Origin of the sequence: Pseudomonas sp. V88_4 (genome assembly GCF_029967985.1) — a bacterium.
In the GTDB taxonomy this organism is placed as follows: domain Bacteria; phylum Pseudomonadota; class Gammaproteobacteria; order Pseudomonadales; family Pseudomonadaceae; genus Aquipseudomonas; species Aquipseudomonas glycinae.
In genome coordinates this window covers 1-57671 of sequence record NZ_JASCAF010000035.1, presented here as the reverse complement: position 1 = coordinate 57671, position 57671 = coordinate 1, and the positions used below count along the sequence as shown (strand labels likewise).

The window sequence follows — 57671 nt, the reverse complement described above, 5'->3', positions numbered from 1 at the left end:
TGTTCGAGGACCACAGTCTGGTCCACGCGCAACTGGTGATGCGCCGCAACCCGGCCCGTGGCCCGGGCCTGCCGCCGCTGGTGCTTGATGGCCAGCAGCTGGAACTGCTCTCGGTGACCCTGGCCGATCAGGAACTGAGCGCCGACGATTACCAATTGACCGAGAACCACCTGACCCTGCAACCGGCCAGCGAAACCTTCACGGTCGACACCAGCGTCAGGATCCATCCGGAAACCAACACCGCACTGGAAGGCCTGTACAAGTCCGGCACGATGTTCTGCACCCAGTGCGAGGCTGAAGGTTTCCGCAAGATCACCTATTACCTCGACCGCCCGGACGTGATGAGCAAGTTCACCACCACCGTAGTGGCCGAGCAGCACAGCTATCCGGTGTTGTTGTCCAACGGCAACCCGATCGCCAGCGGCCCTGGCGAAGATGGCCGACACTGGGCGACCTGGGAAGACCCGTTCATGAAACCGGCGTACCTGTTCGCGCTGGTGGCCGGTGACTTGTGGTGCGTTGAAGATTCATTCACCACCATGACCAACCGCAACGTGGCGCTGCGCATTTACGTCGAGCCGGAAAACATCGACAAGTGCCAGCACGCCATGAACAGCCTCAAGAAATCGATGCGCTGGGACGAAGAGGTCTACGGTCGCGTATACGATCTGGACATCTTCATGATCGTCGCCGTGAACGACTTCAACATGGGCGCGATGGAGAACAAGGGCCTCAACATCTTCAACTCCAGCGCCGTGCTGGCCCGTGCCGAAACCGCCACCGACGCCGCACACCAGCGGGTCGAGGCGATCGTCGCCCACGAATACTTCCACAACTGGTCCGGCAACCGCGTGACCTGCCGCGACTGGTTCCAGCTGTCGCTGAAAGAAGGCTTCACGGTGTTCCGCGACGCCGGTTTCTCGTCCGACATGAACTCGGCCACGGTCAAGCGCATTCAGGACGTGGCGTACCTGCGTACCCACCAGTTCGCCGAAGACGCAGGTCCCATGGCCCACGCCGTGCGCCCGGACAGCTTTATCGAGATTTCCAACTTCTACACCCTGACCGTGTACGAAAAGGGCTCGGAAGTGGTCGGCATGATCCACACCCTGCTGGGCGCAGAAGGCTTTCGCAAGGGCAGCGATCTGTACTTTGAACGCCACGACGGCCAGGCCGTGACCTGCGATGACTTCATCAAGGCCATGGAAGATGCCAACGGCGTCGACCTGACCCAGTTCAAGCGCTGGTACAGCCAGGCCGGCACACCGCGTCTGGCGGTGAGCGAGTCTTACGACGCCGCCGCGAAAACCTACAGCCTGACCTTCTGCCAGAGCTGCCCGGAAACCCCGGACAAGGTTGAAAAGCTGCCGTTCGTGATTCCGGTGGAACTGGGCCTGCTCGACCGCCAGGGCAACGAGATTGCCCTGCGTCTGGCCGGCGAAGCCTCGGCCCAAGGCACTAGCCGTGTGATCTCGGTGACTGAAGCCGAACAGACCTTCACCTTCGTCGACATCGCCGAACAGCCGCTGCCGTCCTTGCTGCGTGGCTTCTCGGCGCCGGTGAAACTGAGCTTCCCGTATAACCGCGATCAGTTGATGTTCCTGATGCAGCACGACACCGACGGTTTCAACCGCTGGGATGCCGGCCAGCAACTGTCGGTGCAGGTGCTGCAAGAGTTGATCGGCCAGCAGCAGAAGGGCGAAAGCCTGGTGCTCGACCCACGTCTGGTTTCCGCGCTGCGCACCGTGCTGTCGGACGAGACGCTGGATCAGGCGATGGTCGCGGAAATGCTCTCGCTGCCAAGCGAAGCGTACCTGACCGAAATCAGTGAAATCGCCGACGTGGACGCGATCCACACCGCCCGCGAATTTGCCCGTCAGCAACTGGCGGACAACCTGTTCGAACCACTGTGGCTGCGTTATCAAGCCAACCGCGACCTGTCGAAAAAGACTCCGTACGTAGCCGAGGCCGAGCACTTCGCCCGTCGCGCGCTGCAGAATATCGCGCTGTCGTATCTGATGCTCAGCGGCAAGCCGCAAGTGCTGGCGGCGACGCTGGAACAGTTCGACAGCTGCGACAACATGACCGAACGCCTGACCGCGCTGGCGGTGCTGGTCAACTCGCCGTTCGACGAGCAGAAAGCCAAGGCGCTGGCCAGTTTCGCCGAGCACTTCAAGGACAATCCGCTGGTCATGGATCAGTGGTTCAGCGTGCAGGCCGGCAGCACCTTGCCGGGCGGTCTGGAGCGCGTGAAGGCATTGATGCAGCACCCGGCGTTCAACATCAAGAACCCGAACAAGGTGCGCGCGCTGGTCGGTGCTTTTGCCGGGCAGAACCTGATCAACTTCCACGCGGCGGATGGCTCGGGCTATCGCTTCCTGGCAGATCTGGTGATCGAACTGAACGGCTTCAACCCGCAGATCGCCTCTCGCCAATTGGCGCCGCTGACGCGCTGGCGCAAATATGACAGCGCTCGTCAGGCGCTGATGAAGGGTGAGTTGGAGCGGATTCTGGCTTCGGGGCAGCTCTCCAGCGATGTGTATGAAGTGGTCAGCAAAAGCCTTGCCTGAAGTCTTTTCAGGGCAATAAAAAACGCCGCTCGATGAGCGGCGTTTTTGTGGGTGGGTGAAAACTATTGGCGCAGATCAAACCGATCCAGATCCATCACCTTCGCCCAGGCTGCAACGAAGTCCGTGACGAACTGTTCCTTCGCATCGGAACTGGCGTATACCTCGGACAACGCCCGCAGCACCGAGTTGGAACCAAACACCAGATCGACCCGGGTCGCCGTCCACTTCACGCTGCCGGTTTTGCGGTCGCGGCCTTCGAACTCGGTTTTGGACGTTGGTTTCCATTCCACACCCATGTCCAGCAGATTGCGAAAGAAGTCGTTGGTCAAGGTGCCGGGGCTGTCGGTGAACACGCCGTGCTTGGTCTTGCCGACGTTGGTGTCCAGCACGCGCAGGCCGCCGATCAACACGGTCATTTCCGGCGCCGAAAGCGTCAGCAGTTGCGCCTTGTCGATCAGTAACGCTTCGGCCGGCACGCGATAAGTGCTGGCCGCGTAGTTGCGGAAGCCATCGGTGTGCGGCTCAAGGAAGCCGAACGACTCGACATCGGTCTGCTCCTGAGTCGCATCGGTGCGCCCTGGGTTGAACGGCACGGTCACCGTGTGCCCGGCGTTTTGCGCCGCTTGTTCGACCCCGGCATTACCGGCCAGCACGATCAGGTCCGCCAGCGAGACTTGCTTGCCTGCCGCCCCGGCGTTGAACTCGTTCTGAATGCCTTCGAGGACTTTCAATACCTTGTCCAGTTGCTCCGGCTGGTTGGCCTGCCAGAATTTCTGCGGTGCCAGACGCAGGCGCCCGCCATTGGCGCCGCCGCGTTTGTCCGAACCCCGGAAGGTCGATGCGGCTGCCCACGCGGTGGAAACCAGTTCCGAAACGGACAGCCCCGACGCCAGTACCTTGCCTTTCAGCGCCCGGATATCGCTGTCGTCCACCAGTGGATGCGTGGCCTCGGGAATCGGGTCTTGCCAAAGCAATTCTTCTTGAGGCAATTCCGGGCCGAGATAGCGCGACAGCGGGCCCATGTCGCGGTGGATCAGCTTGTACCAGGCGCGGGCGAAGGCGTCCGCCAGTTGATCGGGATTGGCCAGGAAACGCCGCGAAATCTTCTCGTAGGCCGGGTCGAAACGCAGGGCCAGGTCGGAGGTGAGCATGGTCGGGTCGATGCGTTTGTTCGGGTCGTGGGCGTGCGGAATGGTGCCCGCGCCGGCGCCGTTTTTCGGTTTCCACTGATGGGCACCGGCCGGGCTCTTGGTCAGTTCCCACTCGAAGCCGAACAGGTTTTCCAGGTAATTGTTGCTCCACTTCGTCGGGGTGGTGGTCCAGGTCACTTCCAGACCGCTGGTGATGGTGTCGGCGCCTTTGCCGGTGCCGAAGCTGTTTTTCCAGCCCAGGCCTTGTTCTTCAAGGCCGGCGGCTTCCGGTTCCGGGCCGACGTTATCGGCGGGGCCTGCGCCGTGGGTCTTGCCGAAGGCGTGGCCGCCGGCGATCAGAGCGACGGTCTCCTCGTCGTTCATGGCCATGCGGCCGAAGGTTTCGCGGATGTCCTTGGCCGAGGCCACCGGGTCGGGATTGCCTTCGGGGCCTTCCGGATTCACGTAGATCAGGCCCATCTGCACGGCGGCGAGCGGGTTCTCGAGGTTGCGTTCGCCCTGGTTGGTGCGGCTTTCCTCATTGCCGTGTTCGGCGGGCTCGGCCACCAGTGTGCCTTCGCCCGGCGGCTGCATGGATTCCGGGTCCTTGCCGTAACGGTTGTCGCCACCCAGCCATTTGTTTTCCGAGCCCCAGTACACGTCTTCGTCCGGTTCCCACACATCCGCGCGGCCACCGGAGAACCCGAAGGTCTTGAAGCCCATGGATTCCAGCGCGACGTTGCCGGTGAGCACGATCAGGTCGGCCCAGGAAATGTTGCGGCCATACTTTTGCTTGATCGGCCACAGCAGGCGGCGGGCCTTGTCGAGGCTGACATTGTCCGGCCAGCTGTTGAGCGGGGCGAAGCGTTGCTGACCAGAGCCGGCGCCGCCACGGCCGTCAGCGGTGCGATAGGTGCCTGCGCTGTGCCAGGCCATGCGGATGAAAAGCGGGCCGTAGTGGCCGAAGTCCGCCGGCCACCACTCCTGAGAGTCGGTCATCAGCGCCGTCAGATCGCGTTTGAGGGCCTGGAAATCCAGGCTTTTGAAAGCCTTGGCGTAGTCGAAGTCCTTGCCCAGCGGATCGGATGCGGGCGAGTGCTGACTCAGGATTTTCAGGTTCAGTTGATTCGGCCACCAATCGCGGTTCGTCGTGCCACCGCCGGCGGCGTGATTGAACGGGCATTTCGATTCATTTGCCATGTTCGGATCCTTATCAGGTCTTCTGCGGCCGGCTCGTGCCGACTTCGGACTAGTAAGGCTAGACCCGACTCGGCGAGTCAGCTAATAGGCGAAGTATTGGTATCTGATAGACCTGCTCTCTCACAAACAACGATGAGTAATGATGATGGTGGCGCTTACTTCGAAAAGTGATAAAAAACTGTCGTAAATGACAGTTGGGGCGTGCAGTCGTCAAGTGTAGGTTTGAATTGTGAAAGATATAAAAGCCCCTCCATCCTTAAGGAAGGAAGTTTGTATGAGCCAAAATGTAAATAGACCCAGCAAAGGTACTTTCGAGGCCTCTCTCAATGGCGTGAAGTTTCTTACCAGCACCTTGGTTAAATTTCACGAGTCAAACAAAGGGGACATCATTCAAGGTTATGACAATAAAAATAATTTCATAGTTTTTTTTGTTGAACTATTAGTGGCAGGGCCACATAAAGTGATGTTTGACAAGAACGCACCGGTCGCGTGGACCGTCCAAATCGGCAATCAAATTTTTCCTATCAAATCCGGGCATGTGATCGTAACTTTTGACCAAGATCACGAAAGCGTAAAGGGTACAGTCAATCTCGTTTTGCAGGATGATGAAGGGACGGTGACCGGGGATTTTAATATCACGAACCTGGTTTAACCCAATAAGAAGCCGACTCAGGCAGACAATGCGGCGGCCGGTGCGCTTTACCATCCAGGAGCAGCCTTCGGGCTGCTCCTGGATTGTCCACGGCGATCAACTGGATTGCGCCGTCTCGTCAGCCGGCGTTTCATCGAGCATATCTTCCTGCCCCGGCAGTTCGGTGATCACGCTGAAGTCACTGACTTCCACCGCGCCCAGCCCATACCCCAACAAGTGGAACGAAAACGCCTTGCGCGGTTGCGGGTTGTCGAAGCTGAAATCCATCTCCAGCGGCTGATCCGCTGTGGCGACCATCTCGGTCGGCAGGCCCAGTTGCACGTCCTGCTCGAATTCCTTGGCCTTGAGCTGAATGTACGCCGCCTGCTGCGGATCGACCGAGCGCACGGTCAGGCGCACGCGGGTGTGGGAGCCCTTGGGCATTTCCAGGTATTGCGCGCCGATCAGGTTGTCGGCCCAGTCGTCCTTGATCTGCGCTTGCAGCGGGATGACGTTGGCGCTGCCGAACTGATAGCGCTGGTTGAGCGGGGTGCGCAGCAGCGACAGGTCCAGGGCCGAGGCGCGGGCGGCGATGTCCCGGGCATTCTGGCCGCTGGCGTTGCCCTTGAACGTGGCGCTTTCGGCGATGAATCCTTCACTGGCGTAATTGCGGCAACGGCGTGGCATGTCGCATTCGGTCAGGAGGCCGCGACCGTCGTGATAGCGCAGCTTGCCGTTGGTGAACGACATGATTTCGCGGCCCGAATCGTAATCGCGAAACAGTGAGCGGCCGCTGAGGGCGGAAGGCACCGGAAAGTCGAAATAATCCAGAATCGACGCGCTCAGGTCGACGTGACCGTAGACCCCGGCGTTCAGGCGCGGCAGTTGCGCCTGCTCTGGCGCGAGGGTCAGGTTGAAGCCCCAGGACGACGCGAGACGCACGCCATCGATGCCGTGGGATTCGTCCGAGGTGATGACCACCAGCGTGTCTTTCAGCACGCCCTGGTGTTCGAGGCCGCTGAGAAACTGTTCCAGCGCATCGTCCAGATAACCGACGGCGGCTTGCTTGGGTGTGTCGTAGCGTTGCAGGTATTCCTCCGGCGCGGAGTAGGGCTGGTGAGTGCCGACGGTCAGCAGAGTCAGCATCCACGGCTGTTTCTGCTTTTTCAGGTCGCCGACGTATTTCAGCGCGCCTTCGAAGAACGCCTTGTCATCCTTGCCCCACGGGAATTCCAGGTAGTTGGCATTGGTGAACCACTCCAGGCCATGGGTCGCATCGAAACCGATGTGCGGCATGATCTTGTCTTTGGCCATGAACCGCAGCCCTGCGCCTTGCAGGTAATGCGTGGCGAAACCGTGCTGACGCAATTGCGCCGGCAGACAGGCCTGATTGCGCTCGTGCTGGGTCAGCATTTCCACGCCTTTGGGCGTGCCGTTGTCGAGCTTGTCGTAATCGCCACAGAGCATGGCGTACAGACCGCGAATGGTCTGGTGGGTGTGCAGCACGTAATCCGGGGTGTTCATGCCGCGCTCGGCCCAGCGGCTGAGGTTAGGCATCAGGTCTTCCTGATAATGGCTGCCGATGGCCTGGCGATTGGCGCCGATGTAGGCGCCGGGAATGCCTTCGAGCGCGACGATCAGGACATTGCGCGCCTGGCCCTTGGCCGCCAGCAGCGGGTGACCGTTCAAATCGACATCGGTGAGGCCGGCCATTGGTGGGGGAGCAATCTGAGTGTCGCCGTCCAGCCATTCTTCGGCCTGCATCTGCACGTCGGCGACCTGCGCGGCGAGCAGTTGGTGCGGCAGGTTGTACAGACGCCAGGGGTCGGCATCGCTCGGGTTCAGGTGCTGCGCGCCCCAGTACGCGGAGAACAGCAGCACCGGCGTCGCCCAGGCTGCGCGGGGCAGAGCGGGGGCGGTTCTTCCGCGTCTAGTCCAATGACTCAGCAACCAAAAGGCCAGAGCCACCAGCAGCGCGACCGCCACACCGGGATGGGCGAAGCCGCCGCCGGTGGAGTTTTCCACGAACTGCGGGTCGATCAGGTAATGCAGGTCTGCCACGGTCGGCAGGCGGCCGACTGCGCTGACCAGTTCAGCGGTCGCCACCGCCAGCAATCCCCAGAACAGCAGCACCGGCAGCGCCAGCCACCAGGGACGGCGATGCAACAAAACCAACAGCAGACTGCCGATGGCCAGATCCGACAGATAACCGAACAGGCTCGACCAGCCGAGCGCCGCGCGAAGGCACACCGGCACGATCAGTACCATGAAAACCAGAGAAAGAAGGCGGGCATCCAGGCGCCGCAGCCGTTGAAAAAGAGCGCTCACAAAAAAGACCTTCCAGCCATTAAACCGTCATAAAAGTGTGGGCGATGATACCAAGGGTGGGCTGTCTGATCGCCTTTTTAAACGGCTGGGTGATCCGGTTTTGAAACACTTTGCAAGCCGTTCTGACGGGCCAGGGCCTTGATCGGCGCTGGTCTCAACGGTTTTCAGGCATGCGCGAGGCGGCGGTTTTATTGTTTCAGGCTGTTTAAGCGGCATTCACCTGCGTGTGACATTGTTCCCCCGAAGCGGTGAGCGTAAAGGCGTCGGCCAGCAGCGGGTTGCAGCGGTGTTCGATGGCTAGGGCGCGGAGTTGCAAGCGTTTCTGCAAGGCAGACGTTGAGGTGATATCAATATGCGATAACGGTATTTAAATTCCGTTTTTTATAGCGATAGAGTCCGGCATCACAGATTTCCCTGTAAATCACTGCGAGGTTGTCATGACCCTACCGTTCAAACGTTCTGCACTGACGCTGCTGGCGGCCTCGCTGGCTGGCGCACTGCTCGGCAACACTGCGCAAGCCGAAGGCAAGATCAGCATCGCCCAGCAATTCGGCATCGGTTATCTGATTCTGGATGTGGTGCGCGATCAGCACTTGATCGAGAAACACGGCAAGGCTCAGGGTCTGGACATCAAGGTCGACTGGAACAGCATTTCCGGCGCCACCGCGATGAACGAAGCATTGCTCACCGGATCGCTGGACGTGGTCTCGGCGGGCGTGCCGCCGATGCTCACCGTATGGGATCGCACCAAGGGCAAGCAGAACGTCAAGGCCATCGCTTCGCTGGGCTCGATGCCCAACTTCCTGCTGACCAATAACCCGGACGTGAAAACCCTCAAGGACTTCAGCGACAAGGATCGCATCGCCGTGCCGGCGGCGGGCGTGGGCTTCCAGTCACGCACGCTGCAGATCGAAACGGCCAAGGAATTCGGCAATGACCACTACAAGAAATTCGACGACATCTCCGTCAGCCTGCCGCACCCGGATGCCACGGCTGCATTGATCGCCGGCGGCTCGGAAATCAACGCGCATTTCTCCAGCCCGCCGTTCCAGTACCAGGCGTTGCAGAATCCCAACGTGCATAAGGTGCTGAGTTCCTACGACGTGCTCGGCGGCCAGGCCACGTTTAACGTGCTCTACACCACGGAAAAATTCCACGACGAAAACCCGAAAACCTACAAGGCCTTCTATGACGCCTTGGCCGAGGCCGAGAAGATCATCAAGGCCGACAAACCTGCGGCGGCTCAGGCCTACATTCGGGTTGAACAGTCAAAGCTGCCGCTGGCGCTGGTGGAAAAAATCGTCACCGACCCGGAAATCGATTTCACCGTGGTGCCGCAACGCACCTTTATCTATGCAGAGAAATTGCAGGAACTGGGCGTGCTGAAGAACAAGGCGGACAGCTGGAAGGATTATTTCTTTGAAGAGGCGCATGACGGGGCGGGGAGTTGAGCAGTCGTCATTGCTGAACCATCTGCACGTCCTCTGGCCGAATGAGCGCGCATCAGGTGTGCCCGTATTCGAAAGCGACGCGCAATAACATCGAGGCCGAGGTGACGCTGGTTTGAAACAGCGCCGGCCTGCCGCATTGCGCGGGCAGGCCGGCTCGATCAGGGGATCAATGCATCTTGCTGTGATCGTGCCCTTCCATGGTCAGCGCCTTGACCGGCGCTTTCACTTCCACGGTTTCCTTTTCGCCCTTGGCGTTTTCGATAGTCAGGGTCAGCGGCACGCTGTCGCCTTCCTTCAACTGAGCGCTCAGGCCCATCAGCATCACATGGTAGCCATTCGGATCGAAGTTGACGGCTTTGCCCGCTGGCAGGTTGACCGATTTCACCGGCCCCATGCTCATCACGTCGTTCTTCATGGTCATCTCATGAATCTGCACGTCCTTGGCCGCCGGCGAAGCAACGCTGAGCAGCTTGCTGTCGCTGTCGGCGGTGACGGTCATGAACGCGCCGCTGGCTGACTGGTTTGGCACGGTCGCACGCACCCAGGCGTCGTCGACTTTGGTCTGCGCCGATACCTGGAAAGCCAGGCCCAGCAGGGACAGGCCCAGTGCGGCGCGTTTGATGTGGTTCAGAAAAGGGTTCATCAGCAGACCTCCATGACGGTAAGCAAATCTTCCGTGCACTCTTGTGCAGAAAGCGATTGAGACAGGCCCACACGCAACGTGCCCCGGGTGTCGTAGACATAACTGGTGGCGGTGTGGGAAAGGGTATAGGTGTCGCCGGCCGGGACCTTTTCGTAGAACACGTCGAATTCCTTGGCCGTGGCCTTGGTTTCTTCGAGGGTGCCGTACAGCGCGACGAAGCTTGGATCGAAAGTCTTGACGTAGGCGTCGAGGATCTCCGGCGTGTCGCGTTCCGGGTCGAGGGTGATGAACACCACTTGCAGGATGTCGCCGTCCTTGCCCATCAGCTTCTTGATTTTCGCGGCGCGGGCCAGCGTCGTCGGGCAGATCGCCGGGCACTGGGTGAAACCGAAGAAGATCATCGGCATCAGCCCGCGAAAGCTCGACAGCGTCACGGTGTTGCCTTCGGTGTCCTTGAGCTTGAAGGTGCGTCCGAGGATCTTGTCGCTCAGATCCTTGCCGTACTTGTACGACAGTTCGCCGCGGGTGTCGCAGCCGGCGAGCAGGCCGAGACCGAGCACGCCCATTCCCGCAAGCACCTTGCGGCGAGTCAACAAAGCCGTCATTTCATACCGCCCTTTGGAGCCCGCCAGTCGGCAGGACAGGCGGGCGGGTTAACCGTAAAAGCGGCGCATGATACCAAAATGATCCGGCAGGTCGGTTTTTGATCACCCGTCAATGTCGGAACGGGCGACAAAAGGTGTAAGAAAACGTGACTCAAGGTGTTGGCGGGGGCGGCTCGACCGGGCTCCAGCCGCCGCCCAGCGCAGTGTACAGATTCACTTGTGCCACCAGTTGCGCCAAGCGGTCGGTAATCAGCCCTTGCTGAGAACTGAACAACGAACGCTGGGCATCGAGGAACGTCAGGCTGCTGTCGACGCCGCTGCGATAGCGGTGCTGCGCCATGTCGTAATAATCCTGGGTCGCCTGCACCAGATCGCGTTGGGCCTGGAGCTGTTGTTCGTAGGTCTGGCGCGCTGCGAGTCCGTCGGACACTTCCTGGAATGCCGTCTGAATGGTCTTTTCGTACTCGGCGACGGTGATGTCCTTCTGCAGCTTCGCGTAATCCAGGCTCGCCCGCAGGCTGCCGGCGTTGAAAATCGGCAGGTTGATCTGCGGCTGGAACGTCCAGGCCCCGGAGCCGCCCTTGAACAGCCCGGACAGATCGCGGCTGGACGTCCCGGCATTGGCGGTCAGGCTGACACTCGGAAAAAACGCCGCCCGTGCCGCGCCGATGTTGGCATTGGCGGCGCGCAGCTTGTATTCGGCCTGGAGAATGTCCGGCCGGCGTTGCAGCAGATCCGACGGCAACCCGGCCGGCACGGTTGCCACCAGATCACTGTCCAGCGGACGCGCCGGCAGGTGCTCGGGCACCGGCGCGCCCACCAGCAACGTCAGGCTGTTCAAGTCCTGGGCGACCTGGCGCTGATAACGGGCCAGGCTCGCGCGGGTGCTGTCGACACTGGTCTGCGCCTGAATCTGATCCAGCGCCGAGGACTTGCCGGCCTCGCGGTTGCGAGTGGTCAGGTGCAGGCTGTGCTCGTCGGCGGCCAGCGTTTCCCGGGCCAGCGCCAGCAACTCCTGATCGGCGCGCCAGGTCAGGTAGGCATTAGCGACATTGGCCACCAGACTCAATTGCGCACTGCGCCGCGCCTCTTCGGTGGACAGCCAGGTCAGCAGCGCCTGCTCGCTGAGGCTGCGCACCCGGCCGAAGAAGTCCAGTTCATAGGCGCTGATGCCCAGATTCACCGAGTAGGTCGAGGCGATTGCCGCTTGGGTGCGAGTCACGCTGGACGGCAGCCGCTGACGCAGTTCGTTGGCATTGGCCGACACCGCCGGCAGCAGGTCGGCGCGCTGGATGCGGTATTGCGCCTGAAACGCCTCGACATTCAGGGCCGCTACCCGCAGATCGCGATTATTGACCAGCGCGCTTTCGATCAGTTGCTGCAACGCCGGGTCATTGAACAGCGCGCGCCAGTCCTCGAGGCGCACAGTGGCCGGGGATTGCGCGGCATACGCCGGACCTTGCGGATACTGCGCAGCGCTCGGCGATGCCGGTCGCTGGTAATCGGGAATCAACGAACAGCCGCCCAGCAGCAGCGCGGCGCACAGCAGGGAAATCGACAACCTGGACATCAAACAGCCTCGTTCATGAAAGAGCGGACGCCGGGCGCCCGAAATGAGAAACGCCGGATCAGGCCCCGGCCATCCATTTCGCCAGACCGTGTCGCCCGCTGACCCCAAGCTTGGCGGCCGCGCGTTTGAGGTAGGTCTCGATCGAGCTGTTCTTGACCCGCAACTTTTCCGCCATCTGCGGCACGGTGCCGCCGGTCAGCAGGCCCAGGCAGACCTCTTTCTCGCGCACCGACAAGGTGATGTCGCCCAGCGCCAGACGCTCGTCGAACACCTGTTGCAACGGCGTCTGGGGTTGATCGGCTTGTGGCGCGCGGGGTTGGCGGGCGATGGCTTGGCGACTGATGTGCGCGTGACGCTCGATCAATGGCAACAAGGTGTCGGACAGACGCTTGAGGAACGATAGCTCCGGCAGGGAAAACACCCGATGCGTGCGGGGGCGGTAGAACGAGATGACGCATCGGCGGTTGGACGCGCGCGATACCAGGTTGCATTGGTGGACGCTGTGGTGCGGGTGTCGATGCTGGAGCGAGGCTTTCAGTTGAATCAACAGCGAGTCGTTCATTTCGATCATCTGTTGCAACAGCGGGTGGTCATCCGGGTGCTGCAACGGATCCGGGGGCGGAAAGGTGTCCGGCAAACCCGCACTGCCCAACGCCTTGATCTCGACTACGCTGGATTCCCGTTCGTCCAGGATCCACTCACTGAGATCGACGCGATTGACCGGAACGAGGTTGTCGACCAGCTGGAACATGTTCGAGGCAAAACGCTCGTTGCCGGTGCTGGCGATCAACTCCCCCAGTTGCCAGTAAAAGTGCGGATTTTCCATGTTGCGAAGACTGCCGGTCAGATTCATATCCTTGTCATCCTTGATTTAGAGCCATTGCCGAATCGTCTGCCGTGCATGCACCCGTGAAACGCCCACCCAGTCTTTTCTCCTTGAAATCGTCTGGAGCGGGATTTAAGCCTATACATTTGTCCTACGTCTGTAGAGGAAAACAGGGACACAAAGTGCCACCCTTTCCGAAAAAATGGCGTCACGTTTCTGTCAGACGAATGTGTCAGTTCACGTCGTCCGTGACTGTACGGTCTAGTACGAACCCCGGAATCCGGGGCTCGTCCCGCCGCGCTCCGAGTTTGCGAGGCGCTACCCGATAGCAAATTGTGGCGATTGTCCTACAGGATTTTCAGCCATTTCTTTCCGAACTTTTAGGGGAATCGCTGACTTCTGCGGCCTTCTTGCTTCGCAGAACTGTACAAAGTGAGGAGAGTTGTCCGGGTTTCACGTGTCACGCGGATTTGAGGGCCGATGCTTGAATACGCGCCAAATCACGTGAGATGGATCTTATGAACCAATTTGCTGCCGATGCGGCGGACGGTCTGTCCGCGACTTCCGAGGCGTTTCCGCTGACCACTGCCCAGCGCGACATCTGGCTCGACCAACTGCGTCAGGGGAGTTCGCCGATGTACAACATCGGCGGCTATGTCGAACTGACCGGCCCGCTGGATCCGGCGCTGATGCAGGCGGCGCTTGAAGGTCTCGTGGCCCGGCATGACGCCATGCGCACGATTCTGTTGCCGGGGGCCGGTGAGCATGGGCTGCCGTTGCAGTGTTTTGCCCCGGCCATGCCGGTGCCGATGCCGGTCCACGATTTGCGCCGCCATCCTGATCCACACGTCGATGCGCGTCAGCTGAGTCAGCAATGCATTGAGCAGCCGTTCATGCTGGACGGCGGGCCGTTGTACCGGTTTTGCCTGATCTGGCTCGATGACGACTGTCACTGGCTCTCACTCCAGGCCCATCACCTGATCGTCGATGGCTGGGGGTTCGGCGAGATGCTCAAATCCCTCGACGAGATTTATAACGCGCTGGCGCTCGGACAGCAGCCGCCCGATTCGGCGCCGTCCTATGTCGATTTCATCCATGACGATGCGCGGTATTTTCAGTCCCCCCGTTACGCCAGCGACCGTACGTATTGGCTGGACAAATACCAGCACCGGCCCGAGCCGTTATTGTTGCCGCGTTATCAGGAGCGCTTTGCCGACGCTGCCGCACCGACGCGGATTTTCTCGCAGGTATTTCCGGCACGCCTGCACGAACGCATGAAACAGGTGGCCCGGGAGTACGGCGCCTCGGCGTTTCATGTGCTGCTGGCAGCGATCCATGTGTATTTCAGCCGCAACGCCCAGCGTGATGAATGGGTGGTGGGGGTGCCGCTGCTCAACCGCTCCGGCGCCCGGTTCAAATCGACCCTGGGGCTGTTCACCCAGGTCAGCGCGGTGCGCATGGGGTTTGGTCGCGAGTTGTCATTCAAGACGCTGGTCAAGGCGATTCACGACGAATTGAAAAAAGACTTCCGCCACCAGCGTTTTCCCTTGAGCGAGATGAACCGCGCCCTCGGCTTGCTGCGCGAGGATCGCTCGCAGCTGTTCGAAGTGACCGTGTCCTATGAGCGCGACGCCCATGAATATCGCTATGGCGAAGCACAGGGGCGAGTGGTCAAAGTGTCAAACCACGAAGAGGGTACGCCGCTGTCCGTGCACTTGCGCAGCAGCCGGGGCGACGACGAGGACAGTCTGTATATGGTGTACAGCGAGGCCTATTTTGGCGGCGATGAAATCGCGGCGCTGAGCGGGCGCTTACTGTGGGTGCTGGAGCAGGGGCTTGAAGAACCCGCGCTGGCAGTGGGCGATTTCAACCTGAGCCTGCCGGCTGAAACGGCGTTGCTGCAGCAATGGAATGACACACGCGCGGAATATCCTCAAGACCTGACCATTCACCAGCGCATCGAAGCGCAAGCGGCGACGCGGCCGGATGCGGTGGCGGCAGAGTTCCAGTGCTTGCGGCTGACCTATGCCGAGTTGAATCGAAAAGCCAACGCCCTGGCCCATCATTTGATCGGGCTCGGTGTACGACCCGACGACCGCGTGGCGCTGGTCGCACGGCGAGGGCTGGACACACTGGTCGCGCTGCTGGCGATCCTCAAGTCCGGCGCCGGTTATGTGCCGGTCGATCCGGCCCACCCTGCGGAACGGGTGAGCTATTTATTGCGCGACGGCGCTCCGGTCGTGGTCCTGACCCAGCGCGATTTGCGCGAACGCTTGCCGGTACTGGACGTACCGGTAATCGAAATCGATCCACGCGGCTGGCCGATCAACGATCTCAACCCTGACGTTACGGGCCTGACCACGGCAAATCTGGCTTACGTGATCTACACCTCCGGTTCCACCGGCCAGCCCAAAGGCGTGATGGTCGAACATCACACGTTATCGAATCTGGTGGACTGGCATTGCACGGCTTTCGATCTGTGCGCCGGTCGCCACACGTCTAGCCTCGCCGGCTTCGGCTTCGACGCCATGGCCTGGGAGGTCTGGCCGGCGTTGTGTACCGGGGCGACTTTGCACCTGGCGCCGTCCCGTGACGGCGGCGAAGACATCGAGGCGCTGCTCGACTGGTGGCGTGCGCAACCGCTGGACGTGAGTTTCCTGCCGACCCCGATTGCCGAGTACGCCTTCAGCCGCCACCTCGAACACCCGACCCTGCGCACACTGCTGATCGGCGGCGATCGTCTGCGTCGGTTCAATCGCGAGCAGACGTTCGCGGTGATCAACAATTACGGTCCGACTGAAGCGACGGTGGTCGCTACCTCGGGCCGAATCGAACCGGGACGGACGCTGCACATCGGCAAACCCGTGAGCAATGCCACGGCCTATCTGCTGGATGACCGACAGCGCCCGGTGCCGATTGGCGTTCCCGGCGAGTTGTACGTCGGTGGTGCCGGCGTAGCGCGGGGTTACTTCAACCGCCCTGAGCTGACCGCCGAACGCTTTCTCGACGATCCATTCAGCGCTGTGCCCAATGCGCGGATGTACCGCACCGGCGACCTCGCACGCTGGCGTCCGGACGGCACCCTCGAGTACCTGGGGCGCAACGACGATCAGGTGAAAATCCGTGGCGTGCGCATCGAGCCCGGCGAAATCGAAGCGGCGTTGAGCAGCCATGAATCGGTGCGCGATGCGGTGGTGCAGGTACGCGACGGGCATTTGCTGGCGTGGTTCACCGAACGCCAGCCGCTGGATATCACGCAGCTGCATGCTCACCTCAAGACCCGTCTGCCCAGCGCGATGCTGCCATCGGCTTACGTGCGTTTGACGGCGCTGCCGCTGACGGCCAACGGCAAACTGGATCGCCAGGCGTTGCCGGCGCCGGGGCCGGAGGCGTTGATCCGCCGCGAGTACGAAGCGCCGCAAGGCGATATCGAAATCCTCATGGCGCAGATCTGGGCCGAGGTGCTGCAAGTCGAGCGGGTAGGGCGTCACGATCACTTCTTCGAACTGGGTGGGCATTCGCTGCTGGCGGTCAACCTGATCGAACGCATGCGCCAGCTCGGCATGAGCAGCGATGTGCGCGTGCTGTTCGGCCAGCCGACTCTGGCGGCACTGGCCGCGTCGGTGGGCAGTGGCCGCGAGGTCGAAGTGCCGGCCAACCGTATTGCGCCAGGTTGCACGCAGATCACCCCGGACCTGTTGCCGTTGGTAGAACTGGATCAGGTCACCCTCGACCGGATCATCGCCACGGTGCCGGGCGGGGCGGCCAACGTGCAGGATATTTATCCGTTGGCGCCGTTGCAGGAAGGCATCCTTTACCACCACATCACCGCCGCGCAGGGCGATCCTTACCTGCTGCAGTCGCAGCTGGCGTTCGACAGCGTCGAGCGGGTCGAGGCCTATGCGGCGGCGCTGCGTCAGGTTATGGCGCGCCACGATATTCTGCGCACTGCGGTGGTCTGGGAAGGTTTGACCACTCCGGTGCAGGTAGTCTGGCGCGAGGCCGAACTGCCGGTGCAGGCAGTCACGCTGGATCCGGCCGAGGGCGATGTCCTTGCGCAACTGCATGCGCGTTTCGATGCTCGTCGCTATCGCATCGACGTCAGCCAGGCTCCGCTGATCCGGCTGATGTATGCGCGCGATCCGGCTCACGGGCGGATCGTGGCGATTCTGTTGTTCCATCACCTGGCGCTGGACCACATTGCGCTGGAAGTCTTGCGTCATGAAATGCGCGCCCACCTGCTGGGGCTCGATGAACCGCTGTCGCCAGCGGTGCCGTATCGCAACTACGTGGCGCAGATCCGACTCGGCGTCAGCGAGCAGGAACATGAAGCGTTCTTCCGCGAGATGCTTGCCGATATCGACGAGCCAACCTTGCCGTTCGGTTTGCAGGATGTGCAGGGCGACGGTCGTGGTATCGACGAAGCCGTGCGCACGCTTGCGCCTGAACTGGACCGGCGATTGCGCCTTCAGGCGCGGCAGGCCGGCGTCAGCGTGGCCAGCCTGATGCACCTGGCCTGGGCGCAGGTGCTGGCCGCGACCTCGGGGCAGCAACACGTGGTGTTCGGCACCGTGTTGATGGGGCGCATGCAAGGCGGCGCGGGCGCGGACCGGGCGCTCGGGGTGTTCATCAATACTTTGCCGTTGCGGGTGGACATGGACCGGAGCGCGCAGGAGGCGGTTCAGCTCACCCACGCCCGACTGACCGATCTGCTCGGGCACGAACATGCGTCACTGGCGCTGGCCCAGCGTTGCAGCGGCGTTGCGTCACCGGCACCGCTGTTCAGTGCGTTGCTCAACTATCGGCACAGCGACCTTGAGGCCGAGGAATCGGCATCGGACCCAGCCTGGCAAGGCATCCAGACCCTGGACAACGAAGAGCGCACCAACTACCCGATGACCTTGAGCGTCGATGATCTGGGCAACGCCTTGCAGATCACCACGCGGACCCTGATCAGCATCGGTGCCTGGCGCATCGGCGACTACGTGCAGACCGCGTTGCAGGCACTGGTCGATGCCCTTGAGCAAACCCCGCAACAGCCGCTGAATCGCTTGCCGATGCTGCCGGCAGCAGAGCGTGAGCAACTGCTGGTCGAGTTCAATGCCAGCGAAGTCGATTGCCCGATCGATCAGCCGCTTCAGGTTTTGTTTGAGCAACAAGTCCAGCGCAGGCCTGACGCCATCGCATTGCAGGCTGGCGAGCAGCAACTGACCTATCGGCAACTGAACGAACAGGCCAACCGTCTGGCGCATCATCTGTGCGAACACGGCGTGCAACCGGATTCGCGGGTGGCGATCTGTGTCGAACGCAGCCTGGATCTGGTGATCGGCTTGCTCGGCATTCTCAAGGCCGGTGGCGCGTATGTGCCGCTGGACCCTGACTATCCGCTGGAACGCCTGCATTACATGCTGCAGGACAGCGCCCCGGTGGCGGTGCTGGTGCATGACGCCACCCGCAATCTGTTGGGCGATCCGGGTGTCCCGGTCATCGATTTCGACCGTTGCACCTGGCAGGACGCGTCAATTGAAAACCTGCACATACCGGGTTTGAGCGCTGCGAACCTGGCCTACATGATCTACACCTCGGGCTCCACCGGCACGCCGAAGGGCGTGATGATCGAACATCGGGGGTTATGCAATCTGGTGCATTGGGGGTCGCAGATCAGTCCCCCGAGGACGCATGGTGCGTTGTTGCAGAAAGCACCGTTCAGTTTCGATGGCTCAGTGTGGGAGTTTTTCTGGCCGCTGACAGTCGGTATGCGACTGGTTCTGGCACGTCCCGGCGGCCATCGTGAACCGGCCTATCTGGCGCAAGCGATTGGCGAGCAGCAGATCAGCGTGGTCAAATTCGTCCCGGCGCTGTTACAACAGTTTCTTGAGTTGGACGAGGTCAGTCAGTGCACCACGCTCACTGATGTGTTTTGTGGGGGGGGCGAACTCACCGCCGCGCTGGCCCAAGCGGTGCGCAAAAAACTGCCATGGGTACGCTTGCACAATGTCTATGGTCCAACCGAAGCCACGGTCGACAGCTCCGCCTGGACGCTGGAACCGTACATGCCTATACCCGACTCCGCTCTGCCGATTGGCAGAGCCATTTGCAACACCCGGCTCTATGTGCTGGACGCCCACGACCAGCCGGTGCCATTCGGCGTCAGCGGTCACCTGCACATCGGCGGGGTCGGGGTCGCGCGGGGGTATCTGGGCCTGCCGCAGATGCAGGCCGAACGCTTCATCGAGAGCCCGTTCGTGGCCGGTGATCGCCTGTATCGCACCGGCGATCTGGTGCGCTACCGGGCGGACGGCAACCTCGAATTCCTCGGCCGCAATGACTTCCAGATCAAGCTGCGCGGCCTGCGTCTGGAACCGGGGGAGATCGAAGCACGGCTGATCGAGCATCCAGCAGTGCGTGAAGCGGTGGTGCTGGTGCGGGACGAGCGACTGGTGGCGTATTTCACCGTGCGTGAAGGCTTCGACGTGCCGCGCATCGAAACCTTGCGCGCCCACGTGCTTGATCGTTTGCCGGAGTACATGGTGCCGGGCGCTTACGTGAAGCTCGACGCATTGCCCCTGACCCCTAATGGCAAGGTCGACCGCAAAGCCTTGCCGGCACCGGGGGCGGAGGCGGTACTCAGTCGCCGCTACGAGGCGCCCGAGGGCGAAGTCGAAATCCGCCTGGCGCAGATCTGGGCCGAGGTGCTGCAACTGGAGCAGGTCGGGCGTAACGACCACTTCTTTGAGCTGGGCGGGCATTCGTTGCTGGCGGTCAGTCTGGTGGCGCGCATGCGTCAGGCCGGGCTGCACGTCGATGCGCGGACGCTGTTCAGTCAGCCGACCCTGGCCGCGCTGGCGGCGCAGACCTCGGACCAGGCAAAGCAGCTGGAAGTCCCGCAAACCACCATACCAACGCTCAGCCGCAAACGCCGGCTCTGAGCCGACACCGGTGCCGATTCGCGGTTCCCGCGAATCGACGCCATGACTGGTCGGTCACGGGGCTTGTCCCCGCTTCCCATGTCAGACACCCAAGCCCCGATGTTTTAGCTTTTCCAGGCTGCGCGCCGCCGTACGGACTCGCCGCTGCGCGCTCCTTTTTTCCGAATTTACAGCAGGTTACCCCCATGCAATTTCGCGAGCTGATGGCTGTTATTTCCACCCATGCGATCCGCCTTCAACAGGACGATGAAGACCTGGTCATTCTGGGCGATGACGACGCACTGGACGATGCGTTGTGGGTCAGCCTCGCCAAACACAAGGCGCAGTTGCTGGAACTGGTGGCGAGCCACGGCGGCGACTGGTCGAGCCCGGCGCTGCGCATCACCCCGGACATGCTGCCGCTGGTGGAGCTGGATCAGCCGGCCATCGACCGCATCGTCGCCACCGTGCCGGGCGGCGTAGCGAATGTGCAGGACATCTATCCGCTGGCGCCGCTGCAGGAGGGGCTGCTTTATCACTACCTCTCCGCCCCCGAGGGTGATCCCTATGTATCGCAGGCGCGGTTCACGTTCGACAGTCGCGAACGGCTGGAGGCATTCACCGAAGCGTTGCGTCGGGTAATCGAGCGCCATGACATTTTGCGTACCGCCATCCTCTGGGAGCATCTGGACGAACCTGTGCAGGTGGTCTGGCGTGAAGCCCCGCTGGTCTGTGAGGAAGTCGATCTGAATGACCGCGAGGACGTACTCGCGCAATTGCTGGCACGTCACGACCCGCAGTACTTTCGCCTCGGCCTGCAACAGGCCCCGTTGTTGCGGCTGGTGTTCGCCGAGGATCCGGCCAACGACCGGGTGGCTGCCTTGTTGCTGTTCCATCACATCATCATGGATCACCTCGCGCTCGATGTGGTGCGCCGGGAAATTCAGGCTTATCTGTCCGGCCGCGGCGCTGAAGTCGCAAGGGCGGTGCCCTATCGCGACCATCTGGCGAGGGCACGCCTGGGGTCGGATGAGCAAGCGCATCAAGCCTTTTTCCGCGAGATGCTCGGCGACATCGACGAGCCGACACTGCCCGGTGGCTTGCACGATGTACAAGGTGACGGGCAGGGCATCGAGGAAGTCTCGTGCATGCTCGACAGCGATCTGAGCCAGCGCCTGCGGAGCCACGCGCGACAATCGGGGGTGAGCGTGGCGAGCCTGATGCACCTGGCCATGGCACGCGTGCTTGGGCAATTGTGCGGGCGCTCGGCGGTGGTGTTCGGCACCGTTCTGTTGGGACGGATGAACGCGGCTGACGGCGTCGAACAAGCCTTGGGGATGTTCATCAATACGCTGCCTTTGCGGGTGGATGTCGGCGCGTCGAGCGTTCATGACGGCGTGCTGGCGACGCACCGGCGCCTGACCGCGCTGCTCGCCCATGAGCAGGCGTCCCTGGCACTGGCCCAGCGTTGCAGTGCCGTGGCGGTACCGACGCCGCTGTTCAGCGCCATGCTCAACTACCGCCACAGCAGCGTGGATGAAGTCGCCGAGGTGATCGAGCTGTCACCGGGGGTGCACGTGTTGGGTGCCCGCGAGCGCACCAATTACCCGCTGACCGTCAACATCGATGACCTCGGTCAGGACTTGCGCATCACGGTGCTGGCCGACGTGACGCTTGGCGCCTCACGCATCGCCGATTACCTGCGCACGGCACTGGAAAGTCTCGTCGATGCGTTGCAGAACAATCCGCAAGCCGCATTGCACAGCCTGAACATACTGCCGCCCGCCGAGCGCGAACACTGGCTGCATGGCGTCAATACACCAAAGGCGAAGTTTGCCGACACGCCTTTGATCCATCAGCAATTCGAAGCCCATGCGCACACCCGACCCGAGGCGGTCGCCTTGCTGTTCGAGGGCCGTACGTACACTTATGAAGCCCTCAACCGCCAGGCCAACCAAGTGGGGAATCGTTTGATCGCCCTCGGTATTCGCCCGGATGACCGGGTAGCGATCTGCGTCGAACGCGGCCCGCAAATGATCGTCGGCCTGCTCGGCGTGCTCAAGGCGGGTGCCGGATATGTGCCGATCGATCCGGCTTATCCGCTGGAGCGCATCACCTTCACCCTGCAAGACAGTGCGCCGGTGGCGGTGCTGATGCAGACCGCGACTCTGGATCGGATTGCCGGGCTATCCGTGCCGCAGATCGACCTCGATAACGACGATTTGCAGACCGAACCTGAATTCAACCCGCAGATCCCGGACTTGAATCCGGCGCATCTGGCCTACGTGATCTACACCTCGGGCTCCACCGGGCTGCCCAAAGGGGTGATGGTCGAGCACCGCAACGTGGCCCGCCTGTTTGGCGCGACCCACGATTGGTTCCGGTTCAATGCGCAAGACGTCTGGGCGTTGTTCCATTCGTTTGCCTTTGATTTCTCGGTCTGGGAAATCTGGGGCGCGCTGGCGTACGGCGGACAGTTGCTGGTGGTGCCGCAACACATCAGTCGCTCACCCGACGAGTGCTATGCGTTGCTCTGCCGCACGGGTGTCACCGTACTCAACCAGACGCCGAGTGCGTTCCGCCAGTTGATCGCCGCCCAGGGCCGCAGCCCGTTGCAGCATTCGCTGCGCGAGGTGATTTTTGGCGGTGAAGCGCTGGAGCCAGGATCGCTCAAACCCTGGTATGCGCGGGTCGGCAACGCCGGCACCCGGCTGGTGAACATGTACGGCATCACCGAAACCACCGTGCATGTGACCTATCGACCGTTGGTGGCGGCAGACGCGCAATTGACCGCCAGCAGCCCGATCGGCGTGCGCATTCCCGACCTGCAGCTGTACGTCCTTGATGCCCGGCGGGAGCCAGTCCCGGCCGGAGTGACCGGTGAGTTGTACGTCGGCGGCGCCGGGGTTGCCCGTGGTTATCTGAATCGTGAGGCGTTGACCGCCGAGCGCTTCATCGCCGATCCGTTCGGCGTTCATGGCGAAGCGCGGCTGTACAAGACCGGCGATCTGGCACGCTGGACGGTGGAGGGCGAACTCGAATACCTGGGACGCAACGACGATCAGGTGAAAATCCGTGGTTTCCGTATCGAGCTTGGCGAGATCCAGGCACGTCTTGCCGCCTGCGACGGCGTGCGCGATGCGCTGGTGATCGCCCGCGAGGACAGCCCTGGCGACACGCGTCTGGTGGCCTACTGGCTGGCCGCCGAAGGTGTCGAACCGAGCGTTGCGCAATTGCGCGATCACCTGCTGGCATCGCTGGCCGAGCATATGGTGCCGGGCGCGTTCGTGCGCCTCGATGCCTTCCCGCTGACGGCCAACGGCAAACTCGATCGCCGGGCGTTGCCGCAGCCGGACAACGAAGCCTTCGCCCGGCGGGCGTTTGAAGCACCGCTTGGGGAAATCGAAACCCGCATCGCTGTGATCTGGCAAACCTTGCTCGGGCTGGAGCGGGTGGGCAGGCATGACAATTTCTTCGAGCTGGGCGGGCATTCGCTGCTGGCGGTGAAGCTGATCGAGCGCATGCGTCAGCAGGACATGCAGTGCGACGTCCGCGTGCTGTTCGGCCAGCCGAGCGTGGCGGCACTCGCGGCGACTCTGGGAGGGGAAGCCAGGGTCTACGTGCCGGCCAATCGTATCGAACCCGGTTGTACCCGCATCACCCCGGACATGCTGCCCCTGGCCACGCTGGATCAAGCGGCCATTGACCGTATCGTTGAGACCGTCGAGGGCGGTATCGACAACGTGCAGGACATTTACGCCCTGGCACCGTTGCAGGCGGGGATCCTCTACCACCATCTGGCCAATGCCGACGGTGACCCGTACGTGCTGCAAGCGCAGTTCGCCTTCGACGGACTGGCGCAGATCAAGGCGTTCGTCCGCGCGTTGAACAGTGTCATCGCCCGGCACGACATCCTGCGTACCAGCGTGGTCAGGGAAAACCTCGAGGAGCCGGTGCAAGTGGTGTGGCGTGCGGCGCCGCTGGCACTGGAGCGGGTGGATGCCGATCCGCAGGACGGTGATGTGTTGCAGCAAATGCAGGCGCGTTTCGATCCGCGACACTATCGCCTGGACTTGCAGCGTGCGCCGTTGATGCGCTTTGCCTACACCGAGGACCCGTTGCAAAACCGCTGGGTCGGGATCCTGCTGTTGCACCACATCGTCCTCGACCACACCGCGCTTGAGGTGTTGGTGGCTGAGATGAGTGATGCATTTCACGGGCAAGTCGGCGTGCTGCCGCCGCCCGTGCAATACCGCAACTATGTCGCTCAGGCCCGTCTCGGCTCGAATGCCGAGGCCCATGAAGCGTTCTTTCGCGAGATGCTCGGCGACATCGTTGAACCGACCCTGGCGTTCGGCCTGCGGGACGTACTCGGCGATGGCACTGGCATCGTGGACAGCGAACGGGCACTGTATGAGCGTCTTGCCGGGCGCCTGCGCAATCAGGCCCGCACGCTGGGCATCAGCGTTGCGAGCCTGGTGCATCAGGCCTGGGGCCAGGTACTTGCCCAGGTCTGCGGGCGCGAGGACGTGGTATTCGGCACGGTGCTGCTGGGGCGCATGCAGGGTGGCGAGGGCGCCGACCGTTCGTTGGGTATGTTCATCAACACCCTGCCGCTGCGGGTCAATGTCGGGGCGACGACGGTGGAGGCGGGTGTCAGGGCGACCCACGAGCGTCTGGCGCAACTGCTGGTGCATGAGCAAGCGCCGCTGATGCTTGCTCAACGTTGCAGTGGCGTGACGGCTTCGCAACCGCTGTTCAATACCTTGCTCAACTATCGCCACAGTGCGCAACAGACGGCGACGCCGGGATGGGAAGGCATCCGGATTCTTGATTCTCGTGAGCGCAGCAACTATCCGCTGGTGGTCAGCGTCGACGACCTTGGACAGGGCTTCCGGCTGTCTGTACAGGCAGTGCCCGACGTGGATGGCGCGCGGGTCTGCGATTACCTGCAAACGGCGTTGGACAATTTGCTGAGCGCGCTGGAGCAGGATCGCCATGCGCCAATGAATCAGGTGTCGATCCTGTCGGCGGCCGAACGCCAGCGCGTGCTGGTCGGTTTCAATGTCACCGGTCGCGACTTTGCCCACGGCCATGTGGTGCACCAATTGTTTGAAACGCGAGCGGCGAGCCAACCTGACGCTGTGGCAGTGGTGCAGGGCGGGCAAAGTCTGAGCTACGACGGCTTGAACCGCCGCGCCAATCGTCTGGCCCATCATCTGATCGGTCTCGGGGTGCAACCTGATGATCGCGTCGCGCTCTGCGTGCAACGTGGTCCGCAGATGCTGGTCGGGCTGCTGGCGATCCTCAAGGCTGGGGCCGGTTATGTCCCGGTCGATCCGGCGCATCCGGCAGAACGGATCGCTTACCTGTTGCAGGACAGCGACCCGGTGGCGGTACTGGCACAGACAGTCACTCGTGACCTGCTGGGCGCCGTGCCGGTGATCAATCTTGACAGCGACGCCTGGCAGCATCTGCCGGACAGCAACCCACAGTTGCCGGACCTGACCTCCGAGCATCTGGCCTACGTGATCTACACCTCAGGCTCCACCGGCCAGCCGAAAGGCGTGATGGTCGAACACGCGACCCTGGAAAATCTTGTGCACTGGCACGCCGAAGCCTTTGATTTGCGCGCCGGCAGCCACACCGCCAGCGTGGCCGGGTTCGGCTTCGATGCGATGGCCTGGGAAGTCTGGCCGGCGCTGTGCGTCGGCGCGACGTTGCACCTGCCGCCGGAATCGGTGAGCAACGAGCACCTGGACGAGTTGCTCGACTGGTGGCGGGCGCAGCCTTTGCAGGTGAGTTTCCTGCCGACTCCGGTGGCCGAATACGCCTTTAGCCGCGAGCTGCAACACCCGACCCTGCGTACCTTGCTGATCGGCGGCGACAAGCTGCGGCAGTTCAACCGCGAACAGAGCTTTGCGGTGATCAACAACTATGGCCCGACCGAAGCCACGGTGGTCGCAACGTCGGGGCCGGTCGAAGTCGGCCAGCCGCTGCACATCGGCCGGCCGATGGCCAACGCCAGAGTTTACATTCTGGATGACCAGCAACGACCCGTGCCGGTGGGTGTGACGGGGGAGTTGTACGTCGCCGGCGCCGGCGTGGCGCGGGGCTACCTGAACCGTCCCGATCTGACCGCCGAGCGCTTCTTGAAGGACCCGTTCAACGAAGGACGCATGTACCGCACCGGCGACCTCGCACGCTGGCTGGCGGACGGCAATATCGAGTACCTGGGTCGCAACGACGATCAGGTAAAACTGCGCGGCGTACGGGTCGAACTGGGGGAAATCGAAGCGGCGCTGGCCAGCCATCCAGCAGTTCAGGACGCAGTGGCGCTGGTGCGCGACGGTCAGTTGCTGGTGTGGTTCACCGAGCGAGCGCCGACCGATATCGAAGCCCTGCGCAATCATCTGCAAACCCGCTTGCCACAAGCCCTGATCCCGGCCGCTTACGTGCGCCTCGACGCCTTGCCACTGACCGCCAACGGCAAACTCGACCGCAAGGCCTTGCCGGAACCGGATCAAAGCGCCTGGCTCAGCCGTGAATACGAAGCCCCGCAAGGCCCGGTGGAAGCCGCGCTGGCGCAGATCTGGGCCGACGTCTTGAAGCTGGAGCAAGTCGGACGCCACGACAACTTCTTCGAACTGGGCGGCCACTCGTTGCTGGCCGTGAGCCTGATCGAACGCCTGCGCCAGATCGGTCTCAACACCGACGTGCGCGTGCTGTTCAGCCAGCCGACCCTGGCAGCCCTGGCGGCAGCGGTGGGCAGCGGTCGCGAAATCGAAGTGCCGGCCAACCGCATTCCTGCCGACTGCACCCGCATCACTCCGGAGTTGCTGAGCCTGACCCAACTGGATCAGCCAAGCATCGACCGGATCGTCGCCAGCGTGACGGGTGGTGCGGCGAACGTGCAGGACATTTACCCGCTGGCGCCGTTGCAGGAAGGCATCCTCTATCACCACTTGAGCGCGGAGCAGGGCGATCCGTACCTGCTGCAATCATGCCTCGCCTTTGCCAGCGTCGAGCGCTTGCACGCTTTTGCCAACGCCTTGCAACAGGTGATCGCGCGCCACGACATCCTGCGCACCAGTCTGGTGTGGGAAGGATTGCCGAGCCCGCAGCAAGTGGTGTGGCGAGAGGCTGCGCTGGCGGTGCAACCGGTCGCTCTGAATCCGCTGGATGGCGATATCCTCCATCAGTTGCGCGCACGCTTCGATGCCCGGGATTTTCGCCTCGACCTCGGTCAGGCACCGCTGATCCGTCTGATGTACGCCGAAGATCCGCTGCATGACCGGGTGGCAGGCGTGCTGTTGTTCCATCACGTTGTGCTGGATCACACGGCGCTGGAGGTGGTTCGCCGCGACATGCAGGTGTATCTGCCGGGGCAGCTTGAGTCTTTGCCGCCCGCCGCGCCGTACCGTAACTACGTCCATCAGGCCCGCCAGGGCATCAGCGAGGAAGAACACGAAACCTTCTTCCGGGAAATGCTCGGAGATATTGACGAGCCGACCCTGCCGTTCGGCTTGCAGGACGTCCAGGGCGATGGCCGCAATATCGAGGAGCACTCGCTGACGCTGCCGGTGGAATTGAATCGGCACTTGCGCCGTCAGGCGCGGCAATACGGGGTCAGCGTCGCGAGCCTGTTTCATCTTGCCTGGGCACGGGTGCTGGCGGCGACTTCCGGACGCCGGGACGTGGTGTTCGGCACCGTGCTGCTGGGGCGCATGCAAGGCGGCGCGGGCGCGGATCAGGCATTGGGGATGTTCATCAACACCTTGCCGCTGCGCGTGGAGGTTGACGGGCAGAGTGTGAGTGAAGCGGTTCGCACGGTTCATGAGCGGCTGGCGGCTTTACTGGGACACGAACATGCGTCGCTGGCACTGGCTCAGCGTTGCAGCGCCGTGGCCGCCCCTTTGCCGCTGTTCAGCGCGGTACTCAACTATCGACACAGCGGCCACGACGCTGCGCGAGAGCCTGTTGATCCGGTCTGGCAAGGCATCGAATTCCTGGCCCAGGACGGGCGCACGAATTATCCGCTGACCTTGAGCATCAACGACCGGGGCGATGGCTTCAATCTGTCGGTGCTGACCCCGGATCATGTGGGGGCGCAGCGGGTCTGCGAGCTGATGCACAGCGCTCTGACGGAACTGGCGGCAGCGTTGGCTGACAACCCCGGACAGGCCTTTGAACGTCTCAGCGTCCTGTCGCCGGCGGCGCGCGAGCAGCTGCTTGGCGAATTCAACGCGAGCACGGCGGTTTACCCGTCAGCGCAAGGTGTTCATCGTCTGTTCGAAGCACAGGTTGCGCGCACGCCGGACGCCGTGGCGGTTCAGGCGGGCACGCAGCGCCTGACTTTCATGCAGTTGAATCGGCGTGCCAACCGCCTGGCACACCATCTGCGAGGGATGGGTGTCACTGCGGATGCGCGAGTGGCGATCTGTCTCAAACGCAGCCCGGACATGCTGGTCGGGTTGCTGGCGATCCTCAAGGCCGGCGCCGCTTATGTACCGGTCGACCCGGCTTATCCGTCCGAGCGCATCGCTTATATGCTGGCCGACAGTGCGCCGGCAGTGGTACTGGTTCGCGACGTGGATTTGCCGAATCAGACAGGTGTGCCGGTGATTGATCTCGATCATGAGACCTGGCAAGGCCTGTCGGATGCTGACCCGCAGGTCGCCGATTTTACGCCGGACAACCTGGCCTACGTGATCTACACCTCGGGCTCCACCGGTCAGCCGAAAGGCGTGATGGTCGAGCACGCGACCCTGGAAAACCTTGTCCACTGGCACGCCGAAGCCTTCGACCTGCACGCCGGCAGCCACACCGCCAGCGTGGCCGGGTTCGGCTTCGATGCGATGGCCTGGGAAGTCTGGCCGGCGTTGTGCGTCGGCGCGACGTTGCACCTGCCGCCGGAATCGGTGAGCAATGAGCATCTGGACGAACTGCTCGACTGGTGGCGGGCGCAGCCGTTGCAAGTGAGTTTCTTGCCGACCCCAGTGGCCGAGTACGCCTTCAGCCGCGAACTGCAACACCCGACCCTGCGTACCTTGCTGATCGGCGGCGACAAGCTGCGGCAGTTCAACCGCGAACAGACCTTCGCGGTGATCAACAACTACGGCCCGACCGAAGCCACGGTGGTTGCCACCTCCGGCCCGGTCGAAGTCGGCCAGCCGCTGCACATCGGCCGGCCGATGGCCAACGCTCGCATCTATCTGCTCGACGACCAGCAACGCCCCGTGCCAGTAGGTGTGACGGGGGAGTTGTACGTCGCTGGTGCGGGCGTGGCGCGGGGCTACCTGAACCGTCCCGATCTGACCGCCGAGCGCTTCCTGAAGGATCCGTTCAACGAAGGACGCATGTACCGCACCGGCGACCTCGCACGCTGGCTGGCGGACGGCAACATCGAATACCTGGGCCGCAACGACGATCAGGTCAAACTGCGCGGCGTGCGGGTTGAACTGGGAGAAATCGAAGCAGCGCTGGCCAGTCATCCGGCAGTGCAGGACGCAGTAGCGCTGGTGCGGGACGGCCAGTTGCTGGTGTGGTTCACCGAGCGAGCGCCGACCGATATCGAAGCCCTGCGCAATCATCTGCAAACCCGCTTGCCACAAGCCCTGATCCCGGCGGCTTACGTGCGCCTCGACGCCTTGCCACTGACTGCCAACGGCAAACTCGACCGCAAGGCCTTGCCGGAACCGGATCAGAGCGCCTGGCTCAGCCGTGAATACGAAGCCCCGCAAGGCCCGGTGGAAACTGCGCTGGCACAGATCTGGGCCGATGTGTTGAAACTGGAGAAGGTCGGTCGTAACGACAACTTCTTCGAACTGGGCGGCCACTCGTTGCTGGCCGTCAGCCTGATCGAACGCCTGCGCCAGATCGGCCTGAACACCGATGTGCGTGTGCTGTTCAGCCAGCCGACCCTGGCAGCCCTGGCGGCAGCGGTGGGCAGCGGTCGCGAAATCGAAGTGCCGGCCAATCGCATTCCTGCCGATTGCACTCGCATCACTCCGGAGTTGCTGAGCCTGACCGAACTGGATCAGCCAAGCATCGACCGGATCGTTGCCACGGTGCCGGGTGGCGCCGCCAATGTGCAGGACATTTATCCGCTGGCGCCGTTGCAGGAAGGCATCCTTTATCACCACCTGAGTGCGGAGCAGGGCGACCCGTACTTGCTGCAATCGTGGCTGGCGTTCGACAGCCTCGAGCGGCTCGACAGCTTCGCGGCGGCGCTGCGCAAGGTCATTGCACGCCACGACATCCTGCGTACGGCGGTGATCTGGCAGAAACTGGCCGAGCCGATGCAAGTGGTATGGCGTCACGTCGAGTTGCCGGTGCAGGAGATCCTGTTCGACCCGGCGGATGGCGACGTTCTTGAGCAGTTGCACGAGCATTTCGATGCCCGGCACTACTGCCTCGACATCAGCCAGGCACCGTTGCTGCGTCTGGTGTATGCCCGTGATCCAGCCCACGGTCGGGTGGTCGCGATGTTGCTGTTCCACCATCTCGTGCTCGATCACACCGCGCTGGACGTGGTGCAGCACGAAATGCTCGCCTGCCTGCAAGGACATGAAGCTTCGCTGGGTGCGGCCGTGCCTTACCGCAATTATGTGGCGCAAGCACGGCTGGGTGTCAGCGAGCAGGAGCACGAGGCGTTCTTCCGCGACATGCTCGGCGACATCGACGAGTCGACCCTGCCGTTCGGCTTGCAGAATGTACAAGGTGACGGTCGCGACATCGAGGAAACGCAACAGGCCCTGACCGCCGCCACCGGCCAGCGTCTGCGCAGTCTCGCGCGGCAACTGGGCATCAGCGTGGCCAGCCTGTTCCACCTCGCGTGGGCGCAGGTGCTGGCGGCGACGTCCGAACAGGAGCGGGTGGTGTTCGGCACGGTGCTGATGGGCCGTATGCAGGGCGGCGACGGGGCCGACCGGGCGTTGGGGATGTTCATCAACACCTTGCCGCTGCGGGTCGATCTGGGTGAAACCCCGGTGCGTGAAGGGGCTCGGGCGACTCATGCGCGGCTCAGCGCATTGCTCGGCCATGAACACGCGTCACTGGCGTTGGCCCAGCGTTGCAGCGGCGTGGCCGCGCCGTCGCCACTGTTCAGTTCGATGCTCAATTACCGGCACAGCGCCGACGAGGCGCAACAGCAAAGCGTGCGTCAGGCCTGGCAGGGCATCGAGACCCTGAGCAGCGAAGAACGCACTAACTATCCATTGAGCATGGGCGTCGATGATCTGGGCAGCGGTTTTGTGCTCACCGCCATGACCCCGGCGAGCATCGGTTCGCAGCGGATCTGCGACTACATGCAGACCGCGCTGGAGACACTGGCGGATGCTCTGGAACAGGCACCGGATCAGCCGCTGAATCGCTTGCAGATCCTTGAAGGCGCAGAGCGTCAGCGGGTGCTTTACGACCTCAACGTCACCGGCACCGCCGACAATCTGGAGCAAACCGTTCACGGGCTGTTCGAGGCGCAAGTGCAACGCACGCCGCTAGCCGTTGCTTTGCAGGCCGGTGAACAGCGGCTGACCTACGCCGAGCTCAACGCTCAAGCCAACCGACTGGCGTATCACCTGCGCGAACTGGGCGTGGGGCCTGATTCGCGGGTGGCAATCTGTGTCGAGCGCGGGGTGGAACTGATCGTCGGTCTGCTTGGCATTCTCAAGGCGGGCGGTGCCTATGTGCCGCTGGACCCGGCGTATCCGAAGGAGCGTCTGGATTACATGCTCAAGGACAGCGCCCCGGTGGCGGTGCTCGTGCATGGGGCGACTCGCGCCTTGCTCGACGAGAGCACCGCGCGGGTGATCGATCTGGATCAGGCGCAATGGACATTCAACCCTGATGACAACCCGCAAGTGCCGGGCCTGAGCGCTTCGAACCTGGCCTACGTGATCTACACCTCCGGTTCGACCGGTGCGCCGAAAGGGGTGATGGTCGAGCATCGCGGTGTGGGCAACCTGCTGCACTGGAGTTCGCAGCTCTGTCCCGCCGTGACGGACGGCGCCCTGTTGCAGAAAACCCCGTTCAGTTTCGACGCCTCGGTCTGGGAGCTGTTCTGGCCGCTGAGCGCCGGTTTGCGGCTGGTGCTGGCGCGTCCTGACGGGCACCGCGAGCCGGCGTATCTGGCGCAGGTGATTCGCGAGCAGCGGATCAGCGTGATCCAGTTCGTGCCGGTGCTGTTGCAACAGTTCCTCGAACAGAACGAGGTCAGCCAGTGCAGCAGCCTTACCGACGTGTTCTGTGGCGGTGGCGACCTGACGCCGGCGCTGGCGCGTCTGGTACGTGAGCGTTTGCCGCAGGTGCGTTTGCACAACGTTTACGGCCCGACTGAAGCCACGGTCGACAGCACGGTGTGGACGCTGGAACCGTCGATGGCGGTACCGGACAGCGCGTTGCCGATCGGACGGCCGATCAACAACACCCGTCTGTATGTACTCGATGCTGCCGAGCGGCCGGTGCCGATGGGCGTCATCGGTCAGTTGTTCATTGGTGGTACCGGGGTTGCGCGGGGCTATCTGGGCCTGCCGCAATTGATGGCCGAACGGTTCATCCCGAGCCCGTTTGTGGCGGGCGACCGGTTGTACGCCACGGGCGACCGGGTGCGCTATCGCGCCGATGGCCAGCTCGAATTCATCGGGCGCAACGACTTCCAGGTCAAGCTGCGTGGCCTGCGCCTGGAACCGGGTGAAATCGAGGCGCAACTGCTCAGCCATCCGGCGCTGCGCGAAGCGGTGGTGCTGGTGCGTGAGGAGCGTCTGGTGGCGTACTTCACCTGTAGCGCCGAGGCGGGGCAACCGGGGATCGAGGTGTTGCGCGAACACCTGCTCGCACGTTTGCCGGACTACATGGTGCCGTCGGCATTCGTCGCGCTCGACAGCCTGCCGCTGAGCCCCAACGGCAAGGTGGATCGCAAGGCATTGCCCGCACCGGATCAGGCTGCGGTCAGTCACCGCGAATACGAAGCACCGGTCGGCGAGATGGAAATCCTCCTTTCGCGCCTGTGGTGCGAATTGCTCAAAGTCGAGCGCGTCGGGCGGCAAGACCATTTCTTTGAGCTGGGAGGGCATTCGTTGCTGGCGGTCAGCCTGGTCGGGCGCCTGCAACAGGCAGGTATCGAAGCCGATGTCCGGACGTTGTTCGAACAACCGACCCTGGCTGGTTACGCAGCCATCACGGAAAGAATGGAGATCGTCCTGTGAACCTGAATGAACTGTTGGCGACGCTGAAGACAAAAGACATCCAGTTGGCAATCACGGACGGGCAATTACGGGTCAATGGCAACAAGCAGGCCCTGAGTGAACCGGGCTTGCTGGCCGCATTGCGCGAGCACAAACCGGCATTGATCGAACTGATCGAGGCGGGCGGTTACTCGGCCGCACGGGAGGGGCAGGTTGAAGTGCCGGTCAATGGCATTTCACCGGGCACAACACGGGTCACCCCGGCGATGCTGACAATGGTTGACCTGAACCAGGACACCCTCGATCAAATCGTCGCGCAGATCCCTGGCGGCGGCGCCAACGTCCAGGACATCTATCCGCTGACGCCGTTGCAGGAGGGCATCCTCTACCACCACGCGAGCGCTGCACAGGGTGATCCGTATGTGATGCAGGCGAAATTCGCGTTCAGCGGACCCGAGCGGTTCGAGGCATTCGTCCAGGCCTTGCAGACCGTCATCGAGCGCCACGACATTCTGCGCACCGCCATCGTCTGGGAAGGACTGGACACGCCGGTGCAAGTGGTCCTGCGAAGTGTCGGGTTGCCTGTGGAGGAAGTGCAGCTCGATGCGGCTCAAGGCGATGTCCTGGAGCAGTTGCATACGCGATTCGACGCCCGGCATTTCCGTCTCGACGTGACACGTGCGCCGCTATTGCGTCTGGCCCATGCCTGGGATGCAAAGACCGGGCGTATCGTCGCGATATTGCTGTTTCACCACATGGCGATGGACCACTCGGCGCTCGCTGTGGTCAGCGAGGAAATGCAGGCATGCCTGTCAGGACAGAGCACCAGACTGGGAGCGCCCGTACCGTTTCGCAATTATGTCGCCCAGGCGCGGCTAGGCATCAGCGAGTCGGAGCACGAGGCGTTTTTCCGCGAGATGCTCGGTGACATCGACGAGCCGACGTTACCGTTTGGCCTGCAAGGCGTACATGGCGACGGCAGCGACATCGAAGAGTGCGGTGTGCCACTTGACCCGTTGCTGGGGCAGCGCCTGCGAGCCACTGCCCGGTCGCTCGGGGTGAGTGTCGCGAGTCTGTTCCATCTTGGCTGGGGGCAGGTCCTCAACGCACTCACCGGAAAATCTGCTGTTGTGTTCGGTACCGTGCTGATGGGGCGGATGCAAGGGGCGGAGTCGACCGACCGCGCGCTGGGCATTTTCATCAACACCTTGCCGCTGCGAGTCGAGGTCAGCGCACTGGCAGCGAGCGAGTCGGTGAAGGCCACCCATGCACGTCTGACCCGTCTGATGCGCCATGAGCACGCCCCGCTGGTGCTGGCCCAGCGTTGCAGTGGGGTGGTCGGGTCATCGCCGCTGTTCAGTTCACTGCTCAATTATCGGCACAGCACCTCGAGCGCCAATGCCAGTGCCGAAGCGCTGTCGGCCTGGGAGGGGATCAGCGTCCTGCATGCGGAGGAACGCACCAATTACCCGCTGACCTTGAGCATCGATGACTTTGGCGATCGCTTCAGCCTGACGCTGCTGGCCAGCCGTGAGGTCGAGGCGCAGCGGATCTGCAGTTACATGTTGTGTGCCATGGAAAACCTGTTGCGGGCATTGGAGCACGCGGCGGATACGCCGCTGAGTCAACTGTCGGTGTTGCCCGCCCCGGAGCGCGAACAGCTGTTGACGGGGTTCAACGCCAGCGATGTCGAATACGTTCGCGGACAGACAATTCATCAACGCTTCGAGGCGCAGGTCGTCGCGCGACCGCAAGCGCTGGCGGCGGTGCACCTGGACAAGCAACTGACGTTCCACGAATTGAACCGCCAGGCCAACCTTCTGGCGCATCGCTTGATCGATCTGGGTGTGCAACCGGATGACCGGGTAGCCATCGTCGCCCGGCGAGGGCTGGATACCCTGGCCGGATTGCTCGCCGCCCTCAAGGCAGGCGCCGGGTATGTGCCGATCGACCCCGCGCATCCGGCCGAACGCTTGAATTATCTGCTGGGTGACTGCGCACCGGTGGCGATCCTGACCTCACGTGACCTGCTTGCACGGCTGCCCGCGCAGGAACTGCCGGTGATCGATCTCGACCCGCGCACCTGGCGCTCAGGCAATGACGCAAACCCGGTGGTACCAGATCTGTCCGAGGCGAACCTGGCTTATGTGATCTACACCTCGGGCTCCACCGGTTTGCCCAAGGGCGTGATGGTCGAACACCAGACACTGGCCAATCTGGTCGACTGGCACAGCAACGCCTTTGACCTGTGCGCCGGCCGCCATACGTCGAGCCTGGCCGGTTTCGGCTTCGACGCGATGGCATGGGAAGTCTGGCCATCGCTGTCCGTTGGCGCGACCCTGCACTTGGCGCCCGCTCAGGATGGCGGGGAAGACGTCGACGGGCTGCTGGCCTGGTGGTGCGCGCAACCGCTGGACGTGAGTTTCCTGCCGACGCCCGTCGCCGAATACGCCTTCAGCCGGCATCTCGAGCACCCGACATTGCGCACCTTGCTGATCGGCGGCGACCGCTTGCGTCAGTTTTCGCGCAATCAGCATTTCGATGTGATCAACAACTATGGCCCCACCGAAGCCACCGTCGTTGCCACGTCCGGACGGATCGAGGCGGGGGAGGCGCTGCACATCGGTAAACCGGTGAGCAATACCTCGGTGTATCTGCTCGACGAGCAACAGCGTCCGGTGCCGATCGGCGTATCCGGCGAGCTGTATATCGGTGGCGCAGGCGTGGCGCGCGGTTACTTGAACCGTGCGCAACTGACCGCTGAACGCTTTCTGCCGGACCCGTTCAGTCAACGTCCGAATGCGCGTATGTATCGCACTGGCGACCTTGCTCGCTGGCGCCCGGATGGCACGATTGAATACCTGGGGCGCAACGATGACCAGGTGAAAATCCGCGGCATGCGCATCGAACTGGGGGAAATCGAAAGCCGTCTGCAGCAGCTTCCCGGCATTCAGGAAGTGGTGCTGCTGGCCCGTGAAGACGAGCCCGGCCAACCAAGGCTGGTGGCCTATTTCACCGAGCAGGCGCAGGTGCAGCCACTGGCTGTGGCGCAGCTGCGCGAGCATCTGCTGGGCCAGTTGCCCGAGTACATGGTGCCGGTCGCCTTCGTCCGGCTCGACAGCCTGCCGCTCACCGCCAATGGCAAACTGGACCGCAAAGCCTTGCCGTTGCCGGAGCGCACGGCTCTGCTCATACGCGAATACGAGGCGCCGCAAGGCGAGCTGGAATGTACGCTGGCGCAGATCTGGGCCGAGGTTCTGCAGGTCGAACGGATAGGCCGACAGGATCATTTCTTTGAGCTGGGCGGCCATTCGTTGCTGGCCATGCGCATGGTCGCGCAAGTGCGTCAGCGGCTGGGCGTGGAGCTTGCGCTCGGCGAGTTGTTCGCCAATGCCGAGCTGGCGTCGGTGGCGCAGTCGCTTGCCCGGGCCGGACGCTCGACGCAGCCGCCGATCCTTCCGGTACCTCGGGAAGGTGTATTGCCGCTGTCGTTTTCCCAGCAGCGCTTCTGGTTTTTGGCGCAGATGGAAGGTGCCAACACGGCTTACAACATTCCGATCGGCCTGCGGCTGCGCGGTGTGCTCGACGCCGATGCACTGCAACGGGCACTGGCCAGGATAGTTGCCCGGCACGAAAGCCTGCGCAGCCGTTTCACGCCGTACAACGGCGAAGCCCAGGTGTTGATTACTCCGCCCGACAGCGGTGTGCTGTTGCGGGTCGAGGACCTGCGCCAGCACCCGCAGGCCGATGAAGCCTTGCAGGCGCTGATTCAGGGAGAGGCCTCAGGCCCGTTCGACCTGCAGGACGATCCGTTGATTCGCGGACGGCTGGTGCGTATGGCCGACGATCACCATGTGTTGCTGATCACCTTGCATCACATCATCTCCGACGGTTGGTCGATGGAGGTGCTGACCCGCGAGCTGATGGCGCTGTATCAGGCTTTCAGTCGGGGGCTGGAGGACCCTTTGCCGCCGCTGGCGTTGCAATACACCGACTATGCTGTCTGGCAGCGACGCTGGCTGAGCGGGGAGGTTCTGCAGCGCCAGAGCGAATACTGGCAACGTACGCTGGCCGATGCGCCAGCCTTGCTGACGTTGCCTGCCGACCGACCGCGACCACCACAACAGGATTACGCCGGCAGCAGCGTCGAAGTGTGCCTGGACGAGCGTTTGAGCGCCGGGCTCAAAGCCTTGAGCCAGCGCCATGGCGTGACGCTGTACATGACGATGCTGGGCGCGTGGGCGATGCTGCTCAGCCGGTTGGCCGGGCAGTCGGACATTGTGGTCGGCTCGCCGGTGGCCAACCGTTTCCGGGCCGAAATCGACGGACTGATCGGGTTGTTCGTCAACACCCTGGCGTTACGCATTGATACCTCCGGTGAGTTGAGCACCGAAGCGCTGCTGGCGCGGGTCAAGGCGCTGACCCTGCAGGCCCAGGACCATCAGGACCTGCCCTTCGAGCAAGTGGTCGAAATTGCCCGCCCGGCCCGCAGCCTGGCCCACAGCCCGTTGTTCCAGACCATGTTCAACTGGCGCAACAGCGACGGACCGGTGTTGGCGCTGGGGGATCTGACCCTGGAAGCGGTGGCGGAGCCGAGTCACTTCGCCAAGTTCGACCTGACCCTGACCCTGGGTGAATCGCCCAACGGGATAAATGGCTGGATGGAGTACGCCACAGCGCTCTTCGATGAGGCGACGGCACGGCGTTATGCCGGTTACTTCCAGCGCTTGTTGCAGGCCATGGTCAACAACGACCAGGCAGTGCTGGAACACGCGCAGATAATCGAGGATCAGGAACGCACGCAGTTGCTCGACGAATTCAACGCCAGCGCGCGGAACAGTCCGCAAGTGCTGACCGTGCACCGTGTATTCGAGATGCAGGCCGCCGAGCATCCGCAAGCCGTCGCGGCGGTGCACGGGACGCAGGCGTTGAGTTACGCAGAATTGAACCGCCGCGCCAACGGCCTGGCTCATCACCTCATCGCTCAAGGTGTACGGCCCGGCGATCATGTGGCGATTCTGTTGCCACGCTCGCTGGAGCTGTTGGTCGCGCAGTTGGCGATCATCAAGTGTGCGGCGGCCTATGTGCCACTGGACATCCACGCACCCGCCGAGCGTCAGGCATTCATGGTGCAGGATTGTCAGGCGGTCGCGCTGTTGACCGGCAGCGATCAGGCCATCGAATACCCGGTACGGCGAATGGATCTGGATACCCTGGCGCTTGCCGAGAGTCCTTCGTACAACCCGGACGTGCCTCAGTCCTCGGAGGCCTTGGCGTACATCATGTACACCTCGGGCTCCACGGGCATCCCGAAGGGGGTCATGGTGCCGCATCGCGGCATTACCCGCCTTGTGATCGACTGCGGCTATGCCGATTTCAACTCGAGTGACCGGGTGGCATTCGCTTCGAACCCGGCGTTCGATGCGAGCACCATGGATATCTGGGGCGCCTTGCTCAACGGTGGCCAGGTGGCCGTGATCGATCATGCGACCTTGCTCGACCCGCAGGCATTCGGTCGGGAATTGAAGCGCTGCGGGGCGACAATCCTCTTCGTCACCACCGCATTGTTCAATCAGTACGTGCAATTGATTCCCGAAGCGCTCAAAGGGCTGCGCATCCTGCTGTGCGGTGGGGAGCGGGGCGATCCGGCGGCGTTTCGAAAGCTGCTCGCCGAAGCACCGGACCTGCGCCTGGTGCATTGTTATGGCCCGACCGAAACCACGACATACGCCACCACCTTTGAAGTGCGCGAGGTGGCGCCGGAGGCGGACAGCGTTTCGATTGGCGGCCCCATCGGCAATACCCGCGTGTATGTGCTGGATAACCGGCAACAACCGGTGCCGTTCGGCGTTACCGGCGAGTTGTACATCGGTGGTCAGGGGGTTGCGCTGGGCTATCTGAACCGGCCTCAATTGAGTGCCGAGAAATTCCTCCGTGACCCGTTCAGCGACAATCCGCAGGCCTTGATGTATCGCACGGGCGACCTGGTGCGCTGGCAGGCGCCGGGGCGGCTGGAATGTATCGGTCGCAACGATGACCAAGTGAAGATTCGCGGCTTCCGCGTCGAACTCGGGGAAATCGAAAACCGCCTGTTGAGCTGTCCGGGCGTCAAGGAAGCGGTGGTCCTGGCCCGACGCGACGGCCAGGAGCCAACGCGGCTGGTGGCCTATTACACGGCGCACGATCCCGCATTGCAGGGCGCCACCCTTCGCGCGCTGCTGCAAGCCAGGTTACCGGAGTACATGGTGCCGACCGCCTGGGTGGCGCTGGAGAGCCTGCCGCTGAACAACAACGGCAAGGTCGATCGCAAAGCCTTGCCGGCGCCGACACACCAAGCGCTGGTCATGCGTGACTATGAGGCGCCGGCCAATCCTCTTGAAGAATCACTGGCCGGCCTCTGGACTGAAGTGTTGCAAGTCGGCCGGGTCGGCCGTCATGACAACTTCTTCGAACTGGGCGGGCATTCGCTGCTGGCGGTGCGGCTCGTCGATCTGCTGCAAAAGTCCGACAGGCCGATTTCGTTGGCCGAGCTGTTCCAGCATCCGACCGTCGCAGGGACTGCCACGCTGCTGTGTCAGCGCAGTGACGCTGTGCCGCTGCATGACGGCGTGGTCGTGGTGCGTGCAAGTGACCAAGGCACGCCGTTGTTCCTGGTGCATGAGTTCAGTGGTCGGGATCTGTATTTCCCGGCGCTGGGCCTGCATATCGGCGGCGAGTTCCCGATTTACGGCTTGCCGGGTATCGCTCCCGGTATGGCGCAACTGCGCACCATGGAGTGCCTGGCGGCCCGGCTGGTCGAGGTGATCCGCGCCAGACAACCCCACGGCCCCTATCGGCTTGCCGGCTGGTCGTTCGGTGGCGTGCTGGCTTATGAAATCGCGGCGCAACTGCTCGGGATGGACGAGTCAGTGGCGTTCGTCGGGCTGATCGACACCTACGTGCCGCGCCTGGCCGATCCGAACAAGGCGCAGTGGAACGATGCACATGTGCACAAGCGCCAATTGCTTTTGCATTGCACGGCGCATTGGGCCGGGCACGAGACACAGGAGCAGCAAGCACTGGCGCGTCTGGCGGTGTTGCAGACCGAACTTGAGCAGTGGGCGTTCGCCGATTTGTTCAACCACTGTCACGAGCAGCAGTTGCTCAGACCCGAGCTGGCAGCTGTCTCGGCAACGGATGCCTGGCAATACCTCGACCGGGAAGTGGCCCACGGGCATGCGTTGGCCCATTACCGGATCAACCCGATCGGTTTGCCATTGCATCTGCTGCGTGCCACGGAGCGTTCGGCGCCAATGTCACGACTCAGCCCCACGCGCGGTTGGGCTGAAGAATTACCAGGTGTGGAGCTGAACTGCATCGACGTACCGGGCGATCACCAGAGCATGATGAAAGCACCGCACGTTCAGGCGCTGGGGCAGGCCCTGACTCAGGCGCTGGAAACGGCAACTGCGCCCGCGCCAACGGCGTATCAGCCGATCCTGACCATTCAAACCGGTCACACCGGGCATGCACCGATTTTCTGCGTGCCGGGGGCCGGCGACAGTGTCACCGGGTTCATCCACCTGACCGAGGCGCTGGGGCCTGAGTGGCCGATTCATGGGCTGCAACCGCGAGGCCTCGACGGCGCGACGGTGCCGCACAGCCGTGTTGAAAGCGCCGCCACGTTCTATGTACGGGCGCTGGAGCAGTTGTACCCGCAGGGGGCGGTGCATCTGATCGGGCATTCGTTCGGTGGCTGGGTGGCTTACGCCATGGCGGCGCAGTTGCAGGCGGCGGGGCGCGAGGTGGCGTCCCTCACCTTGATCGACAGCGAATCACCGGGCGGCAACAGTGTGGTGGGCAAGCCGTACACCACGACGGCGGCGTCGTTACGCCTGATCGAGTCGCTGCAGCTGTCCAGCGGCAAGTCTCTGGGCATCGATGCGCTGGCCTTCGCCGACGCCGACGACAGCACGCAAATGCGCCTGCTGCACGAAGGGATGGTGCGCGCGGGTGTGCTGTCCGAACGTGCATCAGCCGATGCGATGCACGGCCCGGTGCGCACCTTCGCCACCGCGCTGCGCACGGTCTATCGACCGGCTCTGGCGTACACCGGACCGGTGCGTTTGGCGTTGGTGGACGACCCGATGCTGGACGCCTCGGGCAACCGGCGCGAACAGGCGGCGATGCTCGAAGGTTGGCAGCACGAGGCCCGGGATCTTGCGGTGTGGTACGGCCCCGGCAACCACTTCACGATTCTCAAGGCGCCCAACGTCTTCAGTCTTGCGGCGTGGTGGCATGACGGGCTGACGGTGGCGGCGGGGCAAGTGTTGTCCTGATTGACGTTTTTATCCTGGAACCCGGCCGCTGGCCGGGCTCAACCCTGAACGGAATTGTGGTCATTTATGGAACAGTCGAAGGTGCGCAAAGTCGGTCTGGGAGTCGCGTTGACGCTGGTGGCCGGGTTGGTGTTCTACACGGTGCAGGCGCCGGCCGAAGCACCGCAATACCTGACCGCCACGGTCGAACGCGCTGACATTGAAAACGCAGTGCTGGCCACCGGTCTGCTGGAGGGCATCAAGCAGGTGGACGTCGGTGCCCAGGTTTCGGGCCAGTTGAAGTCGCTGAAGGTCAAGGTCGGCGACAAGGTCAAGAAGGGCCAGTGGCTGGCGGAAATCGACCCGTTGGTGCTGCAGAACACCCTGCGTCAGGCACAGGTCGATGAGGAAAACCTGCAAGCCCAGCGCCGGGCGACCCAGGCTCAGTTGCGCCAGACCAAGGCGATCTACGAGCGCTATCAGAATCTGCAGGAGGACGCCTCGATCTCGCGGCAGGATTTCGAAACCGCGCAGTCGAACTACGAAGTGCAGCAGGCCAACCTGATGTCGCTGGATGCGCAAATCAAAAGCGCGCACATCCAGATCGACACGGCCAAGGTCAATCTGGCCTACACGCGGATCGTCGCGCCCATCGATGGCGACGTGGTGGGCATCGTGACTCAGGAAGGCCAGACCGTGATCGCCAGCCAACTGGCGCCGGTTCTGCTGAAACTCGCGGATCTGGACACCATGACCGTCAAGGCTCAAGTGTCGGAGGCCGACGTCATTCACATCGCGCCGGGGCAGGAGGTGTACTTCACCATTCTCGGCGAGGAAAAACGTTATTACGGCAAACTGCGCGGCACTGAGCCTGCGCCGCAGAACTTCCTCGAAACCCCGCCCGCCGGTACGCCGAAACAGAACACGGCGGTGTTCTACAACGCGCTGTTCGAGGTGCCGAATCCTGATCACCGTTTGCGTATTTCCATGACCGCTCAGGTGCGGGTGGTGCTCGACACCGCCAAATCGGTGCTGACGATTCCGGTAGCGGCGCTGGGCCCACGCAACAGCGATGGCAGCTTCCCGGTTCGGGTGCTGGACGCCAAGGGCCAGGCGCAGTCGCGCAACGTGCAGACCGGGATCAACAACAACGTCAAGGTGCAGGTCAACGACGGCCTGGCCGAAGGCGACCGGGTGGTGATCGGTGATCCGGTGACGAAAGTGGCAGGGGCATGAGCATGACCGAACCTCTGCTGCAACTGACCGGCATCAGCCGCAGCTTCACGGCTGGCGATCGCGAATTCCTCGCGTTGAAGAACATCAACCTGACGATCAATGCCGGGGAAATGGTCGCGATCATCGGTGCCTCGGGCTCCGGTAAATCGACCCTGATGAACATCCTCGGCTGTCTCGATTACGCCACGGCCGGAAGCTACAAGATCAACGGCCGGGAAACCCGCGATCTGGACAATCAGGCGCTGGCCGAACTGCGTCGCGACTATTTCGGCTTCATCTTCCAGCGCTACCACTTGCTGCCGCACTTGAGCGCGATGCATAACGTCGAGATGCCGGCGATCTACGCCGGCACGCCGGAGCCACAGCGTCATGCCCGGGCCCGTGAATTGTTGGCTCGGCTGGGCCTGGAAGGCCACCTGACCCATCGCCCGAGCCAGCTGTCAGGCGGTCAGCAGCAGCGGGTGAGTATCGCCCGGGCCTTGATGAACGGCGGCGAAGTGATCCTCGCGGATGAACCGACCGGTGCCCTCGATACCACCAGCGGCAAGGAGGTGATGCGCATCCTGCTGGAGCTGCACGCGGCCGGGCACACGGTGATTCTGGTGACCCACGACCCCAAGGTCGCAGCCAACGCCGAGCGCATCATCGAAGTCAGCGATGGCGAAATCCTCAGCGACCGGCGCAACGAGCGCGACAGCACGGCACTGACCAATGAGGACGCGGTCCCCAAATCCACAGCAGCGCGGCGTCTGGTGGCCAGTCTCGGGTTGTTCAAGGAGGCGTTCAACATGGCCTGGGTCGCGCTGATTTCCCATCGCATGCGCACCTTGCTGACCATGCTCGGGATCGTCATCGGCATTACCTCGGTGGTATCGATCTCGGCCATCGGCGAAGGGGCCAAGCGCTATGTCCTCAAGGACATTCAGGCCATCGGCAGCAACACCATTGATATCTATTCCGGCACCAGTTTCGGCGACAGCCGTTCAGCGGCCATCGAAACCCTGGTGCCGGCGGATGTGGCGGCGCTCAATCAGCTGTATTACGTCGACAGCGCCACGCCGGTGGTCGGGCGCAATCTCTTGCTGCGCTATCGCAACATTGACCTCGATGCGCAGGTCAACGGCGTCAGCGATCTGTACTTCCAGGTGCGCGGAATCAAGATGGAGTCGGGCATCCCGTTCAGCGAAAGCGATGCCCGGCGCCAGGCGCAAGTGGTGGTGATCGATCACAACACTCGCCAGCGTTTGTTCGCAGAGGGCGTTGATCCGCTGGGGCAGGTGATCCTGATCGGCAACCTGCCGTGCACCGTGATTGGAGTGGCGGCGCAGAACAAGAACATCTTCTCGTCGAGCAAGTCGCTCAATGTCTGGGTGCCCTATGAAACTGCCGCCGGCCGGCTGTTGGGCCAGCGTTACCTGGACAGCATCAGCGTGCGGATCAAGGACGGCCAGCCGAGCAAAGTGGTGGAAGACAACGTCAACAAACTGATGCTGCAGCGCCACGGCACCAAGGACTTCTTCACCAACAACCTCGACAGCGTTATGCAGACGGTGCAGAAAACCAGCCGCTCGCTGGCGCTGTTGCTGTCGCTGATTGCGGTGATTTCGCTGGTAGTCGGCGGTATTGGGGTGATGAACATCATGCTGGTGTCGGTCACCGAGCGAACCCGTGAAATCGGCATTCGCATGGCGGTGGGGGCGCGGCAGTCGGATATTCGTCAGCAGTTTCTGGTGGAGGCGGTGATGGTCTGTCTGCTGGGCGGGGCGATTGGAATTTCGTTGAGTTACGCCATCGGCCATTTGTTTTCGCTGTTCATCAAGGAATGGGAGATGGTGTTCTCGCTGGGCTCGGTGCTGACAGCGGTGTTCTGCTCGACGCTGATCGGCATCGTGTTCGGCTTCGTGCCGGCGCGCAATGCTTCGCGGCTTGACCCGATCGAGGCCTTGGCGCGGGACTGAGGGGCCGGACATGAAAAAAACCGTCGTCCCTGGCAGGACGGCGGTTTTTTTACAGGCGCGTGATCGATCAGGCCGCGCTGGACGGGTCGCAGGCGGCCGGGCAGTCCTCAGGCGAATACATCCAGCGCATCAGCGAATGGCGGCCGCTGATCCCCAGTTTGATGGCGGCGCGCTTGAGATAGCTCTCGACGGTGTTGACCTTCAGTTGCAATTGCTCGGCCAGTTCCGGCGCGGTGCGTCCGGCCAGCAGACCGACGCACACTTCCATCTCTCGGTTCGACAGGCTCAGGCCCAAGTGCTGAACGCGCTCGCAAAAGCGCAAGCGCAGGGTCTCCAGGCCTTGAAGCGATGCTTCGGTCGTTGCGGCTTGCAGTTCGGGATCCGCACTCGCCGGTTGCAGCGCGTGGATATGCTTTTCCACCATCGGCAGCAGCACCGGGGAGATGTCCTGCAACAGGCTGCGCTCCCGGGCGGAAAACCGCTTCGACGGGCCGCAGCGGTACACGGAAATCACATAGCGGTAACCGTCCTTGCGCCGGGTCAGGTGCAACTGCGACGCATCGGTGACCGTGGAGGGTTCGGGGGCGGGCACGTCACTGTTAGCGGGATCGGTGCTCAGTTCGGAATACACCGTCTCGGCCGTCAGTGCCGCCTCTTTGGGGCATTCAGGGTCGATGCGCGGTTGCGCACGCCCGACCGGCTCGACGCGCATCTGCCGGATGTGTGTGGCATCCACGGCCAGTTGGGTGAGGATCAGATCGTGCAGCATCCGCGGAAAATGCCGGCTGCCAGTGCTGGCGATGACCTTGCCGATGTGAGGGAACAGGTGTGAGTTCATGTGTTTCATCCATGAGTAGCAATGGGGGAATTGCGCTTTCCCGAGTCTCCGGCGGATGTCCTTGGCCGGCGACCACAAATCGGGAAATTTGGATCCTATCCTAGTACAACGTGTGAGCGACGAATTAATGAAGGGGCTATTAGCTCATAACCCGAACATTCAATGGCCGGACAGGCACCGGTCCTCATGAGCGCGCGGTGTTCGAGCGATGATTGACGGCTCCGGAGCGTTTTGAGGTTTGCAGGAGACGGGCAAAAGCCATTTTGTCGATCGGCCGGCTCATGAAATAACCCTGCACTTCGTTGCATTGATCCTTGCCGAGAATGGCCAGTTGCTCTTCGGTCTCGACGCCTTCGGCCGTGACATTCAGGCCCATTGCCTTGCCCAGACCGATGATCGCTTGCACCACCGCACGATCATTGCTGCCAGTGCTGATCGAGGCAATGAAACGCTTGTCGATCTTGATGCCGTCGAACGGATAGGCGCGCAGGTAGCCCAGCGAGGAGTAGCCGGTGCCGAAGTCATCCATGTTCAACCTCACGCCCAGCTCTTTCAGCGCGTTCATGGTGGTCAATGCACCGTCGGTGTCGTTGAGCATGACGTTTTCCGTGATCTCCAGTTCCAGACGACTGCCCGGAAAGCGGGTTTCGACCAGTACCTCGCGCACATCCTGCACGACATCGCTCAGTGCAAACTGGGCAGGAGAAAGGTTCACCGACAGGAGGATTTCTGCAGGCCAGGTCAGGGCGGTCTGGCAGGCTTCGCGCAATACCCAGCGACCGAGGGGGACGATCAGGTCCGTCTGCTCCGCCAGCGGAATGAACAGATCGGGACCGAGCAGCCCTTTCGTCGGATGCTGCCAGCGCACCAGGGCTTCAACCGAAACAATTTCCTTGCCGTCCACCTTGTAGCGGGGCTGGTAGTGCAGCACCAGTTCGTTGTCTTTCAGCGCTTTGCGCAAGTCGTCTTCCATTTGTCGACGCGTCTGAATCTGGTCGCTCATGTGCGCTTCGAAATAGCACCAGGTGTTCTTGCCCTCCGACTTGGCCTGATAGAGCGCGATGTCGGCGCAGCGAATCAGCTCTGCGGCTTCGAAGCCGTGGCGCCGGCTCAGGGTGATGCCGATGCTGGCACCGATGTGCAATGGATGATGCTCGAACATCACCGGCTCATGCAGGCTGCCGATCAGGCGTGTGCAGAACCGGTCGATTTCCTGATGCGAGTCCATGCCACTGAGCACGACGACGAATTCGTCGCCGCCCAGCCGCGCAACAATGTCGTGATCACGCGTGCATTCGCGCAGGCGCCTGGCGACTTCCTGCAGGACCGCATCACCGGCCGGATGCCCCAGTGAGTCATTGATCGGCTTGAAGTTGTCCAGATCGATCATCAGCAGTGACAGGGGGGCGGCATGCTCTTTGAGTTGCAGGGCCTCTTCCAGATAGCGCGCCAGTTTGTTGCGATTGGGCAGCCCCGTCAGTGCGTCGTGCATGGACAGGTGCTGGATCTGTGCATGGGCCGCCACTTCATCGGTAATGTCGCTGGCGGTGCCGCGATACCCGACGATGGAATGGCTTTCGACGATCGGCCTGGCGGACAGCCGGCAATAGCGTTGCTGTCCTGTTTCATCGCGGTAGGTACAGCGCAGGTCACTGGCGTTGACCTCTTCGTTCAGTTTCTTGAGCCATAGCTCCAGCGGCGTGGTATCGCAGGACAGTAACTGCATGATGTCCTGTCCCAGCCACTGTTCACGTGGGTATCCGGTCACAGTACTGAAGCGCGCCGAGAGATAGGTGAGAGACAGGTGCCGGTCGATTTCCCAGATCCAGTCCGAAGCCGCTTCAGCCACGGCGCGAAAACGTTCTTCACTGGCCTCAAGTGCCTGATTGGCCGCTTGCATTGCCCGGTGTGAGGTCTGCATCGCTTCGAAGCTGTTGTCCACGTACTGCGACGAGCGCAAGGCATGCCGGAAAAAGTAGCCGGTCAACAGCATGAGGATGAGCAAAATGCTGCCAAGCGCTGGCAGCAATGACCACAGCAACTGTTGCCCCGGACGCTCGAGGTCTGCGACCAGACTGTAACCGGTACTGTCCAGCGGCACTCGGGGCTGGCCCGCTTCGATGGTTTCGTCCGGGGCCAGGGTCAGGTTGTTCAGGCCGAAGCCGCTGCCGATCTTTCGCAGTTTGGCAGGCGTCAGCTTGTCGACGAATACCAGCACGGAGGTGTTACGGGGTTCTTCGGTGGGGCGCTCGTCATTGGGAATGATGGCCGCCGCCGTCACCAGCGCCGGCCAGTCTTCAAACAACGAATAGGTACTGACGGGCTTGGTGAGGTCGCTTTGCAGCTGTACCTGGTCGACCAGTGCAGTGGCCGACGCCTTGAGAAAACCGGAGATGTTTGCTTCGACCAATTGGCCGCGCACCACCGCATATTTGGTCTGTTCCCGGTTCAGGACAAATACGCCGTCATAGCCATCGCTGGTGAACAGGGTTTTGCCGAGGTTTTGTTCAACGTAGGCCCAGTTCGTGTCGACCTGAGCGCTCAGATGCTCATAGGCCGTTGTCCAGTAGGCGTAACTGGTGATGTAGTTTTTTGAAGCCAGGATGCGGTTTTCCAGGGCTCGGGTCGAATAGAACAGGTTGTCGTTCACATCGTCGTCATCGAGCCGCGTCGCAATACTTAACAGGGCACCGACGGCGGTGATGACACCGGCTATGAACAGCACGCCTACGGCAAAGGCCAGGCGCCGGGTGGCGTTACGTTGAGGCGAGGGGAGCGGGGCCGCATGAGTGGAAAAGTCCATTCGCTCATCCTTGATCCGTGATTACGGCATCTAGAACACTTGGATCGACGCAATGTTCAGTCTTGTCTGCGCCACCGTTTGAAGGGTAGCAGGCACTTCGGACTTTCATCGACAATGCGCGTCCACCCACTCGATCCAGTGCCTGACGGGCGTGCGGCCGGCGCCGTCGAGGTGGATCTGGCAGCCGATGTTGGCGGTGGCGATGATCTCGGGATGACCACTCTCCAGCGCATCGAGTTTGTTGTCGCGCAGGGACCTGGCCAGCGCCGGTTGGGTGATCGAATAAGTACCCGCCGAGCCGCAGCACAGATGAGCGTCGGGGACGGCAGTCAGGTCGAAGCCCAGTCGGGTCAGCACCGACTCCACCGCACCGCCGAGTTTCTGTGCATGTTGCAAAGTGCACGGGCAATGAAAAGCTACACGTTGATTGGCGCGGATGCCGAAGGACTCGAGCGGCTCCTCGCGCAGCACCTCAACCAGGTCTTTTGCCAGCGCGCTGACGGCTTTGGCCTTTTCGGCATAAGCCGGATCGGTGCGAAGCAAGTGCCCGTAATCCTTGATGAACGCACCGCAACCGCTGGCAGTCTGTACGATCGCCTCGGCGCCCTGTGCGATGGCCGGCCACCACGCATCAATGTTGTGGCGCGCGCGCTCAAGACCAGTGGCCTGGGCGTCGAGGTGATAATCCACCGCGCCGCAACAACCCGCCTCGCGGGCAGGGATCACGCTGATGCCCAGACGATCCAGCACCCGGGCTGCTGCGGCATTGGTATTGGGTGACAAGCCTGGTTGCACGCAACCCTCGAGCATTAGCACTTGTCGCGCATGACCGATGGCGGGACGTGGGGCAGGCAGCGCCACATCGCGTGGCAGTTTGTCTTGCAGGGAATGGGGCAGTAGCGCCCGGAACATCCGGCCGGCTTTGATCAGCCCTTTGAACATCTGCGGATTGGGCACGACGCGTCGAAGACCTTCACGCAACAGACGCTGCCTGAGCGGCCGCGCAACGGCGTCGTCGACCACTGCCCGGCCGATGTCGAGCAGGTTGTGATAGTCCACGCCGGAAGGGCAGGTGGTTTCACAGTTGCGACACGACAGGCAGCGATCCAGATGCCGCTGGGTTTTGGCCGTGACTTCGTTGCCTTCAAGCACTTGCTTGATCAAGTAGATGCGCCCGCGCGGGCCGTCCAGCTCATCGCCGAGCAATTGATAGGTCGGGCAGGTCGCATTGCAGAACCCGCAATGCACGCACGTGCGCAGGATGCTTTCGGCCTCTTCGGCTCGGGGCAGTTGCCGCGCCTGCGGGCTGAGGGTGGTTTGCATGGCTCAGAACTCCGCGTACAGACGACCGGGGTTGAAAATGCCCTGCGGATCGAGTTGTTTTTTAAGTTGGCGGTGATAGTGCAGCAGGGCGGGCGTCAATGGCTGGAATGGTTCGTCGATCAGGCCGTGGCTGTAGCAGGTCGCATACCCGCCGACGTCGCCGACCACTTTGCGAATGACCGCCGCTTCGGCCGTGGACTTGAGCCAGCGTTGCGCTCCGCCCCAGTCGAGCCACTGCTCGCCGGGCAGGTTCAGCGGCGGCGTATTGAGCGGCACGGACAGGCGCCATAGCGCTTGGTCTTGATCAAAGAAGCCCAGACGCTGTTCGTTGAGATCGGCCCAGAACGAACTGTCGATCAGCTCCCCGCCAAGTCGATCATGGGCGGCCGCCACTGAGCCTTCGCCGCCCTCCAGACGCAAGTGCAGTTGCCGGCCATCGTGACAGGCAGCACTGATCGGCAACGGCTGCTGGCCCCATTCGGCCAGACGCAGCAACGCCTGTTCGCCGGACATTTCCAGACTTAGGCTCAGGCATGCTCGCGGTTTGGGCAGCACCTTTAGCGAGACTTCGGTGATCACCCCAAGCGAGCCGTAACTGCCGGCCATCAGGCGCGACAGGTCATAACCGGCAACGTTCTTCATGACTTCGCCACCGAAGCGCAGGTGTTTGCCGTGACCAGTGATGATCCGTGTGCCGAGCACAAAGTCGCGCACCGATCCCGACCACGGGCGACGCGGGCCCGACAACCCGCTGGCGATCATGCCGCCCACGGTGGCGTCGTCGGCGAATGCCGGCGGTTCGCAGGCCAGCATCTGTTGCGAGGCGTCCAGCACCGCCAGCAATTCTGCCAGCGGAGTGCCGCAGCGCGCGGTGATCACCAGTTCGGTCGGGTCGTGGCGGACGATGCCGCAGTGAGCGCGGGTGTCGAGAATTTCACCGCCGACGATGCGTCCCAGAAAAGCCTTGCTGTTGGCGCCCTGAATGCGCAGCGGCGTGGCATTTTCCAGCGCTAGCCTGACCTGTTCCAGCAGAGTGGCGCTGTCATCGAAATCCTTTGTATCGCCCATCAGAACCGCTCCAGTTCGGGGAAGGGCAACTGCCCGTGGTGCACGTGCAAGGCGCCGAATTCGGCACAGCGGTGCAGGGTCGGAATGTTTTTGCCGGGATTGAGCAAGCCACTCGGATCGAACGCCGCTTTCACGGCGTGAAACAGGGTCAGTTCGTCACCGTTGAACTGCGCGCACATCTGGTTGATTTTTTCCCGGCCCACACCGTGTTCGCCGGTGATGCTGCCGCCGACCTTCACGCACAGTTCGAGGATCTTGCCACCCAGCGCTTCGGCACGTTCCAGCTCGCCGGGCTGGTTGGCGTCGAACAGAATCAGTGGGTGCATGTTGCCGTCGCCAGCGTGGAATACATTGGCGACCCGCAAGCCATATTCGGCTGAAAGCTGCGCAATGGCGTGCAGTACACCAGGCAATTCGCGACGCGGAATCGTGCCGTCCATGCAGTAATAGTCCGGCGACAACCGGCCCACGGCGGGGAACGCATTCTTGCGTCCGGCCCAGAATCGCACGCGTTCGGCTTCGTCCCGGGCCTGGCGCAGTTCGGTGGCGCCGGCGTGTTCGAGCACTTGCCGGACCCGCGTGCAATCATCGTGGACATCGGCTTCAACGCCATCGAGTTCGCAGAGCAGAATCGCCTCGGCGTCCACCGGATAACCGGCGTGGATGAAGTCTTCGGCCGCGCGAATCGCCAGGTTATCCATCATCTCCAGGCCGCCGGGGATGATGCCGGCCGCGATGATGTCGGCCACTGCGCGGCCGGCCTTTTCCACGGAGTCGAATGCCGCCAGCAGCACTTTGGCCGTCTGCGGTTTGGGCAAGAGCTTGACCGTGACTTCGGTAATCACCCCGAGCAGGCCTTCGGAACCGGTGAACAGTGCCAGCAGGTCGAAACCGGGGGAGTCCAGCGCCTCCGACCCCAGCGTCAGGCGTTCGCCATCGACGGTTAGAATCTCGACCTTGAGCAGGTTGTGCACGGTCAGTCCGTACTTGAGGCAGTGCACGCCGCCGGCGTTTTCCGCCACATTGCCGCCGATGGAGCAGGCGATTTGCGAGGAAGGATCAGGCGCGTAATACAACCCGAACGGCGCCGCGGCCTGGGAGATCGCCAGATTGCGCACACCGGGTTGAACCCGTGCAGTACGCGCCGCGGGATCGATGTGCAGGATGTTATTGAAACGCGCCATCACCAGCAGCACACCTTTTTCCAGCGGTAGAGCGCCGCCGGACAATCCGGTCCCGGCGCCCCGGGCCACCACCGGCACACGTCGTTCGTGGCAGATTCGCAACACGCCCTGAACTTCATCGATATGTCGTGGCAGTACCACCAGCAGCGGCGTGGTGCGATAGGCGGACAGCCCATCGCATTCATACGGCTTCAATTCTTCGCGCTGATGCAGCACTTCCAGGTCTGGCCATTGGTGCAGCAGGGCTTGCAGAAGTGCAGTCTTGTCGACGTCGGGCAAAGCGCCGTCGACCTGTTCGTCGTAGAGAATGTTCATGATCGCTGGACGACCCTCCGTTGTCGTTATTCGAGGTCGGTGCCGGTTTCCATCATTGGGCTGCTGACACCGAGAAGTAAAGCGTAGCGGCCTGAGGTCCGTTGGCTCCCGCGCTCCTGTAATATGCGGCCACCTCACCCCAACGAGCATGGAAAATGGATTCTCACTCGATTCTGGCCTTTACCCTGGTTGCCGCGATTGCGATCGCCAGCCCGGGGCCCGCGACCCTGATGGCGATCAACAACAGCCTGGCCCATGGTCAACGCAGTGCGATCTGGTCATCCCTCGGCAATGCCAGTGGCCTGTTCTGCCTCTCGGCTGCAGCGATGCTGGGACTTGGGGCCTTGCTGGCCAGCTCCGAAATGCTGTTCAACGCGGTGAAAATCATCGGTGCCGGTTATCTGTTCTACCTCGGGATCCGGCAGTTGTTCAAAAAGGGTTCGATGCTCCCGGAGCACGTTGAAGATGAGTCGAAAAAGGTCCGGCCTACTCGCAGCAAACTGTACAAGTCAGCGTTCCTGACGGCCGTGACCAATCCCAAGGCGACAATGTTCTTCACCGCACTGTTTCCGCAGTTCATCGATCAGGGCGCGACATTGCTGCCGCAGTTTCTGATCCTCACCTCGATTTTTATGGCGTTGTCGGTGACGTCGCTGACGCTTTATGCAGCGCTCGCCTCGCGGGCCAAGGGCGTGCTGACCCGGCCTGCGCTGTCCCGCTGGGTCAGTCGGGTGGTGGGAACTACGTTTATCGGTTTCGGGGCGGCGATTCTGACGATGCGTCGGCAGGCCGCGTAAGTAAAAGCTGTCCGACTGAAATCAGTCATCCATTTCAAGGAAGCATTGCGTGGCACTCAGGGTTTTAGTGGTCGGCGGTTATGGAAATTTCGGCAGCATTGTCAGTCGGCATTTGATTGAGATGCCTGACATCGAGCTGGTGATCTCAGGCCGCGACCCGCAGAAATTGGCGCACAAAGTCGACGAGCTGAAAGCCCGGTCGGGCGTTGTCTGCGAGAGTTGGTGCGGCAACGCGATGAGGGCCGGGTTTGACGCAGCTCTGAAATCGCTGAACATTCAACTGGTCATCCACACCGGCGGCCCGTTTCAAGGGCAATCCTATGCGGTTGCCGAGGGCTGCATCGGCGCGGGTGTGCATTATTGCGACTTGTCCGACTGCCGAACATTCGTCAACGACATCGGAATCCTCGATACCCGCGCGAAACAGGCCGGCGTGGCGATTCTCAGCGGTTGCAGTTCGGTGCCGACACTTTCATCGGCCCTTATCGATGAACAGCGGCATCGCTTCTCCCGCATCGATTCGATCGAACATGGTATTTCCTCGTCGGCGAAAATGCCGGGCCTGTCGACGGTTGAAGGTGTTCTGGCCTACGCCGGCAAGCCGATCAGGCAACTCAGGAATGGCCAGGTTCATGAGGTGGCAGGCTGGCTGGACCTGACGTTGCGCAAGATGCCTCACCTGGGCGTTCGGGTGCTGGCGAACGTCGACGTGCCGGACATGGATATCTTCGCTAAACGCTATGGCGCAGGAACCTTGAGTTTCAAGGCGGGTGCGGGCCTGAAGCTGGGTGGTGTGGCCAACGGTCTGTTCGCGCTGGCCCGCAGGTTTGGTGCGTTTCGTGATCATCTTCCCTGGGCGGCGCGGCTTCATCGTTGGGGTACCTGGTTCGAGCGATTCGGTGATGGCAACAGCGCAATGTATATCGACGTGACAGGACTCGGTATCGACGGAAAACCGCTGGCCATGACGGTGCAGCTCACCGCCCGGAATGACAAGGGACCGGAAATCCCCAGCTGCGCAGCCGTTGCCCTGGCGGCGAAAATCGCGCAGGGATACCAGCCCGAGGCTGGCGCACGTCCTTGTGTAGGAGAGGTCAGCGTTGACGAGTACATGGCGGCCATCAACGATCCGCAGAATCTGAGCCTGTCGATGCATTTCTCTGACGGGCAGAACTGACCGTGCTCTATCTATGCCTCAAATACATTCACATCATCGCCGCGGTTTTCCTGTTCGGATTCGGCATGGGGTCGTACCTCTATCTGATCGCAGCGAGCCGTACAGCCAACCCTCTGGTGATCGCGCACGTGGCGAGAATGGTCGTACGGTTCGACGCCTGGATCACCACGCCGGCGGGCTTTATTCAGATAGCGACGGGTTACGGGTTGACCAGGCTTGCCGCAATGCCATTGACCACGGAGTGGGTACTGACGTCCTTGATCATTTTCCTGTGCGTCGGCTCGCTCTGGTTGCCGGTTTTGGTGCTTCAGAAGCGTTTGTACGTGATGGCTTCAAGCGCAGTCGAGACTGGGGCAGCGCTCGCTGATGACTACCGCTGCGTGTATCGAAAGTGGTTCTGGATGGGTGTTGCCGGTTTTCTGGGGATGTTCGTGATCGTGCTGCTGATGGTGACGAAGATGACGCCGGGGCAGTGGGCCGACCTGTTGGTGTAGCGAACGCAACGCCCGATACACCCGCACCGGACGTCGCGTCGTATCAGGTGAAGCTTAATCCAGATCGCTCGCCTGATGCCGCTCCGGAACCTGGCTCGCTTCATCGCCCCACGTCCGGTTGACGCGTTGGCCACGAATCACCGCAGGCCGTTCGGCAATCTCTTGCGCCCAGCGCTGCACGTGGGTGTATTCGTGAGCGGAAAGGAACTCGGCGGCGGAGTAGACATTGTTGCGCACCAATTGCCCGTACCACGGCCAGACCGCGATGTCGGCGATGGTGTAGTCGTTGCCGGCAAGGTAGGGACTTTCGCTCAGGCGGCGATCGAGCACATCCAGCTGCCGCTTGGTTTCCATGGTGAATCGGTTGATCGGGTATTCGAGTTTTTCCGGCGCATAGGCATAGAAGTGTCCGAAACCGCCGCCCAGATAGGGCGCTGAGCCCATTTGCCAGAACAGCCAGTTCAGGGTTTCGGTGCGTCCCGCCAGGTCGGTAGGCAGGAAGGCGCCAAATTTTTCCGCCAGATAAAGCAGGATCGAGCCGGATTCGAAGACGCGAATGGCCGGCTCTGCGCTGCGATCCAGCAACGCCGGAATTTTCGAATTGGGGTTGATCTCGACAAAGCCGCTGGAGAACTGATCGCCCTCGTTGATGCGGATCAGCCAGGCGTCGTACTCGGCGGCGGTGTGTCCGAGCGCCAGCAGCTCCTCGAGCAGGATGGTCACTTTCACGCCGTTGGGCGTGGCCAGAGAATACAGCTGCAACGGGTGCTTGCCGGTCGGCAGCGTCTTGTCGTGGGTAGGCCCGGCAATCGGGCGATTGATGCTGGCGAACTGGCCGCCGGACGGAGCGATGTGTTTCCAGACCTTGGGTGGAGCGTAGGGCGCCTTGCTCATGAAACGGACCTCATCGGTTGTATGCTGGATGACGTGAGCCGGGCAGGGAGCGTGCCGGGCTCTTGTCGAACAGGACAACATAGAAGGGCGTTTGAATGCCACTGGTTGTTCGCTGAAATGGTTTGGGTAAAAAACAAGCCCGGCAGGTGCCGGGCTTCTGGCCGCTTCTTCTATATAGAAGAATGTTGTGGGTCGGTAGCAGAGCTATGGCGCGAATCTGTGCGCAATTGCGCCGGACTCACGCCGAGGCGCTGTTTGAAGGCTGTGGTCATATGCGCCTGTGAGTTGAAGCCACAAGCGAGAGCTATCTGCGAGAGGCTGGCTGTTGTGTCGCGCATTGACGCTCGGGCCTTGGCCAGTCGTCTGTCGATCAGGTAACTGTGGGGGCTTTTACCGGTCGCCTGCTTGAAGGCGCGCATGAAATAGCCCTCTGACAAGTCCAGCAATTGCGCCATTTCCGGGACGCTGAGCGGGCTGCCGAGGCCGGCGTCGATGAACTCGTCCAGCAGGCGCATTCGGCTGCCGGTGATCGAGCCTTGATGCATTGCGGCCTCATGGCGCTCAACCCGTTCAGCCAGGTTGAGCGCCCAGCTTTCCCAGTCATCATCCAGAGAGGCTTGCAGCAGCGCATTGCGCATTCGCGACGCGAGGTGAATGGCCTGCGGGTCGATGCGATTGTTGAACGCGCGGTCACCGGTCAGTGCCGTGCCGTCGGTGCGTATCACCCTCAGGTATTCGCCGCCCATGGGTGACTCGGACAACACGTCACATCCAGCCGGAACAAACGCCAGGCCATTGGGCATCGCATCGAAGGGGTGTATCCGGTCAGTACCAATGGCGTGCACGCCGCGCTGGCTGTCGAAGGCAAAGCCGATCGCTGATTGGGTCGCCACGTATCGCACCGAGTAGGCAGCGCCGGGCAGCAGTTCGATCGCCCACGGACCGGCTTCGACACGACGTATCGGCTCATCAACGACTATGGAATGGCGACGGTTTCGATAGCTCATGAACACCATAGTAGTGAAGGGGGCGCACAAAAGTCAGGTCGGTTTTTTGAAAGCCGACGTCATGCGTCCGTGCCTAGACTGAGCCAAAACTCAAGGAACTACCTATATGCACGCATTGACTCGCGATGATATTGAAAATGCTGCCCGTCAGGTTTATCAGGTGATGCCGGCCACCGCCCAGTACCGTTGGCCGTTACTGGCCGAGCGGTTGGGCTGCACCGTTTGGGTCAAGCATGAAAACCATACGCCCACCGGCGCCTTCAAGGTGCGCGGCGGTATTACCTTTATGCACTGGCTGCGTCGTGAACATCCGGCTGTCAAAGGCATTGTCTCTGCGACGCGTGGCAATCACGGTCAGAGTCTGGCGCTGGCGGCGCGGGCCGCGGGGCTGAAAGCGTTGATTGTGGTGCCGCGGGGCAATTCGCTGGAAAAGAACAACGCCATGCGTGGCTTTGGTGGTGAAGTGGTCGAGTGCGGGCGCGATTTTGACGAGGCTCGTGAGGAGGCGGCGCGCCTGGCGCAGGAGCATGACCTTTTCCTGGTGCCGCCGTTTCACGTTGAACTGGTAAAGGGAGTGGCAACGTATGCGCTGGAGTTGTTCGGTGCGGCGCCGGATCTGGATACGATTTACGTGCCCATCGGTTGCGGATCGGGGATCTGTGGTGTGATCGCCGTTCGCGACGCGCTAGGACTGAATACCGAGGTGGTGGGAGTGGTGTCGACAGAAGCCGCGGCTGCCAAGTTGTCGTTTGAAGCGAACGTGATCTGCGAAACCCTGTCGGCGAACACCTTTGCCGATGGCCTGGCCGTGCGCAAGCCGATTGTGCAGGCGTTCGACATCTATAAGGAAGGGGCGACGAGGATCGTCTCGGTCAGTGAAGGCGAGATCGCCCAAGCCATGCGTGTCTATTACACCGATACCCACAACCTCGCAGAAGGCGCGGGTGCCTCAGCGTTGGCTGCATTGATGCAGGAGCGTGGAAAAATGCAGGGGAAGCAGGTCGGCGTGATTCTGTCCGGGGGAAATATTGACCAGTCGGTGTATGCCAAGGTGATTGGTTGATTGTCGGCGAAAAGAATTTTCAAACGGGGGTTGACCACGAATTTCAATCCGGTATTATTCGCCTCCCGTTAGCGAGCAACGCTATGTTGCTTCTGACGCAAGTGATTGAATTTAAATGAAAATAATCACTTGACAGCAAATGAGGCTGCTGTAGAATGCGCGCCTCGGTTG

General features: G+C 62.1%; 25 protein-coding genes (1 of these 25 running past the window's edge). 12 read left to right on the top strand and 13 right to left on the bottom strand.

Annotation, left to right across the window (positions count from 1 at the left end; all coding sequences use genetic code 11):
* Positions 1-2570 carry the 3' portion of an aminopeptidase N gene (gene pepN / locus QLG12_RS13590; protein ID WP_282474700.1) on the top strand. Its footprint begins 88 nt before the window's first position, so 2570 of the gene's 2658 nt are visible here — the last part of the coding sequence; its start codon lies beyond the left edge, outside the window; the stop codon is at positions 2568-2570.
* A 62-nt stretch (positions 2571-2632) separates the two neighbouring features.
* Here the strand turns inward: pepN and katG are convergent, their stop codons facing one another.
* Positions 2633-4900 (bottom strand): catalase/peroxidase HPI, encoded by a 2268-nt coding sequence (katG, locus tag QLG12_RS13585; RefSeq protein WP_282474699.1) that lies wholly within the window; start codon positions 4898-4900, stop codon positions 2633-2635.
* A 274-nt stretch (positions 4901-5174) separates the two neighbouring features.
* Between katG and QLG12_RS13580 the strand changes: the two genes are divergently transcribed.
* Positions 5175-5552 (top strand): hypothetical protein, encoded by a 378-nt coding sequence (locus QLG12_RS13580; protein ID WP_282474698.1) that lies wholly within the window; start codon positions 5175-5177, stop codon positions 5550-5552.
* A 96-nt stretch (positions 5553-5648) separates the two neighbouring features.
* Here the strand turns inward: QLG12_RS13580 and QLG12_RS13575 are convergent, their stop codons facing one another.
* Positions 5649-7859 (bottom strand): LTA synthase family protein, encoded by a 2211-nt coding sequence (locus QLG12_RS13575; RefSeq protein ID WP_282474697.1) that lies wholly within the window; start codon positions 7857-7859, stop codon positions 5649-5651.
* Positions 7860-8296: 437 nt separating this feature from the next.
* Here QLG12_RS13575 and QLG12_RS13570 point away from each other — a divergent pair, with 437 nt between their 5' ends.
* Complete coding sequence (locus QLG12_RS13570) at positions 8297-9310, top strand: ABC transporter substrate-binding protein (protein WP_282474696.1); 1014 nt, start codon at positions 8297-8299, stop codon at positions 9308-9310.
* 166 nt (positions 9311-9476) lie between these two features.
* Here QLG12_RS13570 and QLG12_RS13565 read toward each other — a convergent pair whose 3' ends face one another.
* The 4 genes from QLG12_RS13565 to QLG12_RS13550 form a co-directional block, all read right to left on the bottom strand.
* Positions 9477-9953 (bottom strand): copper chaperone PCu(A)C, encoded by a 477-nt coding sequence (locus tag QLG12_RS13565; RefSeq protein WP_197871536.1) that lies wholly within the window; start codon positions 9951-9953, stop codon positions 9477-9479.
* Complete coding sequence (locus QLG12_RS13560) at positions 9953-10558, bottom strand: SCO family protein (protein ID WP_039770777.1); 606 nt, start codon at positions 10556-10558, stop codon at positions 9953-9955. Before QLG12_RS13560 ends, QLG12_RS13565 begins: the two co-directional genes overlap by 1 nt.
* A 151-nt stretch (positions 10559-10709) precedes the next feature.
* The gene (adeC, locus tag QLG12_RS13555; protein ID WP_282474695.1) at positions 10710-12128 is read right to left on the bottom strand and encodes an AdeC/AdeK/OprM family multidrug efflux complex outer membrane factor; all 1419 of its coding nucleotides are present in this window, start codon (positions 12126-12128) and stop codon (positions 10710-10712) included.
* A 58-nt stretch (positions 12129-12186) separates the two neighbouring features.
* The gene (locus QLG12_RS13550) at positions 12187-12981 is read right to left on the bottom strand and encodes a LuxR C-terminal-related transcriptional regulator (RefSeq protein WP_282474694.1); all 795 of its coding nucleotides are present in this window, start codon (positions 12979-12981) and stop codon (positions 12187-12189) included.
* 491 nt (positions 12982-13472) lie between these two features.
* On the opposite strand from QLG12_RS13550, the gene QLG12_RS13545 reads away from it, so the two are divergent.
* The 5 genes from QLG12_RS13545 (at position 13473) to QLG12_RS13525 (ending at position 44537) form a co-directional block, all read left to right on the top strand.
* On the top strand, positions 13473-19883 hold the full coding sequence (locus QLG12_RS13545) for a non-ribosomal peptide synthetase (protein WP_282474693.1): 6411 nt from the start codon (positions 13473-13475) through the stop codon (positions 19881-19883).
* Positions 19884-20068: 185 nt separating this feature from the next.
* On the top strand, positions 20069-33067 hold the full coding sequence (locus QLG12_RS13540; RefSeq protein WP_282474692.1) for a non-ribosomal peptide synthetase: 12999 nt from the start codon (positions 20069-20071) through the stop codon (positions 33065-33067).
* Positions 33064-41364 (top strand): non-ribosomal peptide synthetase, encoded by an 8301-nt coding sequence (locus tag QLG12_RS13535; protein ID WP_282474691.1) that lies wholly within the window; start codon positions 33064-33066, stop codon positions 41362-41364. Before QLG12_RS13540 ends, QLG12_RS13535 begins: the two co-directional genes overlap by 4 nt.
* 66 nt (positions 41365-41430) lie before the next feature.
* A complete protein-coding gene (macA, locus tag QLG12_RS13530) occupies positions 41431-42579 on the top strand; it encodes a macrolide transporter subunit MacA (RefSeq protein ID WP_236194606.1) in 1149 nt (382 codons plus the stop codon).
* A gap of 2 nt (positions 42580-42581) precedes the next feature.
* The gene (locus QLG12_RS13525) at positions 42582-44537 is read left to right on the top strand and encodes a MacB family efflux pump subunit (RefSeq protein ID WP_282474690.1); all 1956 of its coding nucleotides are present in this window, start codon (positions 42582-42584) and stop codon (positions 44535-44537) included.
* Between the two features lie 67 nt (positions 44538-44604).
* Here QLG12_RS13525 and QLG12_RS13520 read toward each other — a convergent pair whose 3' ends face one another.
* The 5 genes from QLG12_RS13520 to glcD all read right to left on the bottom strand — a co-directional run bounded on the left by QLG12_RS13520 (position 44605) and on the right by glcD (position 52068).
* Positions 44605-45375 carry a LuxR C-terminal-related transcriptional regulator gene (locus QLG12_RS13520; protein ID WP_197871769.1) on the bottom strand — a complete coding sequence of 257 codons (771 nt, stop codon included), beginning with the start codon at positions 45373-45375 and terminating at the stop codon, positions 44605-44607.
* Positions 45376-45559: 184 nt separating this feature from the next.
* Positions 45560-48178, bottom strand: a complete 2619-nt coding sequence (locus QLG12_RS13515; protein ID WP_282474689.1) for an EAL domain-containing protein — start codon at positions 48176-48178, stop codon at positions 45560-45562.
* A gap of 105 nt (positions 48179-48283) precedes the next feature.
* Positions 48284-49501, bottom strand: a complete 1218-nt coding sequence (gene glcF, locus QLG12_RS13510; RefSeq protein WP_197871771.1) for a glycolate oxidase subunit GlcF — start codon at positions 49499-49501, stop codon at positions 48284-48286.
* Positions 49502-49504: 3 nt separating this feature from the next.
* Positions 49505-50569, bottom strand: a complete 1065-nt coding sequence (glcE, locus tag QLG12_RS13505) for a glycolate oxidase subunit GlcE (RefSeq protein WP_282474688.1) — start codon at positions 50567-50569, stop codon at positions 49505-49507.
* Positions 50569-52068 (bottom strand): glycolate oxidase subunit GlcD, encoded by a 1500-nt coding sequence (gene glcD / locus QLG12_RS13500; protein WP_282474687.1) that lies wholly within the window; start codon positions 52066-52068, stop codon positions 50569-50571. Before glcD ends, glcE begins: the two co-directional genes overlap by 1 nt.
* Positions 52069-52223: 155 nt before the next feature.
* Here glcD and QLG12_RS13495 point away from each other — a divergent pair, with 155 nt between their 5' ends.
* Genes QLG12_RS13495 through QLG12_RS13485 form a run of 3 tightly spaced genes read left to right on the top strand, consistent with a single transcriptional unit; the run spans position 52224 to position 54536 of the window.
* Positions 52224-52865, top strand: coding sequence for a LysE family translocator (locus QLG12_RS13495; protein WP_108561297.1), 642 nt, complete (start codon positions 52224-52226; stop codon positions 52863-52865).
* A 49-nt stretch (positions 52866-52914) separates the two neighbouring features.
* The gene (locus QLG12_RS13490; protein WP_282474686.1) at positions 52915-54042 is read left to right on the top strand and encodes a saccharopine dehydrogenase NADP-binding domain-containing protein; all 1128 of its coding nucleotides are present in this window, start codon (positions 52915-52917) and stop codon (positions 54040-54042) included.
* A 2-nt stretch (positions 54043-54044) separates the two neighbouring features.
* The gene (locus QLG12_RS13485; RefSeq protein WP_197871781.1) at positions 54045-54536 is read left to right on the top strand and encodes a DUF2269 domain-containing protein; all 492 of its coding nucleotides are present in this window, start codon (positions 54045-54047) and stop codon (positions 54534-54536) included.
* A gap of 54 nt (positions 54537-54590) precedes the next feature.
* Here the strand turns inward: QLG12_RS13485 and yghU are convergent, their stop codons facing one another.
* Together yghU and QLG12_RS13475 are read right to left on the bottom strand one after the other, a co-directional pair.
* Positions 54591-55430, bottom strand: coding sequence for a glutathione-dependent disulfide-bond oxidoreductase (gene yghU, locus QLG12_RS13480; RefSeq protein ID WP_197871783.1), 840 nt, complete (start codon positions 55428-55430; stop codon positions 54591-54593).
* Between the two features lie 170 nt (positions 55431-55600).
* Positions 55601-56446 (bottom strand): AraC family transcriptional regulator, encoded by an 846-nt coding sequence (locus tag QLG12_RS13475; RefSeq protein ID WP_282474685.1) that lies wholly within the window; start codon positions 56444-56446, stop codon positions 55601-55603.
* A 97-nt stretch (positions 56447-56543) separates the two neighbouring features.
* Between QLG12_RS13475 and QLG12_RS13470 the strand changes: the two genes are divergently transcribed.
* A complete protein-coding gene (locus QLG12_RS13470) occupies positions 56544-57500 on the top strand; it encodes a threonine dehydratase (protein ID WP_282474684.1) in 957 nt (318 codons plus the stop codon).
* The last annotated feature ends 171 nt before the right edge of the window (positions 57501-57671 follow it).

What these genes read in the sequence shown, in the direction of transcription:
- katG (WP_282474699.1), bottom strand. Translation starts at nt 4,900, where the DNA reads ATGGCAAATGAATCGAAATGCCCGTTCAATCACGCCGCCGGCGGTGGC.
- QLG12_RS13580 (WP_282474698.1), top strand. Translation starts at nt 5,175, where the DNA reads ATGAGCCAAAATGTAAATAGACCCAGCAAAGGTACTTTCGAGGCCTCT.
- QLG12_RS13570 (WP_282474696.1), top strand. Translation starts at nt 8,297, where the DNA reads ATGACCCTACCGTTCAAACGTTCTGCACTGACGCTGCTGGCGGCCTCG.
- QLG12_RS13565 (WP_197871536.1), bottom strand. Translation starts at nt 9,953, where the DNA reads ATGAACCCTTTTCTGAACCACATCAAACGCGCCGCACTGGGCCTGTCC.
- QLG12_RS13560 (WP_039770777.1), bottom strand. Translation starts at nt 10,558, where the DNA reads ATGACGGCTTTGTTGACTCGCCGCAAGGTGCTTGCGGGAATGGGCGTG.
- adeC (WP_282474695.1), bottom strand. Translation starts at nt 12,128, where the DNA reads ATGTCCAGGTTGTCGATTTCCCTGCTGTGCGCCGCGCTGCTGCTGGGC.
- QLG12_RS13550 (WP_282474694.1), bottom strand. Translation starts at nt 12,981, where the DNA reads ATGAATCTGACCGGCAGTCTTCGCAACATGGAAAATCCGCACTTTTAC.
- QLG12_RS13545 (WP_282474693.1), top strand. Translation starts at nt 13,473, where the DNA reads ATGAACCAATTTGCTGCCGATGCGGCGGACGGTCTGTCCGCGACTTCC.
- QLG12_RS13540 (WP_282474692.1), top strand. Translation starts at nt 20,069, where the DNA reads ATGCAATTTCGCGAGCTGATGGCTGTTATTTCCACCCATGCGATCCGC.
- macA (WP_236194606.1), top strand. Translation starts at nt 41,431, where the DNA reads ATGGAACAGTCGAAGGTGCGCAAAGTCGGTCTGGGAGTCGCGTTGACG.
- QLG12_RS13525 (WP_282474690.1), top strand. Translation starts at nt 42,582, where the DNA reads ATGACCGAACCTCTGCTGCAACTGACCGGCATCAGCCGCAGCTTCACG.
- QLG12_RS13520 (WP_197871769.1), bottom strand. Translation starts at nt 45,375, where the DNA reads ATGAACTCACACCTGTTCCCTCACATCGGCAAGGTCATCGCCAGCACT.
- QLG12_RS13515 (WP_282474689.1), bottom strand. Translation starts at nt 48,178, where the DNA reads ATGGACTTTTCCACTCATGCGGCCCCGCTCCCCTCGCCTCAACGTAAC.
- glcF (WP_197871771.1), bottom strand. Translation starts at nt 49,501, where the DNA reads ATGCAAACCACCCTCAGCCCGCAGGCGCGGCAACTGCCCCGAGCCGAA.
- glcE (WP_282474688.1), bottom strand. Translation starts at nt 50,569, where the DNA reads ATGGGCGATACAAAGGATTTCGATGACAGCGCCACTCTGCTGGAACAG.
- glcD (WP_282474687.1), bottom strand. Translation starts at nt 52,068, where the DNA reads ATGAACATTCTCTACGACGAACAGGTCGACGGCGCTTTGCCCGACGTC.
- QLG12_RS13495 (WP_108561297.1), top strand. Translation starts at nt 52,224, where the DNA reads ATGGATTCTCACTCGATTCTGGCCTTTACCCTGGTTGCCGCGATTGCG.
- yghU (WP_197871783.1), bottom strand. Translation starts at nt 55,430, where the DNA reads ATGAGCAAGGCGCCCTACGCTCCACCCAAGGTCTGGAAACACATCGCT.
- QLG12_RS13475 (WP_282474685.1), bottom strand. Translation starts at nt 56,446, where the DNA reads ATGGTGTTCATGAGCTATCGAAACCGTCGCCATTCCATAGTCGTTGAT.
- QLG12_RS13470 (WP_282474684.1), top strand. Translation starts at nt 56,544, where the DNA reads ATGCACGCATTGACTCGCGATGATATTGAAAATGCTGCCCGTCAGGTT.